Annotated in this window: 50 protein-coding genes, 12 tRNA genes, 1 other RNA gene and 2 riboswitches (1 of these 65 cut by a window edge); of the genes, 24 read left to right on the forward strand and 39 right to left on the reverse strand. The window is 65.8% G+C overall.

Translation table 11 applies throughout. The features are described 5' to 3' along the window. From IOC61_RS00470 to dnaX, 7 genes are all read right to left on the reverse strand, one after another. Positions 1 to 698, reverse strand: a 698-nt coding sequence (locus IOC61_RS00470) for a hypothetical protein (RefSeq protein WP_229332834.1), incomplete at its 3' end; no start/stop codon positions are given. A gap of 238 nt (positions 699 to 936) precedes the next feature. After that, positions 937 to 1386: a YcgN family cysteine cluster protein gene (locus IOC61_RS00475; RefSeq protein WP_195686947.1), complete on the reverse strand. Its 450-nt coding sequence runs from the start codon at positions 1384 to 1386 to the stop codon at positions 937 to 939. A 32-nt stretch (positions 1387 to 1418) separates the two neighbouring features. Next, positions 1419 to 1730 carry a YcgL domain-containing protein gene (locus IOC61_RS00480; RefSeq protein WP_195686948.1) on the reverse strand — a complete coding sequence of 104 codons (312 nt, stop codon included), beginning with the start codon at positions 1728 to 1730 and terminating at the stop codon, positions 1419 to 1421. Beyond that, positions 1727 to 2854 carry a ribonuclease D gene (rnd, locus tag IOC61_RS00485; protein ID WP_195686949.1) on the reverse strand — a complete coding sequence of 376 codons (1128 nt, stop codon included), beginning with the start codon at positions 2852 to 2854 and terminating at the stop codon, positions 1727 to 1729. Before rnd ends, IOC61_RS00480 begins: the two co-directional genes overlap by 4 nt. Before the next feature lie 46 nt (positions 2855 to 2900). Then, the gene (gene recR, locus IOC61_RS00490; protein WP_195686950.1) at positions 2901 to 3506 is read right to left on the reverse strand and encodes a recombination mediator RecR; all 606 of its coding nucleotides are present in this window, start codon (positions 3504 to 3506) and stop codon (positions 2901 to 2903) included. Then, a complete protein-coding gene (locus tag IOC61_RS00495; protein ID WP_132041440.1) occupies positions 3506 to 3835 on the reverse strand; it encodes a YbaB/EbfC family nucleoid-associated protein in 330 nt (109 codons plus the stop codon). The genes recR and IOC61_RS00495 overlap by 1 nt, the downstream gene beginning before the upstream one ends. Positions 3836 to 3875: 40 nt before the next feature. Beyond that, the gene (dnaX, locus tag IOC61_RS00500; RefSeq protein WP_195686951.1) at positions 3876 to 5864 is read right to left on the reverse strand and encodes a DNA polymerase III subunit gamma/tau; all 1989 of its coding nucleotides are present in this window, start codon (positions 5862 to 5864) and stop codon (positions 3876 to 3878) included. A 341-nt stretch (positions 5865 to 6205) separates the two neighbouring features. Here dnaX and IOC61_RS00505 point away from each other — a divergent pair, with 341 nt between their 5' ends. Then, entirely contained in the window at positions 6206 to 7171 is a 966-nt protein-coding gene (locus IOC61_RS00505) for a DNA-binding protein (RefSeq protein WP_195686952.1), read from the forward strand. On the opposite strand, the gene IOC61_RS00510 is transcribed toward IOC61_RS00505, so the two are convergent. The 5 genes from IOC61_RS00510 to ffs all read right to left on the reverse strand — a co-directional run bounded on the left by IOC61_RS00510 (position 7168) and on the right by ffs (position 11292). Then, the gene (locus tag IOC61_RS00510; protein ID WP_195686953.1) at positions 7168 to 8214 is read right to left on the reverse strand and encodes a histone deacetylase family protein; all 1047 of its coding nucleotides are present in this window, start codon (positions 8212 to 8214) and stop codon (positions 7168 to 7170) included. The two genes, IOC61_RS00505 and IOC61_RS00510, sit on opposite strands and share 4 nt — an antisense overlap. A 12-nt stretch (positions 8215 to 8226) precedes the next feature. Next, entirely contained in the window at positions 8227 to 9021 is a 795-nt protein-coding gene (locus tag IOC61_RS00515; RefSeq protein ID WP_195686954.1) for an ABC transporter ATP-binding protein, read from the reverse strand. After that, positions 9018 to 9899, reverse strand: coding sequence for an ABC transporter permease (locus IOC61_RS00520; protein WP_195686955.1), 882 nt, complete (start codon positions 9897 to 9899; stop codon positions 9018 to 9020). The genes IOC61_RS00515 and IOC61_RS00520 overlap by 4 nt, the downstream gene beginning before the upstream one ends. Beyond that, positions 9899 to 10861 carry an ABC transporter substrate-binding protein gene (locus IOC61_RS00525; protein ID WP_229332835.1) on the reverse strand — a complete coding sequence of 321 codons (963 nt, stop codon included), beginning with the start codon at positions 10859 to 10861 and terminating at the stop codon, positions 9899 to 9901. The genes IOC61_RS00520 and IOC61_RS00525 overlap by 1 nt, the downstream gene beginning before the upstream one ends. Positions 10862 to 11195: 334 nt before the next feature. Continuing rightward, positions 11196 to 11292, reverse strand: an RNA gene (gene ffs, locus IOC61_RS00530) — signal recognition particle sRNA small type. Between the two features lie 251 nt (positions 11293 to 11543). Between ffs and IOC61_RS00535 the strand changes: the two genes are divergently transcribed. From IOC61_RS00535 to IOC61_RS00545, 3 genes are all read left to right on the forward strand, one after another. Further along, on the forward strand, positions 11544 to 12767 hold the full coding sequence (locus IOC61_RS00535) for an ATP-grasp domain-containing protein (RefSeq protein WP_195686956.1): 1224 nt from the start codon (positions 11544 to 11546) through the stop codon (positions 12765 to 12767). 90 nt (positions 12768 to 12857) lie between these two features. Further along, complete coding sequence (locus tag IOC61_RS00540; RefSeq protein ID WP_195686957.1) at positions 12858 to 14909, forward strand: hypothetical protein; 2052 nt, start codon at positions 12858 to 12860, stop codon at positions 14907 to 14909. Positions 14910 to 15019: 110 nt separating this feature from the next. Then, complete coding sequence (locus IOC61_RS00545) at positions 15020 to 15784, forward strand: TlyA family RNA methyltransferase (protein ID WP_195686958.1); 765 nt, start codon at positions 15020 to 15022, stop codon at positions 15782 to 15784. 18 nt (positions 15785 to 15802) lie between these two features. Here IOC61_RS00545 and mscK read toward each other — a convergent pair whose 3' ends face one another. Then, positions 15803 to 19282 (reverse strand): mechanosensitive channel MscK, encoded by a 3480-nt coding sequence (gene mscK / locus IOC61_RS00550; RefSeq protein ID WP_195686959.1) that lies wholly within the window; start codon positions 19280 to 19282, stop codon positions 15803 to 15805. Between the two features lie 123 nt (positions 19283 to 19405). Here mscK and IOC61_RS00555 point away from each other — a divergent pair, with 123 nt between their 5' ends. The 4 genes from IOC61_RS00555 (at position 19406) to IOC61_RS00570 (ending at position 21562) form a co-directional block, all read left to right on the forward strand. Then, positions 19406 to 20464 (forward strand): phospholipase A, encoded by a 1059-nt coding sequence (locus tag IOC61_RS00555; RefSeq protein ID WP_195686960.1) that lies wholly within the window; start codon positions 19406 to 19408, stop codon positions 20462 to 20464. Positions 20465 to 20548: 84 nt separating this feature from the next. Next, positions 20549 to 20872 carry a DUF883 family protein gene (locus tag IOC61_RS00560; RefSeq protein ID WP_195686961.1) on the forward strand — a complete coding sequence of 108 codons (324 nt, stop codon included), beginning with the start codon at positions 20549 to 20551 and terminating at the stop codon, positions 20870 to 20872. Beyond that, positions 20872 to 21279: a phage holin family protein gene (locus IOC61_RS00565; protein ID WP_195686962.1), complete on the forward strand. Its 408-nt coding sequence runs from the start codon at positions 20872 to 20874 to the stop codon at positions 21277 to 21279. The genes IOC61_RS00560 and IOC61_RS00565 overlap by 1 nt, the downstream gene beginning before the upstream one ends. Beyond that, a complete protein-coding gene (locus IOC61_RS00570; RefSeq protein ID WP_195686963.1) occupies positions 21269 to 21562 on the forward strand; it encodes a YqjK family protein in 294 nt (97 codons plus the stop codon). The genes IOC61_RS00565 and IOC61_RS00570 overlap by 11 nt, the downstream gene beginning before the upstream one ends. A gap of 27 nt (positions 21563 to 21589) precedes the next feature. Here IOC61_RS00570 and IOC61_RS00575 read toward each other — a convergent pair whose 3' ends face one another. Further along, on the reverse strand, positions 21590 to 22078 hold the full coding sequence (locus tag IOC61_RS00575) for a barstar family protein (protein ID WP_195686964.1): 489 nt from the start codon (positions 22076 to 22078) through the stop codon (positions 21590 to 21592). Beyond that, positions 22075 to 22452 (reverse strand): ribonuclease domain-containing protein, encoded by a 378-nt coding sequence (locus IOC61_RS00580; protein ID WP_195686965.1) that lies wholly within the window; start codon positions 22450 to 22452, stop codon positions 22075 to 22077. Before IOC61_RS00580 ends, IOC61_RS00575 begins: the two co-directional genes overlap by 4 nt. A 164-nt stretch (positions 22453 to 22616) precedes the next feature. Here IOC61_RS00580 and IOC61_RS00585 point away from each other — a divergent pair, with 164 nt between their 5' ends. From IOC61_RS00585 to IOC61_RS00595, 3 genes are read left to right on the forward strand one after another with little or no spacing between them, the layout of a single operon-like run. Further along, positions 22617 to 23027: a DUF883 family protein gene (locus IOC61_RS00585; protein WP_195686966.1), complete on the forward strand. Its 411-nt coding sequence runs from the start codon at positions 22617 to 22619 to the stop codon at positions 23025 to 23027. A 2-nt stretch (positions 23028 to 23029) separates the two neighbouring features. After that, a complete protein-coding gene (locus IOC61_RS00590; protein ID WP_195686967.1) occupies positions 23030 to 24445 on the forward strand; it encodes an amidase in 1416 nt (471 codons plus the stop codon). Positions 24446 to 24498: 53 nt separating this feature from the next. Next, positions 24499 to 24900, forward strand: a complete 402-nt coding sequence (locus IOC61_RS00595; RefSeq protein WP_195686968.1) for an ectoine synthase — start codon at positions 24499 to 24501, stop codon at positions 24898 to 24900. Here IOC61_RS00595 and IOC61_RS00600 read toward each other — a convergent pair. Next, positions 24897 to 26072, reverse strand: a complete 1176-nt coding sequence (locus IOC61_RS00600) for an NAD(P)/FAD-dependent oxidoreductase (RefSeq protein WP_195686969.1) — start codon at positions 26070 to 26072, stop codon at positions 24897 to 24899. The genes IOC61_RS00595 and IOC61_RS00600 overlap by 4 nt on opposite strands. 248 nt (positions 26073 to 26320) lie before the next feature. Here IOC61_RS00600 and IOC61_RS00605 point away from each other — a divergent pair, with 248 nt between their 5' ends. Continuing rightward, the gene (locus IOC61_RS00605) at positions 26321 to 27415 is read left to right on the forward strand and encodes an efflux RND transporter periplasmic adaptor subunit (protein WP_195686970.1); all 1095 of its coding nucleotides are present in this window, start codon (positions 26321 to 26323) and stop codon (positions 27413 to 27415) included. Then, entirely contained in the window at positions 27415 to 30528 is a 3114-nt protein-coding gene (locus tag IOC61_RS00610) for an efflux RND transporter permease subunit (protein WP_195686971.1), read from the forward strand. Before IOC61_RS00605 ends, IOC61_RS00610 begins: the two co-directional genes overlap by 1 nt. A gap of 144 nt (positions 30529 to 30672) precedes the next feature. On the opposite strand, the gene IOC61_RS00615 is transcribed toward IOC61_RS00610, so the two are convergent. Then, positions 30673 to 31116, reverse strand: coding sequence for a DUF3617 domain-containing protein (locus IOC61_RS00615; protein WP_324254663.1), 444 nt, complete (start codon positions 31114 to 31116; stop codon positions 30673 to 30675). 201 nt (positions 31117 to 31317) lie between these two features. Between IOC61_RS00615 and IOC61_RS00620 the strand changes: the two genes are divergently transcribed. Then, a tRNA-Ser gene (locus IOC61_RS00620) sits at positions 31318 to 31405 on the forward strand. Between the two features lie 205 nt (positions 31406 to 31610). On the opposite strand, the gene IOC61_RS00625 is transcribed toward IOC61_RS00620, so the two are convergent. Then, entirely contained in the window at positions 31611 to 32507 is an 897-nt protein-coding gene (locus IOC61_RS00625) for a mechanosensitive ion channel family protein (RefSeq protein WP_195686972.1), read from the reverse strand. A 140-nt stretch (positions 32508 to 32647) separates the two neighbouring features. Beyond that, positions 32648 to 33151 (reverse strand): lactoylglutathione lyase family protein, encoded by a 504-nt coding sequence (locus IOC61_RS00630; protein ID WP_195686973.1) that lies wholly within the window; start codon positions 33149 to 33151, stop codon positions 32648 to 32650. Positions 33152 to 33256: 105 nt separating this feature from the next. Between IOC61_RS00630 and IOC61_RS17855 the strand changes: the two genes are divergently transcribed. Further along, complete coding sequence (locus IOC61_RS17855) at positions 33257 to 33385, forward strand: LysR family transcriptional regulator (protein WP_324254664.1); 129 nt, start codon at positions 33257 to 33259, stop codon at positions 33383 to 33385. 81 nt (positions 33386 to 33466) lie between these two features. After that, complete coding sequence (locus IOC61_RS00635) at positions 33467 to 34123, forward strand: LysR family transcriptional regulator substrate-binding protein (protein WP_324254665.1); 657 nt, start codon at positions 33467 to 33469, stop codon at positions 34121 to 34123. A 29-nt stretch (positions 34124 to 34152) separates the two neighbouring features. Here the strand turns inward: IOC61_RS00635 and IOC61_RS00640 are convergent, their stop codons facing one another. Continuing rightward, a complete protein-coding gene (locus IOC61_RS00640) occupies positions 34153 to 35106 on the reverse strand; it encodes a LysR family transcriptional regulator (RefSeq protein WP_195686974.1) in 954 nt (317 codons plus the stop codon). A gap of 214 nt (positions 35107 to 35320) precedes the next feature. Between IOC61_RS00640 and IOC61_RS00645 the strand changes: the two genes are divergently transcribed. Then, positions 35321 to 36319 (forward strand): NADP-dependent oxidoreductase, encoded by a 999-nt coding sequence (locus tag IOC61_RS00645; protein ID WP_195686975.1) that lies wholly within the window; start codon positions 35321 to 35323, stop codon positions 36317 to 36319. Positions 36320 to 36417: 98 nt separating this feature from the next. Here IOC61_RS00645 and IOC61_RS00650 read toward each other — a convergent pair whose 3' ends face one another. From IOC61_RS00650 to IOC61_RS00670, 5 genes are all read right to left on the reverse strand, one after another. Further along, positions 36418 to 36924, reverse strand: a complete 507-nt coding sequence (locus IOC61_RS00650; protein WP_195686976.1) for a YiiD C-terminal domain-containing protein — start codon at positions 36922 to 36924, stop codon at positions 36418 to 36420. A gap of 1 nt (position 36925) precedes the next feature. Beyond that, entirely contained in the window at positions 36926 to 37486 is a 561-nt protein-coding gene (locus IOC61_RS00655) for a nitroreductase family protein (RefSeq protein WP_195687037.1), read from the reverse strand. Between the two features lie 157 nt (positions 37487 to 37643). After that, positions 37644 to 38480 carry an NADPH-dependent 7-cyano-7-deazaguanine reductase QueF gene (gene queF, locus IOC61_RS00660; RefSeq protein ID WP_195686977.1) on the reverse strand — a complete coding sequence of 279 codons (837 nt, stop codon included), beginning with the start codon at positions 38478 to 38480 and terminating at the stop codon, positions 37644 to 37646. 2 nt (positions 38481 to 38482) lie between these two features. Then, complete coding sequence (locus tag IOC61_RS00665; RefSeq protein ID WP_195686978.1) at positions 38483 to 39256, reverse strand: ABC transporter permease; 774 nt, start codon at positions 39254 to 39256, stop codon at positions 38483 to 38485. After that, positions 39253 to 40194: an ABC transporter ATP-binding protein gene (locus IOC61_RS00670; protein ID WP_195686979.1), complete on the reverse strand. Its 942-nt coding sequence runs from the start codon at positions 40192 to 40194 to the stop codon at positions 39253 to 39255. The genes IOC61_RS00665 and IOC61_RS00670 overlap by 4 nt, the downstream gene beginning before the upstream one ends. 168 nt (positions 40195 to 40362) lie before the next feature. After that, positions 40363 to 40481, forward strand: a riboswitch (TPP riboswitch). A gap of 83 nt (positions 40482 to 40564) precedes the next feature. Between IOC61_RS00670 and IOC61_RS00675 the strand changes: the two genes are divergently transcribed. Beyond that, positions 40565 to 42007 (forward strand): sodium:solute symporter family transporter, encoded by a 1443-nt coding sequence (locus IOC61_RS00675; protein ID WP_195686980.1) that lies wholly within the window; start codon positions 40565 to 40567, stop codon positions 42005 to 42007. A gap of 104 nt (positions 42008 to 42111) precedes the next feature. Here the strand turns inward: IOC61_RS00675 and IOC61_RS00680 are convergent, their stop codons facing one another. The 8 genes from IOC61_RS00680 to IOC61_RS00715 all read right to left on the reverse strand — a co-directional run bounded on the left by IOC61_RS00680 (position 42112) and on the right by IOC61_RS00715 (position 45363). Further along, positions 42112 to 43422, reverse strand: a complete 1311-nt coding sequence (locus tag IOC61_RS00680; protein ID WP_195686981.1) for an LLM class flavin-dependent oxidoreductase — start codon at positions 43420 to 43422, stop codon at positions 42112 to 42114. Beyond that, positions 43422 to 44213: a 3-oxoacyl-ACP reductase gene (locus IOC61_RS00685; RefSeq protein ID WP_195686982.1), complete on the reverse strand. Its 792-nt coding sequence runs from the start codon at positions 44211 to 44213 to the stop codon at positions 43422 to 43424. Before IOC61_RS00685 ends, IOC61_RS00680 begins: the two co-directional genes overlap by 1 nt. Before the next feature lie 33 nt (positions 44214 to 44246). Continuing rightward, positions 44247 to 44340, reverse strand: a riboswitch (TPP riboswitch). Positions 44341 to 44614: 274 nt separating this feature from the next. After that, a tRNA-Gly gene (locus tag IOC61_RS00690) sits at positions 44615 to 44689 on the reverse strand. 38 nt (positions 44690 to 44727) lie between these two features. Beyond that, positions 44728 to 44803: transfer RNA gene (locus IOC61_RS00695), tRNA-Glu, on the reverse strand. Between the two features lie 97 nt (positions 44804 to 44900). Further along, positions 44901 to 44975: transfer RNA gene (locus tag IOC61_RS00700), tRNA-Gly, on the reverse strand. 59 nt (positions 44976 to 45034) lie between these two features. Continuing rightward, positions 45035 to 45110 (reverse strand) — tRNA-Glu (locus tag IOC61_RS00705). A 78-nt stretch (positions 45111 to 45188) separates the two neighbouring features. Next, a tRNA-Gly gene (locus IOC61_RS00710) sits at positions 45189 to 45263 on the reverse strand. 24 nt (positions 45264 to 45287) lie between these two features. Next, positions 45288 to 45363 (reverse strand) — tRNA-Glu (locus IOC61_RS00715). A gap of 126 nt (positions 45364 to 45489) precedes the next feature. Between IOC61_RS00715 and IOC61_RS00720 the strand changes: the two genes are divergently transcribed. Further along, positions 45490 to 45566 (forward strand) — tRNA-Met (locus tag IOC61_RS00720). Positions 45567 to 45611: 45 nt separating this feature from the next. Here IOC61_RS00720 and IOC61_RS00725 read toward each other — a convergent pair. Beyond that, the gene (locus IOC61_RS00725) at positions 45612 to 46913 is read right to left on the reverse strand and encodes a M18 family aminopeptidase (RefSeq protein ID WP_195686983.1); all 1302 of its coding nucleotides are present in this window, start codon (positions 46911 to 46913) and stop codon (positions 45612 to 45614) included. A gap of 141 nt (positions 46914 to 47054) precedes the next feature. On the opposite strand from IOC61_RS00725, the gene IOC61_RS00730 reads away from it, so the two are divergent. Continuing rightward, positions 47055 to 49124 carry a carboxy terminal-processing peptidase gene (locus IOC61_RS00730; protein ID WP_195686984.1) on the forward strand — a complete coding sequence of 690 codons (2070 nt, stop codon included), beginning with the start codon at positions 47055 to 47057 and terminating at the stop codon, positions 49122 to 49124. Positions 49125 to 49451: 327 nt separating this feature from the next. On the opposite strand, the gene IOC61_RS00735 is transcribed toward IOC61_RS00730, so the two are convergent. The 5 genes from IOC61_RS00735 to IOC61_RS00755 form a co-directional block, all read right to left on the reverse strand. Beyond that, a tRNA-Asn gene (locus tag IOC61_RS00735) sits at positions 49452 to 49527 on the reverse strand. A gap of 28 nt (positions 49528 to 49555) precedes the next feature. Next, positions 49556 to 49631, reverse strand: a tRNA-Asn gene (locus IOC61_RS00740). Positions 49632 to 49665: 34 nt separating this feature from the next. Beyond that, positions 49666 to 49741, reverse strand: a tRNA-Asn gene (locus tag IOC61_RS00745). A gap of 133 nt (positions 49742 to 49874) precedes the next feature. After that, positions 49875 to 49951 (reverse strand) — tRNA-Met (locus IOC61_RS00750). 87 nt (positions 49952 to 50038) lie between these two features. Then, positions 50039 to 51016, reverse strand: a complete 978-nt coding sequence (locus tag IOC61_RS00755; RefSeq protein WP_229332837.1) for a choline ABC transporter substrate-binding protein — start codon at positions 51014 to 51016, stop codon at positions 50039 to 50041. A gap of 150 nt (positions 51017 to 51166) precedes the next feature. Between IOC61_RS00755 and betI the strand changes: the two genes are divergently transcribed. From betI to IOC61_RS00775, 4 genes are all read left to right on the forward strand, one after another. Beyond that, complete coding sequence (betI, locus tag IOC61_RS00760; protein ID WP_195686985.1) at positions 51167 to 51817, forward strand: transcriptional regulator BetI; 651 nt, start codon at positions 51167 to 51169, stop codon at positions 51815 to 51817. A gap of 10 nt (positions 51818 to 51827) precedes the next feature. After that, positions 51828 to 53312 (forward strand): betaine-aldehyde dehydrogenase, encoded by a 1485-nt coding sequence (betB, locus tag IOC61_RS00765; RefSeq protein WP_195686986.1) that lies wholly within the window; start codon positions 51828 to 51830, stop codon positions 53310 to 53312. 140 nt (positions 53313 to 53452) lie between these two features. Continuing rightward, entirely contained in the window at positions 53453 to 55144 is a 1692-nt protein-coding gene (betA, locus tag IOC61_RS00770) for a choline dehydrogenase (RefSeq protein ID WP_195686987.1), read from the forward strand. A gap of 240 nt (positions 55145 to 55384) precedes the next feature. Continuing rightward, positions 55385 to 55828: the beginning of an acyl-CoA dehydrogenase gene (locus IOC61_RS00775; protein WP_195686988.1), read on the forward strand. The gene runs 2004 nt beyond the window's last position; 444 of the gene's 2448 nt are visible here — the first part of the coding sequence; its start codon is at positions 55385 to 55387; the stop codon falls past the right edge of the window.

Here is a 55828-nt window from a genome sequence, read left to right on the forward strand (position 1 = left end):
CCCGAGCCACCGCCGGAACCGCCACCCGAGCCGCCGCCGGAACCACCACCCGAGCCGCCACCCGAGCCGCCGCCGGAACCGCCACCCGAGCCACCGCCGGAACCACCACCCGAGCCGCCGCCGGAGCCACCACCCGAGCCGCCGCCACCTGAGCCACCGCCGGGACCACCACCTCCGCCCCCACCATCAGTGCCGCCATCAGTGCCGCCATCGGATCCGTCATCCGATCCATCGTCGGAGCCATCGTCCGTTCCATCGTCGGAGCCGTCGTCCGTTCCATCATCGGAGCCGTCGTCCGTTCCATCATCGGAGCCGTCGTCCGTTCCATCGTCGCTGCCGTCGTCCGCTCCATCATCGGAGCCGTCGTCCGTTCCGTCATCGCTGCCGTCGTTGCTGGCAACCAACACACCCTCACCTCCGTCGCGAGCGCCGGACATATCCGTTTCCTGGTCTCCAGCGCTCGGCGGATAGAGTAGCAACAACTGCTCGGGACTCAGCCGCGTCGGCAGCCACGACTGCAGCTGCGACATCTCCTGGTTGTCGAGCACGCGGCCCTCATTCATGAGGTCATTGAACATCTCCGCCATCTCATCATCACTGAGCGGATCGCCGCTCCATGAAGAGGATTGCGCCGCAACGCCGGACGAGGCCAGGGCACCCACCGCCATGACCAACGCTAGTTTCCTGAAGCCTTTCATGTTCGATCCCCCCGACCCCGCACCTCTCGATAAGCGGCGTCATGCGTTGGGCAAATATGCCCATGCCTAAAACAATCTGTTACACATATCAAGGATAGTTCCCGCCGGTGGTCGGCGCCATATAACGAGGCCATAAAACGAGGGTGCAAGATGAGGGGCCTGAACGCCCATCGGCGAGGCGTCACAGGCATGCAGTGAAGGCGGCATCCCCGCTGAAGGGAGGGGTGGGCTGGCGACGTCAGCCGTCGATGGGCAGGATCGCGATGATATGGTCTTCGTAGTGCTCCTCGGGGACCCCTCTGCTGCTGACCGCAAAGCTGCGTACGCTGACGCCCTTGCGATGAACGCGCTCCGGATCACCGCTGATCAGCGGATGCCAGGCGGCCAGCTTGCGGCCCTCGGCGACCCGCCGATAGGCGCAGGAGCGCGGTAGCCAGCGAAATTCGTCCACTCGCTCCGGCGTCAGCCGGGTGCACTCCGGCACCCGCTCCAGGCGATTGGGATAGTCGCTGCAGCGGCAGCTCTGGATATCCAGCAGCTCGCACGCCAGGTTGAGCACCGCCAGCTCGCCGGACTCGTCATCCTGGAACTTGAGCAGGCAGCACTGACCGCACCCGTCACAGAGCGCCTCCCACTCCTCAGCGGTCAGCTCTTCGAGGGGGTAGTGCTCCCAGAAACGTTCTCGCATGTTGTTTCCTCCGCGGCGACGGTCACATCGGGTCAGTAACGCGCCTGGGTTGGAGTGCGGTAGAGGTCCAGCAGATACTCCTCCTTGGCTGGGGGCATCTGCAGGTAGAAGCCGTTGTCACGGATCGCCTGCATCACCTCCACGGCACTGGCACGCCCCAGCCGTTTCTCGGGACTGAGGATCAGCGTCATGGCCGGTACCGGCTTGCCGAAACGCTCCAGCAGGGGGCCGGGAACGCGCTCCGTGCCCTCGCGCTTGTCGACATAGAGATACATCTCATCCTTGCGCGAACTCTTGAATACCTGGCACAGCAGGCGGTCGCCGGACATCCGGTCATCACTCATCTCGGTAGTTCCTCCAGGGCCTTCATCAACCCCGTGTTCAGGCGTTCACCGCGCCACCCCGTCGGCAACGGCGGGTGACTCCTTTCCAGGTGGGCCACCAGCAGGGCCTCCAGATCGCGACGACGCATCAATACCTCCGGGGCCACACCCAGCGCCTCGGCCTCGGCATTCACCACCTTCTTCAGCGTCTTGATGCCACGCTTGAACTCGGGCTCCATGGGCGATGGCAGCTCGCCGGGGAGCTCGGTCTCATCAAGGTGCTGCGCCTCGGCCACCAGCGCCAGCAGGGTGTCGCCGTCGCGCTTGACCAGACTCGGCTTGACACCTTCGATCCGCGCCAGCTCATGGCGATTCCGGGGCATCGCCTCGGCGATCGCGAACAGTACTCGGTCATGCACCAGCCAACCCCTGGGCAGATTGCGAGCGCGGGCCTCGCCTTCGCGCCAGATGGTCATCCGCCGGTAGGCCTCGATCTGGCGCGGCGCCAGGCGCCACAGCTGACGCTGGCGCAGATACCACTGCCCATCGGCCTCGACGCTGCGCTCGGCCTGGGCCAGCATCGCCTCACCATCGGCCTGAAGCCACTCGCTACGCCCCAATCGTTCGAGCTCGCGGCGCTGCTGCTCCCATACCTGCACCAGATAGACCACATCCAGGGCGGCATATTGCAGCTGGGTCTCCGAGAGCGGGCGTACCAGCCAGTCGGAGCGGGTCTCGTCCTTGGGCAGGGTCTCGCCGACCCAGTGCTCCACCAGCTTCTGATAGCCCATGCCGGGATTGTCGCCCAAAAGGCCCTGGGCGACCTGGGTATCCACCAGCGGGCGCGGCGTCACACCGGCCCAGCGCGTGAAGACCTCCAGGTCCTCGCTGGCGGCGTGCAGCAGCTTGAGCGGCCCTTCGGCCAGCAGACGCCGGAAGGCGGCGGTACATGTCACGGCCTGGGGATCCACCAGCCAGGCCACGCCGCCGGCGGAAAATTGAATCAGCGCCGGCACCGGATAGAAGGTGTTCTCGCGAAAGAACTCGGTATCCAGGGCGATGACATCGTCATTTTTCACCGCCTCACAGGCGGCATCCAGCGCCTCGGGGGTATCGATCCAGTGTATCTCGGGGGTCAGGGGCATCGGGGTTCCGGCAGTGTTGAATGGGGTGGAGCAATCGAGCGCAGGCTCACTCGCTCCGGAACGGCAGGCGACCATTGAAGGCGCGACTCAGGGTGCCACCGTCGACATACTCCAGCTCGCCGCCCATGGGCACGCCGTAGGCGAGGCGCGACAGGCGAACTCCGTGGGCGGTGAGCTGCGCGGCGATATAGTGGGCCGTGGCCTCCCCCTCGACCGTGGGGTTGGTGGCCAGGATGACCTCCTCGACCCCCTCCTCGCCGACTCTGGCCTCGAGCCGGTCGAGCCCCAGATCCTCGGGACCGATACCGTCCAGGGGTGAAAGGTGGCCATGCAGCACGAAGTAGCGGCCGCGATAGCCGCCGGCTTCCTCGATGGCGAGCTGGTCGGCGGGCGACTCCACCACACAGAGCAGGTCGTCGTCACGTCGTGGACTCGCGCACAGCCGGCACACATCGTCCTCGGTGAGCGTTCGACAGCGCCGGCAGTAGCCGACTCGTGCCAGGGCGTCGTCGAGCACCGAGGAGAGCCGCCGACCGCCGTCGCGATCGCGCTCCAGCAGGTGCATGGCCATGCGCTGGGCGGTCTTGGGCCCCACGCCAGGCAGCACCCGCAGCGACTCCATCAGTTGCTCGATGAGGGGGGAGAAGCTCATCAGAACGGCATCTTGAAACCGGCCGGCAGATTCATGCCATCGGTGACTTCGGACATCTTGGCCTTGGAGTTGGCCTCGACCTTGCGAACGGCATCATTCACCGCAGCGGCCAGCAGATCCTCCAGCAGCTCCTTGTCCTCTTCCATGACGCTGGGGTCGATATCCACCTTGCTGACGTCGTGACGGCCGTTCATGGTGACCTTGACCATGCCTGCCCCCGCCTCGCCCAGCACCTCGGCACGAGCGATCTCCTCCTGGACCCGCTGCATCTTCTCCTGCATCTCCTGGGCCTGCTTCATGATGTTGCCCATTCCACCCTTGTTGAACATGGTGTGTCCTCTCTTGTCGTCTAATAGCGTAAGTAGTCGTCTAGTGTAGGTCGCCGGCGGGTTTCACCGTGGACTCGATCAGGCGAGCCCCGAAGGCCCGCTGAAGTTGCTGTACATGGGGGTCACTGCCCAGCGCCTCAACCGCCCTGGCGTGGCGCTGCGCGGCCAGACGCTCGGCCTGCTGACGAGGTGTCTCGACACTCGCCGGGATCTCGCCCTCCTCGACCTCCAGCCGCCGCGTGACGCCGTGCTCGGCCAGGGCCTGCTGCATGCGCTCGATATGGATCTCGGCGCGCATGGCGGAGAGCGTCGGGTCGAGGCGCAGCCGCAGCCGCTCGCCATCATCCTCCTCCACCACACAGCCGGCGGCCAGGTTACGCGTCAGCCCACCCAGACCCAGCGTCTCGAAGCACGCCAGCCAGTCCGAGTGGCTGAAGTGACCATTCGTCTCGTTTGACACCGCTGCCGAGTCGGGTTCCTCGGCAACGGGAACCGAGACCGGCACCGGTTCCGCTTCGCCCGGCGGGGTCGCCTCCTGTTCCATCGAATGAGACTCGACCAGCCGCGAGATCGCAGATGGCCCTTCCGCCCCGGGCGAAGGCGTTGCCGGAGCGGGCTCAGCCGGTGACGGCGCCTCCGATGCCGCAGGGGGGGTCGGTTCAGGCACAGGCTCTGCCTCGACCCATGGCGGCGGTGGCGCCGACGGCTCGGCAGGGGGCTCGCTCGATGGCGAAGGATGGCGAGGCGCCTCGGGTGCCGGGGCTGTGGAGGGCGTGGAGGGCGTGGAGGGCGCGGATGACGGTGTCGCGCCCTCGGCCTTGCCCCCGGTCTCCTGACTACCGGCAGGCGGGGAGTCGCCCCCCTGGGGCGTGCCCCCCTCGGAGTTGCCGCGCAGCGGCAGCGGCGTCGTCGCCGGCCTCGGCACGCCCTGGGGACGGAAGGCCAGCATGCGCAGCAGGGTCATCTCGAGCGCGGTACGTAGATCCGGCGCACTGGCCATGTCGCCACGCCCCTGGATGCCGATCTGGTAATAGAGCTGCACATCCTCGGCGGTAAACCGCGAGGCGAGAACCAGCAGCGCCTCGCGATCGCCCTGGGCGTTGTCCAGGGCCTCGGGCACCATCTGGGCGATGGCCAGCCGATGCAGTACGCCGGTCACCTCGTCGAGCACGCCGGCGAAGTCCGGGGCATGCTCGGCCAGGTTGCCCACTTCGGTGAGCAGCCGAGCGGCATCCACATCGGCCAGCGCCTCGATCAGGGCCAGCACATGGTGCTGATCCAGGGTGCCCAGCATGGCGGCCACGTCGGCATGCTCGACCCGGCCCTGGCCGAAGGCGATGGCCTGGTCGGTCAGGCTCATGGCATCGCGCATGGACCCCTCGGCGGCCCGCCCGAGCAACCACAGGGCGCTCTCCTCGAAGGGCACCGACTCGGCCGTGAGCACCTTGCCGAGGTGGTCGACGATGCGCTCCGGCGGCATATGCTTGAGGGTGAACTGCAGGCAGCGTGACAGCACCGTGGGAGGCAGCTTCTGCGGATCGGTGGTGGCCAGCAGGAACTTCACATGGGGCGGTGGCTCCTCCAGCGTCTTGAGCAGTGCGTTGAAGCTGCTGGTGGAGAGCATGTGCACCTCATCGATCAGGTACACCTTGTAGCGTCCCTGAGTCGGCGCATACTGCACGTTATCGAGCAGCTCGCGGGTGTCCTCCACCTTGGTACGTGAGGCGGCATCCACCTCGATCAGGTCGACGAAGCGCCCCTCGTCGATGGCCAGACAGCTGGCACACTCGCCACAGGGGGTGGAAGTCACCCCTTCGTCACCTCGGCCGCCGGCGGTACAGTTGAGACACTTGGCGAGTATTCGCGCCAGGGTGGTCTTGCCCACACCGCGGGTGCCGGTAAACAGGTAGGCGTGGTGCAGCCGCCCCTGATCCAGCGCATTGACCAGCGCACGCTGGACATGTTCCTGACCGACCAGCTCATGGAAGGTGCGCGGTCGCCACTTGCGGGCCAGAACCTGATAGCTCATGCGGCGCGATATCCTTGCGGGAAAACGGAGGCCGGCAACGCCGGCATGAAGCGCTCATTCTAGCGTCCAGTGGGCGCCGCGGAAAGCGAGCCGCGCTGCCCAGCAGGACTATCGCGGTAACAGACAGGGTGATAGTGAAAGGCGCCGGGGGCAGGTCGAAGAGGGGGTCCGAGGACCAGGGATGGCCGAGGTAGCCTACAAGGAAGTACTTGTAGCGCCCCCTCGACGGCCTGTCGCCGGAACAGCCTTGAGCGGTATTGCTATCTGCGGCCCTTCGCTGCCCGGAGCCGTGGGGCTGTGCTAGTGTGGCCCTCATGGATCATTACAGGGACGACGATGCCATGAACCCATCTCGCGATAGCGTACCCACCACCTCATCGCTTACCTACGAGCAGGTCGTCGCCGCGGCCGAAAACCTCGAGCATCGCGGCGCCGAACCCACCCTGCAGCGGGTGCTGGAGCTGCTCGGCACCGGCTCACCCAATATCGTCCAGCGCCACCTCAGCGCCTGGCGTGATACCCGCAGCGTGCCCGAACCCTCGGCTCCACGTCTTCCCGCGGCATTGATCGACGCCCTGGAGCGCGAGCTGGCGACCCATGCCAACACCGGGCTGACCGAGGGTCGACGCCTGGCCGATGAGACGCGCGCCGACGCCACGACCCTGGCCGAGGCCGGCGAGGCCCTCGAAAGGCGTAACCACGAACTGGCACAACGGCTCGAGGCCACCGAACGCGCCGGGCAGATCGCCGATGAGCGCGCCAGCACCCTGCTGGCCGAGCGTGACAGCCTGCGCGACAAGCTGGAGCGTGAACGGCAACTGGCCCGCCAGGCCCAGCAGACACTCGCCGAGCAGCGCCAGCAGGTGGCCCTGCTGCGCGAACAGCTGGAGGAGGCACAGCAGGCGCGTCTGACCGCCGAACGCGGGACCCGCGCCAGCGAGGAGGAGCGCATCAAGGCCGAGCGCGCCCAGGCGGTGGCCGAGAGCCAGCGCGATGGCGCCCTCGAGCAGGCACGCGAAAAGACCGAACAGATCGCTCAGCTCAAGCAGGAGATGCAGGAGGAGCGTGCCCGCCAGCGCCAGGAGATCACCGAGATGCGCGCCGAGCAGAAGGCGCGCCTGGATGCCGTGGAGCGCTCCAGGCAGGAGGCCCAGAAGCATGCCCAGGAGGCCCTGCAGCGCGCCACCAAGGCGGAAATACGGGTCGAGGCGCTGCAGGCCACCCAGAGCGCCCTCAAGTCACGCATGGACGCCATGCAGGTGCAGCGGCGCCAGCACGGCCGGCAGGCACAGAGCGAGCGGGCCTAACCCCGCTCGACAGCCCCTGACGTCATGCCACTCAGCACATTGGCCACGTTGACACCGATCTCTTCCACCGCATAACCGCCCTCCATCAACAACAGGGTCGGCAGACCCAGGGCCCCCAGGCGGCGTCCCATCTCGCTGAAGTCGTCGCTGCTCAGCTTGAAGGCGCTGATCGGGTCGTCCTCGAAGGTGTCCACCCCGAGCGACACGATCAGCAGCTCACAGCCCGTTTCACGGATGCGCTCCTTGGCGGCCTCGAGCACATGGAACCATACCTCGGCACCCGTGCCCTCCGGCAGAGGATAGTTGACGGTATAGCCCGCCCCCTCACCCTCCCCCACCTCGTCGGCGTGGCCCATGAAATAGGGGAAGCAGGTCATGGGATCGCCGTGGATCGACACGAACAGCACATCGCTGCGCTGCTCGAAGATCTGCTGAGTGCCGTTGCCGTGATGGAAGTCCACGTCGAGAATGGCGACTCGCGACAACCCCGCATCCAGCGCCCGCTGAGCGGCCACCGCGGCATTGTTGAAGAAGCAGTAGCCGCCGAACTGATCGACGGCGGCATGGTGCCCCGGCGGGCGACACAGGCCGAAGGCCGGCTCGCCTGTGGCCAGCACATGATCCAGGGCCGAGAGCGCCACATCCTTGCTGGCCTGTGCCGCCTCGAAGGTACCGCCGCAGATCGAAGTGTCCGCCCCCAGGGCATAGTGGCCCAGGCGCCCGTCGACACAGCTGGGGATTCGCCGCCCCGGCATCGTGCGAGTCGGCCAGATCCAGGCGATCGCCTCCCCTTCGCGCCCCAGCGCCTGCCAGTCGTCCCAGCAGGTCGCCAGAAAGTCGACGTAGTCGGCATCGTGAACCGCCAGCACCGGTGCCAGGCCATGCTCGGCCGGCTCGACTATCTCGGTGAATCCCGCCTTACGCAGGCCCTCAAGGATCATGTCGACCCGCTCCGGGCACTCCCAGGGCGGCACCAGCTGGCCGCCATCGAGCTCGGTCCGGGCGCGACGCGCCTTGCTCATTTCGGAATGATAGATACGCATGACACCTCCCCTTCACCCCAGCAGCAGCGAATCGTCGTCGACCTGCTCACCGCGGGCACGCTCGAATAGTTTGAGCAGGTCGGGCACCTGAAGCCCGGCCCGCTGTTCGCCCTTGACGTCGAATGCCACCTCGCCCTGATCCATCATGATGGTACGGTGCCCCACATCCAGCGCCTGGCGCATGCTGTGAGTGACCATCAGCGCGGTGAGTCGCTGCTCGCGGATGATGTCGGCGGAGAGCTCCAGCACGAAGCTGGCGATTCGCGGGTCCAGGGCCGCGGTATGCTCGTCGAGAAGCAGAATCTCCATGGGCTGCAGTGCCGCCATCAGCAGGCTGACCGCCTGACGCTGCCCGCCGGAGAGCAGGCCGATGCTGTCGTGGAGGCGATCCTCCAGCCCCAGCTCCAGGCGCGCCAGGTTGTCGCGCAGGCGGCTGCGCAGGCCTCCGTCCAGGGCACGCCCCAGTCGCCGGCGCCGCCCACGAGCGAAGGCCAGCGCCATGTTCTCCTCGAGGGTCAGAGTGCCGCAGGTGCCGGCCAGCGGATCCTGGTAGACGCGCGCCACCAGGTCGGCACGCTTGAAGGCCGACAGCCGCGTGACATCGCGCCCGCCGATCAGCACCCGCCCCGGCTGGGCGATCACCTCGCCGGCCAGCACATTGAGCAGCGTCGACTTGCCCGCGCCATTGCCACCGATCACGGTGACGAACTCCCCCTCATCGATGACCAGGTCGACCCCCTTGAGCACGTGGTTCTCGAGCGGCGTGCCGGGATTGAAGGTGACGTGGATATCCTGAAGTTCGATCATGCGACACGCCTCTTGCGTTTGAACCGCGGCAGCACCAGCGCGAAGCCGACCAGCAGCGCCGTCACCAGGTTGAGATCCTGGGCCTTGAGGCCGATGAAGTCGGCATTGAGCGCCACCGCCACCATCAGGCGATAGAGGATGGAGCCGAAGATGCACGCCAGGGTAGCCATCAGGATGGTGCGCCCGGGGATCAACGACTGACCACCGATGACCGCCGCCAGCCCCACCACGATGGTACCCACCCCCATGGTCACGTCGGCGCTGCCCTGGCTCTGGGCGAACAGCGCACCTCCCAGCGCCACCAGGGCGTTGGAGAGCGCCATGCCGGAGAGCACCATCACCGAGGTATTGATGCCGTTGCCAGAGGCCATGCGCGCGTTCTCGCCGGTGGCACGCATGGCGAGCCCCACCTCGCTGTTGAGGAAGCGGTTGAGCAGGAGCGTCACCACCGCCAGGCCGGCGAGGATCGCCAGCGGGAAGACGACATAGCGGCTGAACGGCAGCGACTCCAGCGGCGTGAAGATGGTGTCATCGGTCAGCAGCGCGATATTGGGCCGCCCCATCACCCGCAGGTTGATCGAGTAGAGCGCGATCATCGACAGGATCGAGGCCAGCAGATTGAGGATCTTGAGCTTCACCGCCATCCAGGCGGTCACCGTGCCGGCCATGGCACCGGCGACCACCGCCAGGGCGGTTCCCACCCAGGGGTTGCCGCCGCCCACGATCCATACCGCCGCCACGGCAGCCCCCAGAGGGAAGCTGCCGTCGACGGTCAGGTCGGGAAAGTCGAGAACGCGAAAGGAGAGATAGACACCGAGCGCCACGAAACCGAAGATGAGGCCAAGTTCGATGGCCCCCAGGAAGGCTATAAGACTCATTACTCGAAGATCTCGACCGCCTGTTCCTCGAACTCGGCCGGGATCTCGTAGCCGATCTGCTCGGCGGCATCTCGGTTCAGGATCAGCTCGAGCTTCTCGACGGTGCCCACTGGCAGATCACCGGCCTTCTCGCCACCCAGGATGTCGGCGATCATCGCGCCGGTCTGGCGTCCCATGTCGTAGTAGCTGAAGCCCAGCGAAGCCAGGGCGCCACGCTCGACGGAGGAGTTGTCGCCGGTGAATACCGGAATATCGGCGTCGTAGCCGACCTTGAGCACGCTCTCCAGGGCCGAGACCACGGTGTTGTCCACCGGCACGTAGATGGCATCGGCGCGACCGGCCAGGCTGCGGGCGGCGCCCATCACCTCGGAGGTGCGCGAGGCGGTCACCTCGACCAGCTCGAACCCCAGCTCCGGCGCCATCGTATTGAGCTTCTCGGCCTGGGAGACGGAGTTTGCCTCTCCGGGGTTATAGATCACTCCCAACCGCTTGGCCTCGGGGAACATGTCGCGGATCAGCTGCAGCTGCGCCTGCAGGGGGGGCGCATCCACCACCCCGGTGATATTGGCGCCGGGGGCCTCCATGTCGCTCACCAGCTTGGCGATCAGCGGGTCGGTGACGGCGGTGAAGACGATGGGGGTGTCATCCTGCAATGCCGAGGCCGCGGCCTGGGCCGAAGGCGTACTGATCGCCAGCACCAGGTCCGGGCGATCACCGGCGAACTTGCGCGCGATCTGAGCGGCGATGGAGGTGTCACCCTGGGCATTCTGGAAGTCGACCTCGAGGTTTTCGCCCTCCACATAGCCGCGCTCGGCGAGTTCATCCAGCGCTCCCTGGCGGCTGGCATCCAGGGCCGGGTGCTCGACGATCTGGGTGATGCCCAGGTTGACGGTCTCAGCCTGGGCCACTCCGGCCACCAGCATGGAGCCCAGCACCGCGGAGAGAATTCGACGCCGCATCATGATGTTCCCTCTTCTTCGTATTGATGAGTTATTCGTATTGATGAGTTGTTGCGATCGAGACAGGATCGAACAGCCTTGGAAAGGCCGAGGCTGCACCTTAGCGCGCTTCGCGGCCGCGGCCAATACGACCTTCCAACGAACGACCGTTTATCGGCCACGCAGAGGGTGGCAGCCACACGACAGGCAACGTTGAGGCGACACAAATCGAAGAAAAAGAAGACGAGGAAAGAGGAGGACCCTAAAGAAGAGGAAAACCAGGGGTAGACAACAGGCGAGGCCCAGGGAGGAAGCCAGGAACATGTCGAGGCGATTCGGCCGCCTGAAATGGAGGCGGCCCCGACAGCCACATCCCGGCACACGCGTCCACCACTACCGTTGCTCCCTTCCGGGCCTGGCGGGGTTTGCGGTTTAGCGTTGCGGGAGGACCGACGGGGCCACCACAGCACGACATCATGACGATGCCAACTCGACCTGATTGACGTTATCGATCAACGTCTTGCCGAGTGGATGCGCACTATAACAGCCCCACCGGACGCAGGCAAGGATGCGTGATGATCGCGTTCGGGATGTTGGCCAACGCTGCATGCTGTAGCATGAAGACTACCCTTACCCTACATGCCATAAATACCACTGCACGGCATGACAGGCAGGGGTCACCATCGCGAATAACAGGAGGCGCCACATGAAGAAGGATCCGAACAAGGGGCATATCGCCCTGCTGGGCTGGAGCCTGAACGCTATCGAAGCCGCCGAGAACTTCGACCGACGCTATGTCGTGGTGGCGCCCGACTGGGCAGAGGAGTACTGCCAGAAGCATGATATTCCTTACGTGCCATGGAACTTCGAGCGCCTGAACGACCGCTCCATGGAGATCGCCGAGACGCTCAAGGAGATGGACGTCAACGTGGCCATCCCGCTCTTCGAGGAGACCGTGGAGTGGGCCGGGGCGATCAACTCGGTGCTGCTCGACAGCCCGCGCCTCTACGGGCAGTCGCTGCTGCTGCGCGACAAGGCGTTGATGAAACGTCGCGCCCAGCTCGGCGGCATCCGCGTCGGCATCTTCGAGGAAGCCCACGATAAGGACGACGTCATCCGCTTTTTGAAGCGGGTCAATCAGACCCTGCTCAAGCTCGACGGCGACCCCAATGACCCCATCCACCTCAAGGCCTTTGACAAGGCTGGCTGTCTCGGTCATCGCGTGATCCGCACCCCCGACGAGGTCGATACCATCCCCGAGGAGGAGTTCCCGGTGCTGATGGAATCGCACCTGGACGGCTGGGAGTTCGCCGTGGAGGCGTGGATCCATGACGGCAAGATCGTGTTCCTCAATATCTCCGAGTACGTGACCCTGGGCTATTCGGTGTTTGTGCCGGCCTCGCCGGAGCTGGAGAAGTACCGCCCCCAGATCACCGCCCAGATCGAAAAGCTGATCAAGGCCTTCGATATCGAGTTTGGCCTGATCCACCCCGAGTACTTCGTCACCAACGACGGCGAGATGTACTTCGGCGAGGTCGCCTACCGGCCGCCGGGCTTCAAGGTCTTCGAGCTGCTCGAGCGGGTCTACGGATTCAATGCCTACCAGGCCTCGATGCTGGTGTTCGACCCCAAGAGCACGCCGGAAGAGGTCGCCGAGTTCTTCCCCAGGGAGATCGAGGACGCCGATGGCTACGCCGGCTGTTTCGGGGTATATCCGCGGCTTCGCGTGGTCAGCAAGCTGGAGATTCCCGAAGAGGTCGAGGACGACCCCTACTTCGAATCCCACGAGCTAACGCCGCCGCTGGAGGAAACGGTCACCAAGCGCACCGCCTTCGGCACGCACTGGGGGCTGGTCTACTTCAAGGGCGACGAAGCGGCACGCATGAAGGAGCTGCTCAAGAGCCTGGAAGAGCTCGATTTCTATGTCTGAGCTGAGGTCTCAATCAGGGCGTTAGCTTGATTTCCTCGCACGATCTAGGCGTCATGGGAAGCCATGACGACCTGACGACAAGGAGTCAGCGTGACAACGCATGACGACACTCAAGCGGGTGGCGGTACCACGCCACCCGACGATACCAAGCTTCAGCTTCTGCTGGAGAAGCTCGACGCGGCAACCACCCTGCTGGAAGAGGCGCGCGACTTCGCCAAGCCCGGCAAGCTGCCCCGGGTGCTCGATACCGCACGCCGCGTGCTGCTGCAGGAGGGCGGTGCCGCCGCCATCGAGGCGCGCGCCCAGAGGCTGGAGCAGGCCGGCGTCTTCGACGGCTCCGACTGGGAGACCCCCCAGTATCTGGTTCCCACCCTCACCACCCATGCATTGAAGAGTGCCGACCCCAACATGGTGGTGATCGAGACACTCAGTGAGCTGCGCCTGCTGGCGGTAGCCAAGGGCGAGTACCTTCATCCCGTGGTTTCCGCGGAACAGGCGCACCACTACCTGACCCAGACGATGGCCATCAACCTGTGGCTGCTGTTCGGCGCCCCCAGCGAAGCCGAACGCGAGACCCAGGGCCGACTCGCCCAGGTGCCCCGCCACCTGTTTCACCATCTAGCCGAGCGTATCGGCTATGAGCATATCATCGACCGCCTGATCGACGAGATCTGGCGGATCCTCGAGCAGCGCCCGATCCAGGTCGATCCGGTCAAGCAGATGATCACCCAGATCGCCATCTGCCAGGCCGACCCGGCAATCGACCTGGGCGCCAGCGGCCAGGGAGCCGACCGCCTGGTCAGCTCGCTGTTCGGCCCTACCCGCGCCTGTCGCGAGGACCCCGGCCTGGAGGTCTACCGCGAGCGGCTGTCCAGCATGGATGCGACGGCGCTTCAGGGAGAGGCCACCGGATTCGCCCGGGCCATGCATGACACGGGCCTGGTCTCCGCCTACCATCCCGTGCTGCTACGCCACCTGCTGGACCATAACGATCATCTGCTGGCGGAGGCGCTGGGGCTCTCCGCCACCGGGCGGGACTGCCTGCTCTGCTATCGTGAGCTGGTCACGGCACTGATTCGCGGTGGCGTGCACTCCGCCACCCCCCAGGCCGCCTACGGCCTGGCCTTGATGCTCGAGCGCGGCATTCTCTATCAACCCCCGGTCGCACCGGCCATGTGGCGACAGCTCGGCCTGTCGCTCTCGGAGTGGTCCAAGGCGCGACTCAACCTGGCCTTCGGCGAGGCCGTCTCGCCGCGGGCTCGGCTGCTCGAGGGCGTGCTATGCATGCTCGGCCAGCCGCTGGGCATCGGCCAGGGCAACAACCCGACCTGCCAGTCCGCCCGTGCCCTCTCGATCTGGGCCTACAACGACCCCGACTACCTGCTGCAGATGGTGACCTGGGCGGCCCGGGACGACGAGATCATCATTCACTTCGAGGGCATGCCGCTCTCCTCGATGGCCAGCCTGTCAGGCGTTGCCCAGACGCTCCCTCTGGACCTCGACCCGGTGTCGCTGATCGTGGTGCCGCACCTGGACCGCATCTATGCCGAGATGGGTCGGCGCTGCATCGGCCGCGAGGGCGACCCCCACCGCTGGGTCAACCCGGAGTTCCACGGCTGGTGGTCGGGACGCGGCTTTCGCATCAATGTCGACGTGGCCACCGGCCAGATCCAGGAGCTGGACACCTTCCTGCGCCACTTCTATGCCAGCTATCACCCCTACTACAACGGCAACCAGCCGCTGATTCACCCTCAGCCAGCCGGCATTGCGGTCACCGATAGCGCCGCCCGCTTTATCGGCTGGCATGCCATCACCATATTACGGGTCAACCTCGACCCCTCCGAGGTGATGCGGGTCTACTTCTTCAACCCCAACAATGACAGCGGACAGGACTGGGGTGACGGCATCCAGGTCAGCACCGCCGACCACGGCGAGCGCTTCGGCGAGTCCTCCCTGCCCTTCGATCAGTTCGCCTCGCGGCTCTATATCTTCCATTACGATCCCTTGGAGCGCGGCGAACTGGCCGAGGTCAGCCAGAGCGAACTAGATCGGGTCGCCGACTATCTCTATCGCAGCTGGGGGGCCGACCGCATCCCACCCACCGATCTGCAAGCCGCCGAGGGGCCGGGCAGCTCGCCATGATGCCGGCATGACCGAAGGGGAGTCGCCCGCCAAAATCGGCGGCTCTCCCTTGGCTACAACGGAGACTCTCCGCTGGCTATAATGGCGCCCTTTTTCCGCCCGGAGCCCCCATGCCTCGCCTCGACCTGCTGCTCGTCACCCAGGGCCTGGCCCGTTCACGCACCCGCGCCCAGCGACTGATTCGCCATGGCCGGGTGTGTCTGGCCGACTCCGACCGGGTACTGACCAAGCCGGGGGAGAAGCTGCCGGATGATACTCGGCTGTCGGTGGCGGATGACCCGGAGGAGCGCTACGTGTCCCGGGCGGGGCTCAAGCTGGAAGCGCTCCTCCAGGCGCTGGCGCTCGACCTGGAGGGCCAGCTGGTGCTGGATGTGGGGCAGTCCACCGGCGGGTTCACCGACTGCGCCCTGGCCCATGGCGCGCGACACGTGATCGGGGTCGAGGTGGGGCATGACCAGCTCGACCCCAGCCTGCGCGATGACCCCAGGGTCACCTGCCTGGAAGGGCTGAATGCCCGCGCCATGGCCGAGGATGCGCGGCTGGCGGAGACCCTTGCCGCCCAGGGCGGAGGTGCCCCGGATCTGGCCGTGATGGATGTCTCCTTTATCTCCCAGACGCTGATCCTGACCGAACTCGCCACCCTGCTGGCCACGGGTGGACGCCTGGTCAGTCTGGTCAAGCCCCAGTTCGAGGTAGGTCCCGGCGGAGTCGATTCCCAGGGGCTGGTTCGCGACACCGCACGCTATGCCGAGGTCGAGGCACGCATCCGCCAGTGCTGTCGCGAGGCCAACCTGGTCATCCAGCACTGGCAGGAGAGCCCGATACGGGGCGGTGACGGCAACCGCGAGTTCCTGCTTTACGCCCTGCGCGGCTGAGCGCACCGGCCAGGCGATTCAGCGGCCACCATCCGCCTCCCCATCCAGGCCACCCTCGCCCGCACCATCGGCATCCCCCGTCTCGATGTCTCCCGGATCACCGTAGGCCCCGGGGGCCGGATATTCTTCGACCGGCCCGGCGGCGCCTCGGCGCTCGACCCTGCGCTCCACACCATCGACGGCACGATGCAGTCGAACATCGAGCTGATTGAAGGCGATCTCGATACCGTGTTCGGCAAACAGCTCGCCGACCCGCGAATTGATCTCGTCGGTGGCAAATAACCGATCCCCCAGGGCGTTGACGAAGATACGCAGTTCGAAATCGAGGGTGCTCGCACCATAGGCCATGAAGAAGACCTGGGGCTCCGGGTCGGCCAGCACGCGCTCGCTCTCCTCGGCGGCCTGACGCAGCAGGCGGTGCACCAGGCGAGGTTCGGAGCCATAGGCCACGCCGTAGGTCAGCACCACACGGGTGACGGTATCCGAGAGCGACCAGTTGATCAGCTGGTCGGTGACGAAGGTCTTGTTGGGGATGATGATCTCCTTGTTGTCGAAGTCGGTCACCGTGGTGGCGCGAATGCGGATTCGACTCACCGTGCCGGTGAGGTTGCCCAGGGTCACGGTATCGCCGATGCGCACGGGTCGCTCGAAGAGAATGATCAACCCCGAGACGAAGTTGGCGAAGATCTCCTGCAGCCCGAAACCGAGCCCCACCCCCAGCGCCGCCACCAGCCACTGCAGCTTGTCCCAGGAGACCCCCAGGGTTCCCAGAAACGACACCAGGCCGGTGCCGATGATGGTGTAGGAGAGCAGCGAGGTGATGGCGTAGGCGCTCCCCTGCTTGAGCTCCAGACGCGACAGCACACTGACCTCCAGCAGCCCCGGCAGGTTGCGTGCCAGCATCATGGTCAGCGCCACGATCAGCAGCGCGGTGAAGACGTCCGCCACCGTCAAGGCGTCGGTGACCAGGTCGTCGCCTTCCCCACCCCATATCGCCACCTTCTCCAGATAACCGAGCACGGTCAGCAGGTCGGCCCACACCAGGTAGAACAGCAGCACGAAGCCGATCAGCAGGAGCAACTTGGAGAGCCTCAACGACTGCTGATTGATCTGCTCCATGTCCAGGGGCGGCTCCTCGACGACCTCGGGGCCGCCTTCGGCCCCCTCCTTTCCCTCGGCACGGCGGCGGGCCAAGGCGCGACGAAACGCCAGGCGGCGCGCCGCCACCGCCAGCCCTCGCACCACCGAGGCCTCGACCAGAATCCATAACCCCAGCAGATAGAGCGTGATCACGAAGCGGCCAATCAGGCTTAGCGCGGTATACTCGAACCCGCTCACCACCAGCCCGATCAGGATCAGTGGCACACCCGCCATCGCCAGTCCCAGCACCAGGCGAAACAGCTTGAGCCCGAAGTAGGGCGCATGGGCCATGATCAGCCGAGCTATCTTCACGCTCATGACCATCAGCCCCAGCAACAGCAGGCCCAGCGCCACCGGACGATTGCTCAGGCCAAACTCCGACTCACGGGCCAGGGTGGCGATCCCCAGCACCGGCACCAGGGCAATCCCCAGCCAGCCCATCTGCCGATAAAGGCGCAGGGCGTAGTCCGCCGGCCAGTGGAAGTGGGTCGTGGCCACACCATCAGGGACCAGCAGTCGGCGCGACCAGGCCACCACGCCCCAGGCCAGGGAGAGCTCCAGTCCGGCCTTGCCCAGTGCCTGGGCGGTATCATCCCCACCGAACAGCAGTGCCAGGCTGGCCCCCGCCAGCAACAGCGGCCCCGGTGCGGCCATCAACGCATTGAACACTATCGCCAGCGGCGTATGCAGCTGGGTATCGCTGCGCAGTCGCCCGATCTGCTCATGCAGCTCGGCCAGGCGCGCCTGGATGCGCCGACGCTTCCACAGCAGGACTGCGGCCAGCAGCAGAGGCAGCGATCCCGCCAGGGCGCCCACCGAGGGGAGACTCCAGGTGGTGGGCAACGCCTGTCGCCATTCGCCTTCCCGCCACTCCAGGGCAAGGTTGTTGGGCAGCTGGCGCAGCCAGGCCAGCCCCAGTGGGCGCGTGCTAGCGACCCAGAACAGCTGCTCGTCGATGGTGTCTCGCAGCCCCTGGGTCGTCTCCGTCAGCTGCTGCTGATTCAGCTGCAGCTCGATGGCCGAGCTCAGCAGGCTGCCGTAGGTCTGTTCGAGACGGTCGACCAGCTCCCGACGCGACTGATATAGCCGCTTCAAGGAGTCGACCAGAGCTTCGCTGCTCGCCACCCCGGCCTCCTCCAGGCGCTGCCGGGCCAGGCGCTCCCCCTCGCGCAGCTGATCACGCTGATTCGCCAGATCGAACTGGCGAAGTCGCAGATCGGCGATCTCATCCTGCAGGTCGCGCCGCGTGGTGGCCTGAGGCAGTGCACGCCGCTGTTCACGCAGGATACGCGCCAGCAGGGTCGAGCCACGAATCGCCTCAATCTGCTCGGTGAGGCTGCGCTCTAGCTGACGCACCTGATCAAGCTGACTACGCAGCGTGAGGTTATCGCGCACCAGCACGCTGCTACGATCGTTGGCGCGCAGCAGCTCCTGACTGAGGGCTAGGTTCACCTGCTGGGCACTCACCAGCACCGGATGCCCCTCCTCCAGCAGCGGGTCGTCTCTTACCGCATCGGCGATGGCCTGCTCCGACGCCATCCGCCGCTTGCGCTCGATGACATTCTGCAACAACGCAAGCTTCGCCTCCTGGCGTGACTGCTGGCGCGTCAGGAGCTCCTGGCGCTGCTGGTCCAGGTCGCGCAGGCGGCTGTTGGTAGCCAGCTCGCGCTGGTGATAGAGCAACCGCGCCTCGGCCAGGGCACGAGCCACCTGTCGTCGCCAGCGCCTGGGGTCATCCGCGGGGATATCATTGACATCCAGCTCGTCGAGGTCGCGTCTCGCCTGCTCGACCCGACGCATGGCCTCGGCGATGGCCTGCTGAGCGCGCTCGGGCAGGGTCTGGCCCGTCAACAGCTGCGCGTTGACCTCGGCGAGGCGATCCTGAAGACGCTGCAGCTCCACGACCGCCCGCTGCTGGCGTGCTTCCAGTTCTTCAAGAGAGAGCTCATCCAGCTCGGCGGCGGTGGCTCGACCGCTAGCGGCTTCATCTTCCAGCTCACGCTCCAGACGCAACAGAACCTCGGGCGCCTGATCCACTCGCGCTTCAAGCGCTTCTCGGCGCTTCTCGACCTCGTCCAGGGCATCGAGGTCGGCGAGTGTGGCGTTGAGAAGCTCGATCGTGACCTGTTCCTCACCGGAAGGGCCCGTCTCGCCGGCGCGCTCCTCCAGAGCCGTCAGCTGCTCCTCCACGGCGGCACGCTCGGGCAGTGGCTCCTGCTGGGCCAAGGCCGGCCATGCCATGGCCAGCAGCATCCACCCCAGCAGAATACATCCCAGTAACCTGCAGAGCGCTGGGTGCCCTCTGCCCTGCCTGGCACTTCCCGTTGTTGCCGTCCTCACGCCCCTCTCCCGTTGCATCTTCCTGGCTGTCGATTCTGTGCTCCCTTCCGCGGCAAGGCAATCGTGATTCCCTCAGGCGGTTGACTTGTCTTCCGGGCGTGGTAGAACGATCATCCAGCCCTTTCTACCCTGGAAAACCACATGCGCCCGCCGATTCGCACCGCCGCCCTTGCCTGTCAGGCTCTATTGATCGTCGGCACGGCTCAGGCGGCACCGGACTCGACCAGCCGCGCCGAGCTGGAGGCACGCCTGGCCGAGCTTCACACCGAAGCCGCTGCAGTGCAGGCCAGGCTCGATGCCATGGATGCCCAGCCAGTCGATGACATACCGAACGCCAGGGAGTTCGTCTGGCCCCAGGAGCAGCTAGCCCCGGCCGATGTTGCCGTGGCCGAAGCCGCCGGCCGGCGTCAGCTGGAGCAGGCCTCGAACCGCAACCCCTATGCCATCACCGCCTACCGGCGCAACTACCTGTTTCCGCTCACCTACAATCGAAAGCCGAACCACGCTGCCTATGCCGACCTTACGGGTGAGGGGGGGATGGAGCGCAGCGAGCTGAAGTTTCAGTTCAGCGCCAAGGTCGCGCTTGCCGAGGGTTTGTTCGGCGATACCGGTGATCTCTACTTCGCCTATACCCAGCGCAGCTGGTGGCAGGCCTATAACACCGACGACTCCTCGCCGTTCCGCGAGACCAACTACGAGCCCGAGATTTTTCTCAGCGCCGACAACGACTGGCAGGTGCTTGGCTGGGCCAATATACGCAACCGCGTGGCCATCAATCATCAGTCCAACGGCCGCTCCAACGAGCTGTCGCGCAGCTGGAACCGCCTCTACCTGGAGACGGTCTTCCAGCGTGGCAACTGGGCGGTAAGCCTGGCGCCGCATTATCGCCTGCCCGAAACCACCGGGGATGATGACAACCCCGATATCGAACGCTACATGGGCTATGGCGACGTCACCCTCGCCCGGCGTTTCGGAGAGGACGAGCTCAGCCTGCTGCTGCGCGGCAACCCCGGGGCCGGCCATATGGGGGGGCAGCTCGACTACTCCTGGCCGCTCTTCGACAGCAGAGTCCGTGCCCATGTACAGTACTACCATGGCTACGGCGAGAGCCTGATCGACTACGATCAGGTCACTCAACGCCTCAGCCTGGGCTTCAGCCTCAACCCGCTGTTTGCGCCCAATAGCGGCATGCTGCGCTAGCCCTGACCGGCCTGCCGGCACTCTGCCAAGCCGCATGCCGGCTGCTATGCTGGACCTGTCACCCACCGTCACAGGAAGACCCGAATGGCAAATCGTAATCAGGTAACCAACGCGCAACTCAAGGAAGACCTGCAGCACCTCACCCAGACCATCGAGGAGATGGTCAGTGCCACCGCCGATGATTCGCGCGGCAATATCAAGGAGCTGCGCGAACGTGCCGAGAAGCGGCTCAAGGAGACCCGCGATCGGCTCGAGGCTCGCGGCGAACGCCTCTATGGTGATGCCCGGGAGACCCTCGACCATCAGGTCGATGCCTGTGACCGCTATGTCCGCGACAACCCCTGGACCAGCATCGGCATCGGCGCCGGCGTAGGCATCGTGATCGGCATGCTGATCGGGCGGCGCTGATGGCAGCCAGCCAGGGACCGGCTCAGCGTATCTTTACCGCCGGCAGGCGCCTGCTGGGCAGCCTGCTGGCCAGCGGCGAGACACGCCTGCGTCTCGCCGTGCTGGAGCTGGAAGAGGAGCGCGCCCGCCTGGTCGGCATGCTGCTACTCGCGGGCCTGGCACTGATCCTGTTGCTGCTCGGCATCGCGGTACTCACCACCCTGGTGATCGTGTTCTTCTGGGACAGCTACCGCCTGACCGCCATCGCCGTCAGCGCGGGGGTCTTGCTGTCCAGCGGCCTGCTGCTATGCCTGCGAGTCATGCAGCTGGCGCGCAGGCGTACCCTGCTGGCCAGTACCCTCAAGCACCTCGCCACCGACCGTGAGCTGCTGGAGCAGGAGCGCAAGGAGGGTCGACATGACAGCTGACAACGAAGCGCCACTCAGCCGAGCGCAACGCAAGGCCGAGCTGGAGGCACGCATCGAACAGCAGCGGGTGGACATTCTGGTCGCGGCCAACCGCTGGCACTCCGCCTCCGAGTCGATCGACAGCGGCTGGCATGCACTGATGCGCTTCAAGGTTCCCCTCTATGCCTTGGGGGGAGTGCTGATGCTGGGGATCGGCAAGAATCATAGTCGGCTAATACGCTATGGTCGCCGCGCGACCGCCAGCGCCCTGATGTTCAACCGCCTGCGTCGACTGCTGAGCTAGCGCGTCGCAGGCATTATCCTCGGCGACTCACCTCGCGCCTGGTCCCAGTGGCCATTCCGGCGCCGTCCGTAGCCCGACTGTGACCGGCGTCTCGCTGACAATCAACGTAACCAGCGCATGACCGCGGGCCGCCCAGTGCTCGGCGGCATCCCGCATCAACTCGACGAAGACCGCCATGGCGGCCTCATCGGCGGGTGCCGCGGGCACCAACACCACCAGGGCCCGCTCCTCGCCCCAGTCAAGCTCCGTCAGGCAGTCCCAGGCGGCATCCCAGTTACGCCCGAAGTGGTCGGGAAAGGCCAGGCTCGCCGCCAGGCCATCGAGCAGCGCCTCGCGACTCCAGTATTGCGCCGCCGGCAGCCTGCGCCAGTCGCCCCCTGCAACGGCAGCCCCCCTCTTCTCGCTCACCGACACGACAGGCGTCTCGATCCGCGCCGCATCCAGACGGTACACCCCGGCGTGGGCCGGATCGCTCAGATAGCGTGCCAGAACCTCACTCTCACTCGTTGTGCTCAACGTCGACCCTCCAGTACCCGAAACGAGTCGTAGTGGTCATCGGTGTAGTAGAAGACCTCGGGAGGCTTGCCGCCGGTCACGATACGACGAGCACCGCGATGGTCCAGGCCCGGCGTCTCCACGGTGTATTCGCGATAGTAGCCCCGCGGCTCCTTCGGCAGCCTGCCCTCGCGGTTGAAGAAGGTCGTGCCATCCTGGGAGTGGGGAAAGGGACCGCCACGCTCGATCAACCGCAGGGTCGCCTCGATCTGCGTCTGCCCCGGCAGGCGCTGCTCCACGACAGGGAGCTCCGCACTGCCGCGCCCCTCCCACTGCCCCTCGAGCCAGGTGAGCCCCGCCAGGGCCAGCAGCGCGATCAATAGCACTTTCTTCATCGTCCGGGTCTCCGATCGGCCTAACGGCTCCATGATGCCGCGGGATGCCGAAGGCAGCCAGCGGCTAGGGTGATCCCGGGGGTGATCGCTTCCACCAACCCCCTTTTAAGCTGCTCAACGCCTGCTATGCTGGATCTGAACTCACCGTCACAGGGAAGAGCTCGATGGCACAGCAACGCAACACTCGATCCCGGGGCACCCGCGAACAGGGAAAGCAGAACACGCGCTCCCGCAGCACAGCCAAGTCGACCGGCCAGTCGCGCACCCAAGAGTCCACCGCCCAGCTCAAGGAGGACCTGCATCAGCTGACACAGACCATCGAGGAGCTGATCGGCGCCACCGCCGACGACTCCCGCAGCAATATCAAGGCGCTTCGCGATCGCGCCGAGAAGCGTCTCAAGGAGACCCGCGAGCGGCTGGAGTCCCGCGGCGAGCGCCTCTACGGGGAGGCCCGCGACACCGTGGACCACCGCCTCGATGTCAGCGACCGCTACGTTCACGACAACCCCTGGACCAGCCTCGGCATAGGTACCGTTTTCGGGGTCATCATTGGAATGCTGCTAGGAAGGCGCTAACCATGAACGATACCGACCTCGGCCAGATGACGGCCGACCAGCTGATCGAACTCTACCGCACCGGCAAGACCTCCCCGCTGGAGGCCACACGTGCCGCCCTGGAGCGCATCCAGCGCTTCGATGGTCAGGTCAACGCCTTCACCCATGTCGATAGCGAGGGCGCCGAGCGCGCCGCCAAGGCCTCGGCACGCCGCTGGGGCCAGGGTCGGCCTCTGGGCAAGCTGGATGGCATTCCGGTCACGCTGAAGGATCTCACCGACGTGGCCGGCATGCCGTCGCGCGAAGGCTCGCTCACCACCTCCGACGCCCCCTGTGAGCACGACGCACCGCCGTCAGCGCGACTGCGCGAAGCCGGGGCGGTGCTGCTGGGCAAGACCAACACTCCCGAGTTCGGCTGGAAGGGGGTGACCGACAATCGCGTCTTCGGCGCCACCTGTAATCCCTGGGATACTCGACTCACCCCCGGGGGCTCCTCGGGCGGTGCGGCGGTCGCCGCCGCTCTCAACATGGGAGTGCTGCACCAGGGGGGCGACTCCGGGGGCTCCATCCGCATCCCGGCGGCCTTCACCGGGGTCTTCGGCTTCAAGCCTACCTTCGGCTGGACGCCTCAGTGGCCACCCGCCAAGGAGCCGACCCTGTCGCATATCGGGCCACTCACCCGCACCGTGCGGGATGCCGTGCATATGCTCAACGCGATTGGTCGCTACGACTACCGCGACCCCTACGCCACGCGCGGTCAGCCCGAGGACTGGGGGGTGGACCTCGACAAGAGCCTCAAGGGGTTGCGAATCGCCTACTCGCCCGATCTCGGCTATGCCAAGGTCGATCCGCAGATCGCTCAGCGAGTGCGCGAGGCCGCCGAGAAGCTCGAGGCGCTGGGGGCCGAGGTCACCGAAATCCACCCCGGTTTCGAGTCGCCGATCGATATCTTTCGCCGCCTGTGGTTCACGGCATCGCTGGAGCTGTGGTCTCAGTGCGACGAAACACAGCGTCAGCAGCTCGACCCGGGATTGGTCGACAACGCGCGTCGTGCCGAGGAGTGGTCGGCGGTGGACCTGTTCCGCGCCCTGGCCGACCGTGCGCGTCTCACCGAGCAGCTGGAGCACTTCAATCAGCGCTACCACCTGCTGATGACGCCCTCGGTGGCCATACCGCCCTTCGAGGTAAACCATCAGGTCCCTCCCGGGAGCGACATGCGCGACTGGGAGGAGTGGGCCCCCTTCTCCTACCCCTTCAACCTCAGCCAGCAGCCGGCGGCGTCGATCCCCTGTGGCTTCACCGACGCCGGACTGCCGGTAGGCTTCCAGCTGGCCGGCGGCAAGTTCGACGATATCCGTGTGCTGCGCGCCAGCCACGCCTTCATGGAAACCCATCCGCCACGCTTCCCCTCGATTCCCGACCCCTCCCAGGAGGTCTGAATCGCTCGCAGGAGGTCCCGGCCACCACCCAGCATCGTCACAGGAGGCGCACCATGATCGTTCGTACCCACAAGGATGCCGAAGACAACGCCATCGACGAGGAGAAGTTCATCAGCCGACGCTACACCCTGCGCAAGGATGGCATGGGGCACTCGCTCCACGAGACCACCATCAAGCCCGGCCAGGCTCTTCACATGTGGTATCGCAACCACAAGGAGAGCGTGATCTGCATCGAGGGTCGTGGTCAGATAGAGGATCTGACCGAGGGCGGAAAATGGGACCTGGAGCCCGGCGTGATGTATGCCCTGGACAAGAATCAGCAGCATATTCTCAGCAGCGAGAAGGGCATGACCGTGCTGTGCGTGTTCACGCCGGCGCTGGTTGGCCCCGAGGACCACGACGAGCAGGGCAGCTACCCCCTGCTGGATGACGACGGCAGCGTTCTGCAGCGCTAGAGGCTTGATCCGCAGGCCACACCGCTGGCCCAGGCCCACTGGAAGTTGTGGCCCCCCAGCTCGCCGGTCACATCCAGCACTTCCCCGATGAAGCGCAGCTGAGGCAACCCCGCCACCGCAAAGTCCCGTGAGGATACCGCACTGGTATCCACCCCACCCAGGGTCACCTCGGCGGTGCGCCACCCTTCGGTGCCGGCGGGCTTGAGGCGCCAGCGATTAAGCGCCTCGGCCCACCCCTGCAGACGCGCATTGCCACACTCGGCCAGCACGCCGTCATCGTTCTGCCACTCCACCAGCGCCTGGGCGAGACGCCTGGGCAGGCGCTCGCCCAGCCAGGTAGAGAGGCGCCGCTTCGGTGTCTCCTGGCGCGCCGCACACAGCGCGGCGAAGGCGTCCTCGCCGGGCAGCAGATCGATCACGATCTCGTCACCGGGCTGCCAGTGACTGGAGACCTGCAGCATGGCCGGGCCCGACAGGCCGCGGTGGGTAAACAGCATGGGCTCGCGATAGCGTCCTTCGCGGCAGCTGGCCTCCACCTCGCAGCTCACCCCCGCCAGCGCCTCCGCTCGCGCCTTCCACTGTGATGTCAGGGTGAAGGGCACCAGCGCGGGGCGCGTATCGGTCACCTCCAGCCCGAACTGGCGGGCGATCTCGTAGCCGAAGCCGCTGGCCCCCATGGTGGGGATCGAGAGGCCACCGCTGGCCACCACCAGCGCCCCGGCATCGAACGTGCCGGCGGAGGTCGCCAGGCGAACGCCCTCCCCCAGGCGCTCCACCGAGTCGATACGCGTCTTCAGGCGGATCTCCACTCCCGCCCAGTCACACTCGGTCAGCAGCACACGCAGGATCTCCTTGGCGGAATCGGCGCAGAACAGCTGCCCCGGGGCCTTCTCGACATACTCGACCCCATGGCGCTCGACCAGCTCCAGGAAGTGCTCGGGCCGATAACGCTTGAGCGCCGAGATGCAGAAGTGGGGATTGCCCGAAAAGAAGTTGGCCGGCGTGGAGTTGAGGTTGGTGAAGTTGCAACGCCCGCCACCGGACATCAGGATCTTCTTGCCGGCCTTGTTGGCATGGTCCACCACCAGCACCCGCCGCCCCGCATAGCCGGCATTCAGGGCACACATCAGCCCAGCGGCGCCGGCGCCGATCACCACTACATCGTATGTCACCCTGCTCTCCTCTCGGCCATTGCCCGTACCGCCTGCGGCGAGGCGCGCATTCTAGCAGCCCCATCGCCGGGCGCCGAGAGTGGCCAGTGGTGTACAAGCCTTGTACATTTGAATCCCTTGGGCGACACACCGGCTTGTGAAAAGCGGGTTGTGAAAAGTTGCCACACTCTCATGGCCACGCCCGAGTAAGCTATTCGATAACGCCGTTGATCGTTGCCCGACCACCGCCTACCGACAAGATTGCCCACATGCCGCTACGCTTCCTCCTTCGTTTACTGCCCCTGTTGCCGGGTCTGCTGCTGATGGTTGCCTCACCGCTACAGGCGCAGCAGCCCACGGCGGTGATCGCCGCCGAAGCGCACCTGGACGCCTGGTCCGACCCACTGGCGTCGCTGGGAACCCTGCGCGCCGATGAGAGCGTCACGCTCTCCGCCACGGTGACCGATGTCGTGGCACAGCTCAACTTCCGCGATGGCGAGGAGGTCGAGGCGGGTCAGCTGCTGGTTCGCCTGGCCGATGACGAGGCCCAGGCCGACCTGCGTGCCGCCCAGGCGTTGCGTGAGGAGCGCCGCAATGCCGTCAATCGCCTGACCCAGCTGCAGCAGCGCAACCTGGCCCCCCGGGGTGACCTGGAGGATGCCCGTTCACGGCTGCGTCAGGTCGAGGCCGAGATCCAGGCCCTGGAGGCACGGCTCAACGACTACCGTCTGCGGGCCCCCTTCGGCGGTCGCGTGGGCTTTCGCAACGTCAGCGTGGGGACCCTGGTCACCCCGGGCACCGAACTTGTGACCCTGGACAAGCTCGACGTGATGAAGCTCGACTTCACCCTGCCGGAGCTGACGCTGGGCGAGATCTCCCCGGGGCTGGCCCTGAGTGCCACCAGCGCCGCCTATCCGGACACCCTCTTCGGCGCCGAGATCGCCAGCATCGGTACCCGGGTCGATCCGGTGAGCCGCAGCGTGAGCGTGCGGGCATTGATCGACAACCCCGAGGGCAAGCTGCGCCCCGGGATGTTGATGAACGTGGTGGTACAGCGTGAGGCTCGCCAGGCCCTGGTGATCCCCGAGTCGGCGCTGATCCCCGAGGGGCGCCGTCAGTACGTGCTGACCCTGACCCAGGATGACGAGCATCGCGTGACGCGTCGCGAGGTCACCATCGGCGCCCGCCGCAAGGGGGAGGTCGAAATTCTCGCCGGCCTGAAGGCGGGACAGCTGGTGGTGGCCCACGGGACCGAGCGGGTACGCGACGGCCAGCCGACCCGCCTGCTGGGCATTCTCGACGACACCACCAGCGTATCCGAGCTGCTGCGTCGGGACCGTGATGCCAAGGAGGCCAGCGGCTGATGCGCCTCTCCGATCTCTCCGTTCAGCGGCCGGTACTGGCCACGGTGCTGGCCGCCCTAATCGTGGCCTTTGGCCTGCTCGCCCTTCAGCGTCTGCCGCTGCAGGAGTACCCCACCATCGACCCGCCCATCGTCAGCGTCAACACCGGCTACCCCGGCGCCTCGGCCAGCGTGGTGGAGGCGCGTATCACTCAGGTGCTGGAGGATCGTATCGCCGGAGTCTCCGGTATCGAGGTGATCTCCTCCTCGAGCCGGGACGGGCGCTCCAGCATCAACATCGAATTCGGCCTCGACCGGGACATCGATTCGGCCGCCAACGATATCCGCGACCGCATCTCCGATGCCGCCGGCAACCTGCCCGACGAGGCCGACCCTCCCGAGGTGGAGAAGGCCGACTCCAGCTCCCAGGTCGTGATCTGGCTATCGCTCTCCGGTGAGGGCTACACCATGGCCGAGCTCACCGATTACGCCAACCGCTACCTGGTGGACCGTTTCTCCATCCAGCCGGGGGTCTCGCGCGTCATCATCGGCGGCGGGCGCGAGTACGCCATGCGCGTGTGGCTCGATGCGGATGCCATGGCCGCCCGTGGCCTCACCGCCGGTGACATCGAGGATGCGCTGCGGGCCGATAACGCCGAACTCCCCGGAGGCTCCCTCGAGTCCAGCGAGCGACAGTTCATCGTACGCCTGCCACGCGGCTTCGCGACGCCCGAGGATTTCCGCCACCTGGTGCTGGACAAGGCCGACAACGGCTATCTGGTGCGCCTGGGTGACGTGGCCCGGGTGGAGATCGGCGCCGTGGAGGAGCGCACCATCTTCCGCGGCAATGGCACGCCACTGGTGGGCCTGGGCATGGTCAAGCAGTCCACCGCCAATGTGCTGGAGATCTCCCGCGAGGTGCAGGCCGAGATGGCGCGCCAGCAGCCGAAGCTGCCCGAGGGCATGACCCTGGCGCTCAACTTCGACGCCTCGATGTTCGTCGAGGGAGCCATCTCCCAGGTGGTGGAGACCCTGTTTATCGCCATGGGCCTGGTGGTGGTGGCGATCTTCCTGTTTCTGGGCAATCTGCGCACCACCCTGATCCCCGCGGTGACCGTGCCCATCGCCCTGATCGGCACCTTCGGTGCCCTGGCCATGATGGGCTTCACCATCAACCTGCTCACCCTGCTGGCCCTGGTGCTGGCCATCGGCCTGATCGTCGATGACGCCATCGTGGTGCTGGAGAACATCCATCGGCGCATGCACGACCATGGCGAGACCCCGCTGGTGGCGGCGTTTCGCGGTACCCGCCAGATCGCCTTCGCCGTGATCGCCACCACCCTGGTACTGATCGCGGTCTTCGTGCCGCTGAGCTTTCTGCAGGGCGATATCGGCCGACTCTTCTCGGAGTTTGCCCTGACACTGGCCGCCGCCGTGGCCATCTCCAGCCTGCTGGCGCTGACCCTGACGCCGATGATGGCATCCAAGCTCCTCAAGACGAATATGCACGAGGGCCGCCTCGCCCGTGGCGTGCAGTGGGCACTGGAGCACTCTCGCTGCATCTACCGTCGCCTGCTCGAGCGCGCCCTCAAGCTGCGCCTGCTGGTGATGGCACTGCTCGTCGCGGTGATCGGCGGCATGCTCTGGCTCAACGCCGAGCTACCCAACGAGTACACCCCCAAGGAGGACCGCGGCAACTTCTGGGTGCTGGTCAACGGCCCCCCCGGTGCCACCTACGACTACATGCTCGACTATATGGACGAGATCGAGGCACGACTGCTGCCGATGGTCGAGGGCGGCGAGGTCGATCGCGTGCTGGTGCGCGCGCCACTCGGCTGGGGCAATATCGAGAACTTCAACAGCGGCTTCGTCATCATCAACCTGGCCGACTGGGGCAGCCGCCGTTCCGCCTGGGCGATCATGGCCGAGATTCGAGGCAAGCTCGCCGACCTGCCCGGCGTGCGCGCCTTCCCGGTGATGCGTCAGGGCTTCGGCGTCAGTGTCGAGAAGCCCGTGCAGTTCGTGCTCGGTGGCGGCAGCTACGAGGAGCTCGAGGCCTGGCGCGACACCCTCTTCGCCCATATCCGCGAGGACAACCCCCGCCTCACCGGGCTGGACAGCGACTATGAAGAGACCCAGCCCCAGCTCCAGGTCGATATCGACTACCAGCGGGCCGCCGAGCTCGGGGTCACCGTCACCGAGATCGGGCGCACCCTGGAGACCCTGCTCGGGGGGCGTACCGCCACTCGCTATATCGATGACGGCGAGGAGTACGACGTCATTCTCGAGGGTGAGCCCGGCGCGCGCCCCAGTCCGCAAAGCCTGGAGAGCCTGCGGGTACGCTCACAGCGCAGCGGCGAGCTGATCCCCCTGGCCAGCCTGGTGAGCCTGACCGACTTCGCCGGTCCCAGCACCCTGAATCGCTTCAACCGGCTGCGTGCCATCACCCTCGAGGCGGACCTCGCCGACGGCTATCCGCTGGGCGAGGCGCTGAGCTATCTGGAGGAGACGGCTCGTGAGCTGCTGCCCCCCGAGGCCCAGACCGACGTCAAGGGGGCTTCTCGCGACTTTCAGGAAGCGAGCAGTGCCACCGGCTTCCTGCTGGGCCTGGGCCTGGTGGTGGTCTTCCTGGTCCTGGCCGGCCAGTTCGAGAGCTTCGTGCACCCCTTCGTGATCATGCTCAGCGTGCCCCTGGCGATCTGCGGTGCCCTGCTGGGGCTCTACGTCACCGGCCAGTCACTGAACATCTACAGCCAGGTGGGACTGGTGATGCTGGTGGGTCTCGCCGCCAAGAACGGGATCCTGATCGTGGAGTTCGCCAACCAGCTGCGCGACCAGGGCTGGGCCTTCCACGAGGCGCTGGTGGAGGCCTCGGTGACCCGCCTGCGCCCCATCGTGATGACCGCCGTTACCACCATGGCAGGAGCGGTACCGCTGATCATCTCCAGCGGTGCCGGTGCCGAGACACGCCTGGTGATCGGCATCGTCATCCTCTGTGGCCTGGCCGCCGCCACCCTGTTCACCCTGTTCGTGGTACCGGTGGCCTACGACCTGCTGGCGCGGCGCACCGGTTCGCCCGGCGACGTTACCAAACGCCTGGAGCGAGAAATGGAGGCCGCCCCGGAAGGACCGTGAACCCACCGCACATCACAAGACGACATTAAAACGACAAAAGAGAAAGCAGAACGGCCACCCGCGGGTGGCCATTCTGGGTTCAAACGTGCCTCGCTCAACCGTTCTGCGCTAGACCGTTCTACACGCAGCTCCGCGACGAGAGAGTCAGCATTCGCCGATACGCTGCCCCTCGACCTCGGTGACCATCTCCATCTCGCCCATCTGCGGCGACTGAATGGTCACTTCGACGCGGCCCTCGGTGGTCTCACCCAGGAAATCCATATGGCCGACGATATCCGCCTGGCCACCCTCGGCCTGGCAGGCCATGCGGTAGTCCATGCCATCGACGCCCACATTATGTTCGATCAGCTCGCAGTTCTCCTCCTCCTCGATCATCTGGAAGTCGGGATCATTGAGATCGCCCTGGGCGATGCACTCGCGGGACGTCTCGGTCTGGTCGGGGAACGGCAGATCACCCGAGACCGAGGTGGTACTGGTGAACTCCCACTCCCCCGGCACGATGTTGGGGGTCTCGGCCAGAGCTGACAAAGGCAGTGCCAGCAGCAGGCCGGCGAGCATGGAGGGTAATGACATCGTACGTAAGGACACGGGACTCTCCCTGTCATGGATTCGCCCCCAGCATAGCGAACCAACGTCCCCAGGCGTACCCCAAGGCAGCACACGGGCCCATCACCGGAGGCGGTTCAGGCAAAACACCGGAAACCGCTTGCATTCGCGCACTTAGGTCGATACTATATGCGCCGTTCTGACGCGAAAGGGCCAACCGCCCCGGCGTGAGAACCACAATACGGAGGGGTGTCCGAGTGGTCGAAGGAGCACGCCTGGAAAGTGTGTAAGTCGAAAGGCTTCGAGGGTTCGAATCCCTCCCCCTCCGCCAAGATTTTTGATCAAGCCGCTGAGAAATCAGCGGCTTTTTCTTTGTCTGTGCCAGCCTCATCGACGCCTGGCTCCATGTTTCCATAGCCCCTTCCCATGGACACTGGGACCTTCCGAGTTGCCTTGGTTTCCAGCCGACCATCAGGCTGTCTCAGATATCAGTGTCATCAAGCAAGAAAGCTGCACAGGACGCCGGACAGGCACCCTCACTCCCCCTCCTCGGGCTGGGCGGAGGCGAGTGGCAGCGGTGAGCCTGACTTGAACACCAACGTACGGTAGGGAAAGGGTATCTCGATGCCGTGCTCGTCGAGAGCACGCTTGATCGCGGCGACCACCTGGTCTCGCGAGGAGCGAATATCCACCGGCTTGGAGCCGGTCCACCAGGTCACCTCGAAGTCGATCGAGCTTTCACCGAAGGCCTTGGCGAAGACCTGGATATCGCGCACATCATCACGCACCGAGTCGACATGTCGCACCGCGTCCCCGATCACCTCCCGGGCGGCATCGACGTCCTCATCGTAGGCGATGCCGACGATGATCGAGGTGCGCCTCACATCGCGGTCGGTGCGCACGATGACCGGGTTCTCGAACAGCAGGGCATTGGGCACCACGATGCGCTGGCCGTCGGTACGCCGAATATGGCTGTCGCGCACGGTGATCAGCTCGACCAGCCCCTCGACCTCATGCTCCTCCACAGCGATGTGATCGCCGATCTTGAACGGTTCGCGCCACAGGATCAGCAGCCCCGCCAGGAAGTTCTCGAAGATATCCTTGAAGGCGAAGCCCACGGCCAGGGAACCCAGCCCCAGCGTGGTTAACGCCTTGGCCGGGGTGACCGTGGGAAAGACCAGGGTGATCGCGACCAGCAGACCGATCAGCCAGACCGTTAGGTGGGTCAGCATGGCCAGAACATCGATCAGGTTGCGTCGCAGGCGCGCCCTTCGCGCCAGTCGGCTCACGAGGGCGCCAAGCAGCCGCGCCATCCCCCAGGTCACCAGGATCAGCGCCACGGCGGCCAGCAGGCGCGGACTAGCCTCGACCAGCCCGCGAAGGTACTGTTCGACCTCCCCCATCAACAGTGGCACGAACTGGATCTGCTCCATGGCCCCGACACCCTCTTATGGCTTGGCGACTCGCCGCGGGGACGATGCCGTACCTCCAGAGTAGCCGGGAATTGGTCGTGCGGGGGTCTCGCCGGCGGCCACGGGACTGGGCGATAGCCCCGTTGCCGTTTCGGCCGGTGTCAGGAGGCGTAGGCCCCGGCGGAGTAGGTCAGCTCATAGCTGTGGCTATAGATCTCGAGAATATTGCCGAAGGGGTCTTCCATATAGACCATGCGGAACGGCTTCTCGCCGGGGAAGTACTCCCTGACCGGCATGCGCTGCTTGCCACCGGCAGCGACGATGCGTTCGGCGAGTCCTTCCACGTCGGGGTCCTGGATACAGAAGTGGAAGATGCCGGTCTTCCAGTACTCGAAGTTGTTCTCGGGAGCCTGCTGCTCCTTGAACTCGAACAGCTCGACGCCGACCCGGTCCCCGGTCGACAGGTGAGCGATACGGAACGACTCCCAGCCCGGCCCGAAGACATCACTGCACATCGTGCCGATGGCGGAGTCGTCCTCGACGATGGTGGTGGGCTCCATGATCACGTACCAGCCGAGAACCTCGGTGTAGAACGCGACGGCCGCCTCGACATCGGGTACCGAAATGCCGATATGCGAGAAGGTGCGGGGATAGGGCTGACTCATGACGAAGACTCCTGTTGGTCGTCCGGGATATGACGTTGGCCATGCTAGGCGGCGCAGGCCATAATCAAAACCACCACCCTCTTATCCCCGTAATAAAAGATACTTATGCTTCAACCTCAGTGGCTGCGCACTTTCGAGGCCGTGGTCGAGCTTGGCAACTTCACTCGTGCGGCCGAGCGACTGGACCTGACCCAGGCCGCGGTCAGCCAACATATCAAGCACCTGGAAACGTGACTCGGGCCACTACTGCTGCGCCAGCCGAGGCAGCTTGAGCTGACTCCCGCGGGTCATGCCCTGCTCGACTATCAGCGAGAGATGCACGCCGCCGACCAGCGCCTGCAACAGCGCCTGGCCGGTGATGACGCCACGCGGGGCGATCTCAGCCTTATCACACCCGGCAGCATCGGCCTGGCGATCTATCCCCATCTGCTGGCCCTGCAGGGCGAAGCGCCCGGCCTCACCATTCGCCATCGCTTCGGCCCGACCGGCGAGGTCATCGCAAGCGTGCTCGACAAGCGTGCCGAGTTCGGGCTCGCCACCCAGCAGCCCGAGGACTCTCGCCTGTCGGTGTCGCTCTTCGCGCGGGAAGCCCTCGAGCTGGTGGTCCCGGCCGGGGAGCGAGTCGAGGGCTGGGCGGACCTGATGCGGCTTGGCTTCATCGATCACCCCGACGGACACGACATGGCCACTCGGCTCTTGAGTCGCTGCTTCCCGGGTAACCCGGGGATAGGCCAACTGCCCTGCCGGGGGTTTACCAATCAGATCGGACTGATTCTCGACCCGGTCGCCGCAGGGCTGGGATTCAGCGTCCTGCCTCGCTTCGCGCGTCAGGCATTCGCACGCCCCGAGGCGATCCGGGTCGTCGAGGACCTGCCCAGGGTGGTGGATTCGCTGTGGCTTCTGCATCGCGCCGAATGGCCGCTCACGGCTCGCGCCACTCACGCCATCGAGTGGCTCAAGGCGCGTCTATAGGTCCTCTTTCCTACATGGTCGGCGCCGACTCACACCGCGGGCAGCCGGCGACGAAGCGCGTGGTAGCGGGTCTCGAGACCCTCGAACAGGGTTTGTCGCAGCCAGGCGTGGCCGGCATCCCCATGGTGGCGCTCATGCCACACCAGCCAGTAGGAGAAGGAAGCCACCTCGAGGGGCAGCCGCCGCAGCGCCAGCGGCCAGTGCTCGAGCACGCTGGCGGCGAGGCAGCCCGGCACACACAGCAGCAGGTCACTGTGCTGGGTGGCCGAGAAGCTCGCCAGGAAGTGCGGCTGACGCAGGCTCACGCGCCGGCTCAGGCCTTGCCGGGCCAGCGCCAGGTCCACCGCCCCACGATCATCACCGCCCATGGTGATCAGCTGGTGATCCGCTTCCAGAAACGCCTCCAGCGTAAAGGCTGCCTCCGGCTCCCGGGCCAGCGGATGCGCCTCGCGCATCACGCAGACGAAATGGTCGCGACCGAGCTCGCGGCCATGCACATTGGCCGGCACCTGGTCACCGAGCACGCAGAGCGCAAGCTCGGGGCCGCCCTCGTCGAGCCGCTGCTCGATGCTGCCGCTATAGGCCTGGATATCCAGCCGCAGATGGGGCGCTTGCCGCTTCAGGGCCTGCCACTGAGGCGCCAGGAAGGCGTGCATGCCATAGTCGGTGGTCGCCAGCTGAAAGCGTCGAGTGGTACTGGCCGGATCGAACTCCGGTGGCGCCAGCAGGGCCCCCAGCTCTTCCAGCAAACGCGCCAGGGGCGGCCCCAGCGCCTCGGCCCTCGCCGTGGGGCGCAGCCCGCGGTGAGTGCGCACGAACAGTGGGTCATCGAAGGCCAGGCGCAGCCGCGACAGGGTCCGCGAGACCGCAGGCTGGCTGAGGTTGAGGCGCTGGGCGGCCCGGGTGACACTGCGGGAGTCCAGCAGCGCGTGCAGGGTCACCAGGGCATTCAGGTCGTGACGAGCGAGATCGGCGAGGTGCATGGGCGTGCATGCCTTGGTGGTGGAGGCTAGGATTTCAATGGCAATGATATCAGCTTGGCGCATATTGCATTTAAGCAACTTGCATTGGCGTGATATCACTCGGGTGGCGTAGCCTAGGGCCACCGCTGACAGCCAGACGCATCGCTGTCAGGCGTCGGGCGTCGAACCGAACGCCCCGATGCCTGCAGAGACCACTGAACTCGAAGGAGGCTCCATGCACAGCCGCTATTTCACCATTCACGAACACCCCCAGGGCATGCCCGACCGCGAGCTGTTCCAGCTCGAGGCGGCGGAGCTACCCGCCCTGCAGGAGGGTGAGGTGCGCATTCGCAACACCTGGCTCTCCGTCGATCCCTACATGCGTGGCCGCATGGATGGTGTCACCACCTATATCGAGCCCTTCACGCTCGGCAAGCCTCTGGAAGGCGCCGCCGTGGGCGAGGTCATCGAGTCCCGGGATTCGCGCTTCAAGGAGGGCGACAGGGTTCGCCATATGGGCGGCTGGCGCGATATCGCCCAGCTACCCGGTGACCAGGTCGAGCCGCTGCCCACCTTCGATGTGCCCCCCCAGGCCTACCTGGGTGTGCTGGGCATGCCGGGCACTACCGCCTGGGTCGGGCTCAACGTGATAGCCGACATGCAGGAGGGAGACAACGTGCTGGTCAGCGCTGCCGGCGGCGCGGTGGGCTCCCTCGCGGTGCAGCTGGCCAAGGCCAAGGGCGGCACCGTGGTCGGCATCGCCGGGGATCCCAAGAAGCTGGAGTGGCTCGAATCCCACGGTATCAAGGCGATCAGCTACCGCGGCAAGGATGCCCGCCAACTGAGCGAGGCGCTCAAGGACGCCTGCCCGGAGGGCTTCGACGTCTATTACGAGAACGTCGGTGGCGACTGCCTGGAAGCGGCGCTGGATAACCTCAGGGTGGGCGCCCGCATCGCCATCTGCGGCATGATCTCACGCTACAACGCCGAAGGTCCCGCCGCCGGACCGGCCAACCTGGCGATGCTGCTGATTCGCCGCGCGCGCATGCAGGGCTTTATCGTCTTCGACCACTGGGAGCATCACAGCGATTTCCTGAACGAATTCGCCCCCCGGGTCGCCAGCGGCGAGATCGACTACCAGGAAACCGTCATGGAAGGCCTGGAGAGCACCCCGGATGCCTTCCTGGCCCTGTTCACCGGGCGCAACCAAGGCAAGATGCTGGTCAAGCTCTAGGTCTTCGGCTTCCTGGCAGGTGGAGTAACCATCGCCAGGGGCAAAAAGATCGGCCTTCGTTACGAAGGCCGATCATGTCGTTCGCGCCGAGCGCTGTCTCAAGCGCGTTCGGCCAGCACCGCGTAGTCGCCGCGTGCCTCCAGGCACAGGGTCTCACCGCACCAGAGTCGCTGCACCAGGGCGATACGCCCGCGCCCCTTCTCATCGAGCCTTGCGGCGAGGCGCTCGGGCCCCTCCTCAGCTTCTGGCAGACACTCCAGACGATAATCGCCGGTCACCGGTGCCAGGAAACGCTGGGTGGCCTCGGCCACCACCACATCCCGGGCGAGGCCGCGACGCCGCAGCCAGAGGGTGGTCCAGCACCAGCCCAGCAGGGTGGTCTGGGCGGCGAGGGAGCCACCGAAGCCGGTGCCCTTGTCATTGAGATTGGGGGTGAGCGCCAGCTCCCAGCCGAGCCGGTCGCCCTCACGGCGCATCTCGCGGATGCCCAGCTGCCGAACCAGCGGAATCGCCTCGCCTAACCAGGCGAGGAATTCGCCGAGGTCATCCTCACCGTCCTGGGGCGGCAGAGGAAGTCGCGGGTGGGGAACGCCGATGTCACGCATCTCAGCGCCAGTGCTCGACGAAGTCGTCGATATCATGCTGGGCGATGGGCTTGTGGCGGCCACCCAGGGTGCCGAGATAGATGAAGGCCACCACCTCGTCATCCTCGTTCAGCCCCAGCCCCTTCCGTACCACGGGGTCGAAGGCGTACTTGCCGCTGCGCCACATGGCGCCAAGGCCCTGGGCATGGGCGGCAAGCAGGATGGCGTGGGCGGCACAGCCGGCCGAGATCACCTGCTCCACCTTGGGTACCTTGGGCACCTCCGGGGTGACCCTGGCGATCACCGCAATCACCATGGGAGCACGCAGCGGCTTCTTGCGGGCAGCGTTCAGGGCGGTATCTCCGACATGAGGGTCCTCACGATACTCCGCCTCGGCGAACAGCTCGCCCAGCCGCTCCAGGCCCTCGCCGGAGAACTCGATAAAGCGCCAGGGGCGCAGTTCCTTGTGGTCCGGTGCCCGCAGGGCCGCCCGATAGATGACCTCGAGCTGTTCGGCGTTGGGCGGTGGCCCCATCAGCTTGCCCATGGAGCTGCGTTCATGCAGCAGCGATATCGCGTCCATCATTAACTCTCCCTTGGCAATCTTGATACGAGAACAGTTCTCGTCACTCTAAATGGTTCTCGCCACTCTAGCAGCGCCCCGCTCGCCTGTCGTGCGAGTGGGGTGCTGTCCTCAACGCCCATTGGTTTCGGTAACTGCGATAGCCCGAGTGGCTGTCCTATTGACGCGCGAGCCGCAGCGGCTCCGGGGGGCGCTCCCCCGGTGTCGCCCGCCAGGGGCTGATATCGAGCCCGCCTCGGCGTACATAGCGCGCCAGCACCAGCAGCCGTTCCGGCCGGGCGCGGGCCATCAGGTCGGTGAAGATGTGCTCCACGCAATGCTCGTGGAAGTCCTGGTGCTGGCGATAGCCGATCAGGTAGCGCAGCAGCCCCTCGCGGTCGAGCCTGGGGCCGCGGTAGCGGATCAGCACGCTGCCCCAGTCGGGCTGGCCGGTGACCGGGCAGTTGGACTTGAGCAGGTGGGAGTGGAGCGTCTCCTCGACGATCTCCTCCCCCGCCGTCAGGTGCTCGGCGCTCGGGGTGTAGTCGGTCACCTCGATGTCCAGGTCGTCCAGGCACTCGCCGGGCAGGCGCTTCACCGCCAGCGCCGCATCGTCCAGGCCGAGCAGCTCGACCGCCACCGGCGCACCGGCCGCCTGGGCCAGGTCGCGCAGCAGGGTGTCGATCACCGCCTGGCGGCTCTCGAAGCGGGTCTGGTTGAAGCCGTTGAGGTAGAGCTTCCAGGACTTGGACTCGATCAGGTAGGGCGATTCGGCCGGCAGCCGGAAGCGCGCCACGGCGACCAGCGGCTTGCCCCGGGCGTTCAACCACGAGAGCTCGAAGGCGTGCCACTCGTCCTCGCCGACGAAGGGCAAGGCGCCCTCCTCGATCCCCAGCGGCGCGCGGTTGGCGGCCCGGGGAATGGGATAGAGCAGCCCGGCATCGTAGTGCTCGGGATAGGCGGACTCGCGCCCCAGCGGGGCGTGGGTGAGGGTGTCGGGTCGATGTTGGGTCATGCTCAGCTCCTGATGCCCTTGCCATTGTTCAGCATCCACAGCGCCACGCCGTAGAGCACGCTGATGAAGGCCAGCACGGCGGCCAGCGCCCAGCCCACCGGGATGTCGGAGACCCCGAGGAAACCGTAGCGGAAGACGTTGACCATGTAGAGGATGGGATTGAGCATCGAGACGCCCTGCCAGAAGTCCGGCAGCAGCGAGATCGAGTAGAAGACGCCGCCCAGGTAGGTCAGCGGGGTCAGCACGAAGGTCGGCACGATGGAGATATCGTCGAACTTCTTGCCCAGCAGGGCGTTGATGAAGCCGCCGATGGCGAACAGCGCCGAGGTCAGCACCACCACGAAGAGCGTCAGCAGCGGATGGGCCACCTCGATGCGGGTGAAGAACAGCGACACCCCGGTAACGATCAGCCCCACGCCGAGCCCGCGGGCCATGCCGCCGAGCACGAAGCCGGAGAGGATCACCCAGTTGGGCATCGGCGAGACCATCATCTCCTCGATGGAGCGCTGGAACTTGTTGGAGAAGAAGGATGATGCGACGTTGGAGTAGCTGTTGGTGATCACGGCCATCATGATCAGCCCGGGGACGATGAAGTCCATGTAGCTGTAGCCGTCCATCTCGCCGATCCGCGAGCCGATCAGGTTGCCGAAGATGATGAAGTACATCGTCATGGTGATCGACGGCGGCAGCAGGGTCTGGGGCCAGATCCGCGTGAAGCGCTTGATCTCCTTGTGGACCAGGGTCCAGAGGGCGATGGCGATCTGCTGGGGGTTCATGAACGCGCCTCCTTCTGCTGGCCGTCTTCCACCATGGAGACGAACATCTCCTCCAGGCGATTGGCGCGGTTGCGCATCGACATCACCTGCATGCCCTGCTCGCTGAGCGCCGCGAAGACGTCGTTGAGGCGCTGGCCGCGGTGCACCACCACGGCGAGCTGGGCGTCGTCCACCCGATGGATCTCGAAGCCCTCGACCTCGGGGGCCGCCTCGATCGGATGGGCGAGGTCGAGCAGGAAGGTCTCGGTGTCGAGCTCGGCAAGCAGCTCACGTACGCTGGTGTCGCGGATGATCTGGCCGTGGTTGATGATGCCCACGCGACGGCAGAGGCTCTCGGCCTCCTCGAGGTAGTGGGTGGTGAGGATGATGGTGGTGCCCTCCTCCCGGTTGATGCGGCGCATGTAGTCCCACATGCTGCGGCGCAGCTCGATGTCGACGCCGGCGGTGGGCTCGTCGAGGATCAACAGCTTCGGGCGATGCATCAGGGCGCGGGCGATCATCAGCCGGCGCTTCATGCCGCCGGAGAGCATCCGCGCGCTGCCGTTGCGCTTGTCCCAGAGGGCGAGATCGCGCAGCAGCTCCTCGGCGCGGGGCAGGGCCTCGCGCCGCGACATGCCGTAGTAGCCCGCCTGGGCCAGCACGATGTCGATGACCTTCTCGAACTGGCTGAAGTTGAACTCCTGGGGCACCACGCCGAGGTGGTACTTGGCCCGGGCGAAGTCGGTGTCGATGTCGATCCCGAAGATCGAGACCTTCCCCGCGGTCTTCTGCACCAGCGAGCAGACCACGCCCAGGGTGGTCGACTTGCCGGCGCCGTTGGGCCCCAGCAGGGCGTAGAAGTCGCCCTGGGCGACGTCGAGGTCGATGCCCTTGAGGGCCTGGAAGCCATTGCCGTAAACCTTGGTCAGGCCACGGATGGACAGAGCCGGTTCGGCCATGTGCAATCCTTGAAACGATTCGGTGTTCGATAGCGGGAGTCCGCAACGACTAGCGCAACGACGGATTCCGTAAAAACTATGCTGCTAACGATATGAGGGCGATACCTTACCGATTCAAGCGGGTATTCGCGCCATGTTGACCCCGTGACACCGGCCCCCTAAGCTGGGTCGTATTCCTGGGGGAGTCCTGGTGGACTGAGATTCCGGCAGCGTGCACACGACACGACCGGTAACCCTTCGAACCTGATCCGGATCATGCCGGCGAAGGGAAGGAAGTGCCGTTCGGCCACGCTTCTCACCCAACGCAATTGCGTCCTCCCGTAGCGACGCTCGGCATCGTGCCGGGCCCATCGATGCTAGGGAGAACGTCATGCTGCCGACCACACACGCCTTCTGGTGGCTCGTCGCCTTCGCGGCGCTGTTTGCCGTGCCGGGGATGCTCTACGCCCGCCGCCACCGGGAGAGCCTCGAGGATTTCATCATCGCCCGCAACAGCCAGGGGGCCACCGCCACGGTGCTGACCCTGATGGCCTCGACCCTGGGCACCTGGATCCTGTTCGGCCCCGCCCAGGCGGCCACCTGGGGTGGCCTTGGCGCCATCGCCGGCTATGCGCTGGGGTCGCTCGCCCCGCGGCTGGTGATGATTCCGCTGGGGCGGCGCCTGCGCGAGCTCTCGCCGGGCGGTCACTCGCTCACCGAGTTCGTGATGAGCCGCTACGGGCGCCCCATGTACGCCTTCACCCTGGTGATCATGCTGTTCTATCTCTTCATCTCGCTGGCCGCGGGGATCACCGCCATCGCCAAGATGGTCGCGCTGCTGGCGCCGGTGCCGCTCTGGGCGACCAGCTCGGTGGTGATGGCGGCCACCCTGCTCTACACCCTCTACGGCGGCCTGCGCGCCTCGATCTTTACCGACAAGGTGCAGATGATCGTGATCCTGCCGCTGCTCGCCGTATTGCTGGTCGTCGGCTGGCAGGCCGCGGGGGGCCTCGCCCCCACCCTCGCCGGCCTCGAGGCGACGGCACCGCAGCTGCTGGACCTCACCGATCCCGGCGGCCTCAAGGCCGGCCTCACCTTCTTCCTGGCCGTGATGCTGACCGGGCTCTTCTACCAGGGCAACTGGCAGCGGGTCTACGCCGCGCGCAACAATCGCGCCGTGAGCCTGGGCTTCCTGCTGGGGGGCCTTTTGAGCGCGCCGATGATCTTCGTGATGGGCCTGTTCGGCCTGGCGTTCGTGGGGCTGGGGCTCGCCGGCGACGGCTCGGTGGCGCTGTTCAGCGTGCTGCTCGCCGACATTCCCGCCTGGTTCGCCGTGGGCCTGATCTTCCTCGGCCTGGCGCTGGTGATGAGCAGCGCCGACACCACCATCAGCGCCGCCTCGAGCATGATCGCCGTGGACGGCGGGCGCCTGCTGCCGGGCGCCAGCGGACCGCGACTGATGCGCCTGTCGCGCTGGCTGATCCTGCTGCTGGCGCTGCCGGTCACCTTCGTCGCCGCCCAGGGCTACAGCGTGCTGTATCTGTTCCTGCTGGCCGACCTGCTGTGCTGCGCGGCGGCCTTCCCGGTGTTCTTCGGGCTCTTCAATCGCCGCTTCGACGGCCGCGCCGCGGTGCTCGCCACCGTCAGCGGCCTGGTCGCCGGCCTGACCCTCTTCCCGGCCCCGGGCGACGCCCTGACCACCCTGATGGAGTCCTTCCTGCTCGCCACCTTCATGCCGGTGGTGACGGGCCTGGCGCTGCTGGCGCTGCTGCCGGCGAAGCAGGGCTTCGACTTCGCCGCGCTGGGCGCCGGCACGCGACGCTTCGAGGGCTGAACGCCAGCCGGCCGATACGTCACTGCCCCGTACGAAAACGCCCCTCGAGAGGGGCGTTTTTTATTTGGAGGAGTCGCTACCGTGGGGGCGGATCGCCAGGAGGTTCAGCCGGCCGGGCGCTCGAGGCCGAGGTGGCCGCGCAGCGTGGTCGCCGTGTACTCCTCGCGGAAGAGCCCGCGGCGCTGCAGCTCCGGCACCACCTGGTCGACGAAGTCCTCGATGCCGCCGGGCAGCGACGGCGGCATCAGGTTGAAGCCGTCCGCGCCGCGGCCGCGGAACCAGCGCTCCATCTCGTCGGCGATGCTCTCCGGGGTGCCGATCATGGTGCAGTGGCCGCCGCCGGCGGCGAGGCGCCCGAGCAGCTGGCGCAGGGTCGGCCGCTCGGTCTCGATGATGCGCAGGATGGTGGCGTAGCGCCCCTGGGGGCCGCGGAACTCGGCGAGCGGCGGTAGCGGCGGCACCGGGGCGTCCAGCTCCCAGTCGCTGCAGTCCTGCTCGATGAAGAGCCCGAGCTGGCGCAGCGAGGCCGCCACCGGCAGGCACTCGTCCAGCTCGCGCTGCTTGGCCCGGGCCTCCGCCATGGTGGAGCCGACGTAGGTGACGAGCCCGGGCAGGATCGGCACCGGCGCGCTGCGCCCGGCCGCCGTCACCCGCGTCTTGATGTCCCGGTAGTAGCCCTGGGCGGTTTCCAGGTCGTAGGCGACCGCGTAGATCGCCTCGGCGTAGCGCGCCGCCAGGTCGCGCCCCTGGGAGGAGGCGCCCGCCTGCACCAGCACCGGATGGCCCTGGGGCGGGCGCGGCAGGTTGAGGGGCCCGTCCACCAGGAAGTGCTCGCCGTGATGGTGGATCGCCTGCACCTTGTCCGGGTCGGCGTAGCGGCCCCGGCGGTCGCGCTCGATGGCATCGTCGGCCCAGCTGTCCCACAGCGCCAGCACCGTCTGCACGAACTCCTCGGCCCGGGCGTAGCGCTCGGCATGGGCCGGCATGGCCGGGTAGCCGTGGTTGCGCGCCTCGCTGTCGAACATCGAGGTCACCACGTTCCAACCCACGCGCCCGCCGGAAATGTGATCCAGCGAGCCCACCAGCCGGGCCGCGTGAAAAGGCGTGTAGAAGGTGCTGGAGAGCGTGCTGATCAGGCCGATGTGTCGGGTGGCCCGGCTCATGGCGGAGAGCGCGGTCAGCGGCTCGAGGTGCCAGTGGAAGCCGTCCTCCACGCTGCCGGCGCTCATGCCGTCGGCGAAGAACACCGCGTCGAGCTTGCCGCGCTCGGCGGTGCGGGCCAGGGACTCATAGTAGGCGATGTCGCCAAGCCGCTCGGCGCAGGAGTCGGGATGGCGCCATGCCGCGCGATGGTGGCCGCACCCCATCACGAACAAGTTGAGGTGCAGCTTCTCGTCGGGATTGCGTGCCTTCATCACCCTTTCACCAGTCCGCCGTCGACGATCAGGTTCTGCCCGGTGACCGCCCGCGCCCAGGGCGAGGCGAAAAAGAGCGCCGCATCGGCGAACTCCTCCGGCGTAGTCACCCGGCGCAGCGGGGTGTTCTGGGCGATCAGGTCGAAGACCGCCTCCGGGGTCGCGCTGGACGCATCGGTGGTGCGCAGCAGGCCGCCGGAGATCATGTTCACGGTGATGTTGTCGGGCCCCAGGTCGTTGGCGAGCGTGCGGGTCAGCGAGAGCAGCGCGGCCTTGCCCGCGGTGTAGTCGTGGTACGGCACGACGGGATTCTGGAACAGATTGGTGCCGATATTGACGATGCGTCCACCTCCCTGCTCGCGCATGCCGGCCAGCGCCGCCTGGATGGTGTTCAGCGCTCCCCGGTTGACACCCTCAAGCTGTTGCTGGAGATGCGACCAGTCCAGAGCATCGGCGTCGGGACGCGCGTCGCCGTTGAAGGTGAACGCGGGCAGGGCGTTGTTGACCACGGTGGTGATCGGCGTGCCGAAGTGCTCACGAGCCTGCTCGAACAGCGACTCGATCGCCTCGGCGTCACACACGTCGGCCTGGACGGCCAGTACCCGCTGCGGCGCCTCCTTCACCAGTGCCTCGGCGGCATCGCGACTCTGGAAATAGTTCACCACCACCCGGGCGCCCTGCCCGAGAAAGGCTCGGGTCAGATGAGCGCCGAGCCCACGAGCACCGCCGGTAACAAGCACGACCTGCTGATCGATGGCCTGCTGGTCGATGGAGAGAGAGGAAACGGCCATGAAGACTCCTTGGTACGCGGCAAAGGGCGCCGCGCTGGAGCCGGCCGACATCCCTTCGCCAGTGTGAACTGGATCAGGTTCGACGGGTATTTTCTCAGCGGCCATGGCCGCACCCCGTGTCTAGTGGGGCACCATAGCGCATTCGAACGAGCAGCAACAGCCGGGCCGGCATTCCGGCTCAAGCAGTGAGCCCTGGCCTGACCGGGGAAACAGGGGAGTCTTCTGGAGTGAAATACGAAAAACGACAAGACATCATCAGCCAGGCTGGCGCCTTAGCTTATGATCAGAATTCAGAGAGGGAGAACCGATTGGAGCGGGAAAGGAGATTTGACGGGGCTGCCTTCAGCCGGGCTGGCGCTCCAGCTCCTGACGCGAGCCTTGGCCAGTAGCGTGAAACCGATTGGAGCGGGAAAGGAGATTCGAACTCCCGACCCTCGCCTTGGCAAGGCGATGCTCTACCACTGAGCTATTCCCGCTTGATATCGGTACTACTGTCGGTGCAACGAGAGCGAGTTGGCGTCCCATAGGGGGTTCGAACCCCTGTTCCCGCCGTGAAAGGGCGGTGTCCTGGACCACTAGACGAATGGGACGCTGTATCTTCCTTTCAGAAGATGGAGCGGGAAAGGAGATTCGACCGGGCTGGCGTACCAGATCCTGACCCGAGCCTTGGCTCTCTTACCGCAACATTGGAGCGGGAAAGGAGATTCGAACTCCCGACCCTCGCCTTGGCAAGGCGATGCTCTACCACTGAGCTATTCCCGCCTGTCTCGCACTTCTCGTTCTACTTCTACCTCGACGACTCACTGTTGCAGTCGAAGAAGTGGCGTCCCATAGGGGGTTCGAACCCCTGTTCCCGCCGTGAAAGGGCGGTGTCCTGGACCACTAGACGAATGGGACGCATGGAGCGGGAAAGGAGATTCGACCGGGCTGGCGTACCAGATCCTGACCCAAGCTTTGGCTCACTTACCGCAACATTGGAGCGGGAAAGGAGATTCGAACTCCCGACCCTCGCCTTGGCAAGGCGATGCTCTACCACTGAGCTATTCCCGCATTCCAGTTATCTGATGAGTCGAGTGGCGTCCCATAGGGGGTTCGAACCCCTGTTCCCGCCGTGAAAGGGCGGTGTCCTAGACCACTAGACGAATGGGACGCAATGTCTCGTCTCGTCGAGATGGCGCGCATATTATCGACCACACGGCCAAGTGTCAAGCCTTGGCATGCCTTCCATATCAGGCAGTTGACAGAGGGGCCAACGCTGGATAGAGTACGCGCCGCTGGCTACGTAGCTCAGTTGGTTAGAGCACATCACTCATAATGATGGGGTCCCCTGTTCGAGTCAGGGCGTAGCCACCAGAATCACGCAACCCGGCGCCATCGGCGCCGGGTTTTTTTGTGTGCTCAAGCCAGCTCGGGACGGTTGCAGAAGGCAGCCAGCACCCGCGTCAGATAGGCCACATCCTCACTTCCCGCGGTCTCACGGATCGAGTGCATGGCCCACTGCGGCACCCCCACATCGAGGGTAGGCACACCGAGTTCGGTGGCGGTGATCGGCCCGATGGTGCTGCCACACCCCATGTCGGCACGCGTCACGAAGCTCTGCACGGGCACCTCGGCCTCGCGACAGAGGTCGCGAAACAGCGCCGCCGTCGCACTGTTGGTGGCGTAGCGCTGACTGGCATTGACCTTGATCACCGGCCCGCCGTTGAGTGCGGGACCATGGGCCGCATCGTGCTTGTCCTGGAAATTGGGATGCAGAGCATGCGCGTTGTCGCAGGAGATCATCCGCGAGGCCTGGATCAGTCGAATAAAGCCCTCCTCGCTGCCGTCGCCGAGCCGCTCGTGAACCCGGCGCAGCACATCTCCCAGAAAAGGCCCCTGGGCGCCGCAGGCACTGGCGCTGCCGACCTCCTCATGGTCGTTGGCCACCAGCACGACACCCTGCTTGCCATCACTGGCCAGCAACGCCTCCAGGCCGATAAAGCAGGAGAGCAGGTTGTCGAGCCGGGCGCTGGCAATCAGCTCCCCCTTGATCCCCACCCGCGCAGGCGGCTGCATATCATGAAAGCCCAGCTCGAAGTCGAGCAGCTCGAACGCCTCGATGGCGTGCTGCTCCGAGACCCACTCCTTGAGCAGCCTCGGCAGGTCGCCCTCCTCACCACCCTGCAGCAGCACCGGCGCCATCTGGGTCTGAGCGTTCAGCGCACGACCGCTGTTGGCCTCGCGATCGAGATGGATGGCCAGACTGGGAATGATCGCCACTGGGCGGTCGACATGCAGCAGGCGCCCCTCGAGACGGCCATCGGGATAGCGGACATGCACCCGGCCGGCGAGCCCCAGCTCGCGGTCGAACCAGGGCGCCAACAGGGCTCCCCCATAGACCTCGACGCCAAGCTGCAGCCAGCCGGCTGCGGTCTGGGCGGCATTGGGCTTGAGTCGCAACCCGGGGCTATCGGTATGGGCACCGATCATGCGCAGCGCCTCGAGCCGCGTCTCGGGCAACTGCAGGGCGATGATGGAGGAGTCGTTGCGCGTTACATAGACCCGCTCGCCCGGCGTCAACGACCAGGCCTCGCGCTCGTCCAGGCGGCGGAAACCGGCGGATTCGAGACGGGCCGCCATATTGGCGGTGGCATGCCAGGGAGTAGGCGAGCGGTGCAGGAAGTCGAGAAGCCGCGTAAGCAGATCATCCTGGGAGAGCATGGGTTCCTCTAGGGTTGGGCAAAAGTGTAGATGATGGGCACAGCGGGTAAGCTGCTACAATGGACTGCCGTTCCGCGCAACTCGCGAGCCGGATAACGGTCAAGGGAATTGAGTGTACATCAAACCGGGAGTGCTTCATCGATGAGCCCGCTTGCCCATATGGGACGATCCATGGCCTTGTTGGCAGCCCTGCTGCTGGCCACCGGCGTCGCCCTGGCACAGCCAGAACCCACCGACGCCCAGCGCCGGGCCGCCACCGAGCTGGCCGAAGCGCTACGTTATGGTCACTACGCCGACGTCAGCCTGGACGATAGCTGGTCACGCCGGGCCTTCGAACGCTATCTCGATGTGCTCGACAGTCAGCGCGCCTTCCTGACCGAACAGGATGTGGCGGAATTCCATCCGCTGGAAGAGCAGCTCGATGATGCCCTGCTCGATGGCGAGCTGGCCCCCTTCTTCTCACTCTATCAGCGCTACCATGAGCGCGCCGAGGCTCGCTTCGAGTGGCTTCTCGAGCGCCTCGACCAGGGCCTCGACTTTACCTATGAGGGAGAGCAGCGCCTGGAGGTGGACCGCGAGGATGCCCCATGGGCGGAGAGCACCCAGATTCTGGATGAGCTCTGGGAGCGCCGGCTCAAGAACGCCGCCCTGACCCTGGTGATCAGTGACCAGGACGAGGAGCAGGTCGAGACCAATCTCCGCCAGCGCTACGAGGGCCAGCTCAACCGCCTGCAGCAGACCAACGAGGAGGATATCTTCGGCCTGCTGATGGCAGCGGTCACCGGTAGCATCGACCCTCACACCGGCTACCTCTCTCCCCGCCAGGGCGAATCCTTCGACATCCAGATGCGCCTCTCGCTTGAAGGCATCGGCGCCCTGCTCCAGGCCGACGGCGAATACGTCAAGGTCGCAAGCCTGGTGCCCGGCGGCCCGGCGGAGCGCGCCGGTGTGCTTGAGCCCGCCGATCGCATCGTGGGAGTCGGCCAGGAAGATGGCGACATGGTCAACGTGGTGGGCATGCGCCTCGACTCGGTGGTGGAGCTGATCCGCGGCCCCAAGGGCTCGGTGGTACGCCTCGACGTGGTTCCCGCCCAGGCGGTGGACATGACGCGTTCCAAGGAGGTCCAGATCACTCGAGACACCGTGAAGCTCGAGGACCAGGCGGCCCAGAGCGAGGTGCTCGAACTCGAACATGATGATGGCGTGCACCGCGTCGGCGTGATCACCGTGCCCACCTTCTATGTCGACTTCGACGCCTGGCAGGCCGGCGATGAAGAGTATCGCAGCACCACTCGCGATGTGGCCAAGGAGATCGAGGCACTGCAGAACCAGGGCATCGAAGGCATCGTCCTCGACCTGCGCAACAATGGCGGCGGCGCCCTGCAGGAGGCCAACTCCCTGATCGGACTATTTATCGATCGCGGCCCCACCGTCCAGGTGCGAGATGCGCGCGGGCGCATCAGCCTCTACGGCGATACCGACACCGGCGCCATCTACGATGGCCCCCTGACGGTGCTGGTCAATCGCCTGTCGGCCTCCGCCTCGGAGATCTTCGCCGGCGCCATCCAGGATTACGGGCGAGGCCTGGTCGTCGGCACCCCCACCTTCGGCAAGGGCACGGTGCAGACCCTCAATGAGCTCAGTCATGGCGAGATCAAGCTGACCCGCGCCAAGTTCTATCGCATCTCCGGCGAGAGCACCCAGCACCGTGGCGTGGAGCCGGATATCATCTTCCCGAGCCTGATCGACCCCGAGCTGATCGGCGAGAGCAGCCTCGACAACGCCCTGGACTGGGACACCGTCCGCTCGGTGCAGTACCGGGAGTACGGCGAGCCATGGCGCTTCCTGGAGACGCTGCGAGCCCGTCACCGCGAGCGTGCCGACACCCATCCCAACTTCGTCTACCTCGAACAGCAGGCCGAGCTTAACCGCCGGATGCGCAAGGAGACGACCAGCGTCAGCCTCAACCGCGAACTCCGCCAGGCGGAGACCGAGGCACTCGAGGCCGAACAGCTCGCCCTGGAGAATCAGCGTCGCGAGGCACTCGGCCTGGAGCCCCTGGAAGAGTGGACCGACGCCCGCGACGAAGAGGACGACGGCGACCAGGAAGAGGAGGAGCCGGTGGAGCAGGTCCAGGTGCTGGAAGCCGCGCATATCCTGCTCGACTACTCCCAGCTCGAGAACAACTACCGCTTCGCCCACCGGGAGTGAGCCCCTCCCCACCATGAAAGAGGCCGTCGCCCCGGGGCGACGGCCTCTTTCATTGCATGCGACCCACCGTGACAGCCCAAGCGATGGCCGTCGGACAGACGCACGTAAAACCCACTCAGTAACTCACACAGACATTCGCACAGAAATTCGCACAGAAATTCGCACAGAAACTGACAGGCACACGGAAGGACCGGTACAAGACCCGGTGATCATTATCGTGCGCAGAAATGGGGTGAAACCAGAGAAGATGAAGCTAGGAAGGGTGAAGCTAGAGTGGGCGAAACTGGCAAGGGTGAAGCTGGCGAGGGTTAAGCTGGAAAGACGAGATGGCTCCCGGAGCAGGACTCGAACCTGCGACCCAGTGATTAACAGTCACTTGCTCTACCAACTGAGCTATCCGGGAATAACCTGAGGTGACGATGCCGAGCGATTGGCTCCTCGAGCAGGACTCGAACCTGCGACCCAGTGATTAACAGTCACTTGCTCTACCAACTGAGCTATCGAGGAATCGTGTCGCATCGCTGTGTTGCCGTCGCCGTGTTGGCTCCCCGAGCAGGACTCGAACCTGCGACCCAATGATTAACAGTCATTTGCTCTACCAACTGAGCTATCGGGGAACGGCGTCGAACACGGTGCGTAGTATACGGATTCCCCCAGCAAGGTCAAGGACCTCCGCAAGGATTCGTACGATGATCCGCTCTAACGCACAGCGCCCGCACGACGAGTGTCGGGCGGGCGCTGAAATAATCCTGGTGGCTACGCCCTGATTCGAACAGGGGACCCCATCATTATGAGTGATGTGCTCTAACCAGCTGAGCTACGTAGCCTTTCCACTAGATTGCGCGACCTCGGCCGCGCAATGGAGACGCATTATGCACATGGACTCGCCGCTTGGCAAGTCCAGCGGCGACATTTCAGGACTCGATCTCGAGTGCCTCGCGCACGGCGGCCAGGCCGTCCTCACCGTCGCGGGTCTCGACACCCTCGAGCCAGGCGTCGAGCACTTCCGGATTGGCCTGCAGATAGTCACGGGCGGCGTCACGGGGGTCCTCGCCCTCCTCCATGATCTCCCCCATCAGCTGGCTCTCCATCTCGAGGGTGAACACGAGGTTGTCCAGCAGGGTCGCCACATTGCCACACTCCTCGACGAGGCCATCACGAGTGTTGGTATAGATCGTGGCGCCCCCCAGGTCGGGACCGAAGTAATCGTCGGCTCCCTCCAGGTAGGCCATGTCGAAGTTGGTGTTCATCGGGTGCGGTTCCCAGCCCAGGAACACCATCCAGTTCTCGTCCGGCACCCGGGCGCCCAGTTCGGAGAGCATGCCCGCCTCGCTGGAATCGACAAGCCGCCAGTCACCCAGGCCGAAGGCGTCGTCATCGATCATCTGCTGGATCATCTGATTGCCGTCGTTGCCGGCCTCGATGCCATGGATGCTGCTGTCGAACTTGTCGGCATGCTGGTCCAGATCGGCCAGCGAGGTGACGCTGGCATCGTACACATACTGCGGCACCGCCAGGGTGTACTTGGCTCCCTCGAGGTTGGCACGCAGACGGTCGACGCTCCCCTCTTCGACATAGGGATTGCTGATCGATGCCATGGAGGGCATCCAGTTGCCCAGGAAGATATCGAAGTCACCATTCTTCATGCCCTGATAGGCGATGGGCACGGAAACGGTGTCGATACGGGTCTCATAGCCCAGCGCCTCGAATACCTCGGTGGCCAGAGCGGTGGTCGCGGTGATGTCGGTCCAGCCCACCTCGGCGAAGCGCAGCGTCTCGCAGCTTTCGGACTCCTGGGCAAGCACCGGGGCAGCCCCCAGCACCAGCGCGGCGGCACCCAGGCCAAGACTCATATGGCGACTGGTACGGCGGGAAATGCGAGTTGCGTTCATGAAATTACCTCCGTGAAGGGACTTGAGTATAGTCGGCGTCTGCCAACTTTTTATTGATTGAACGTTCAATAAAAAACTGGCAAGCTGGCACTATCCTAACCGCACATACCGGTGTGGTGGCAAGTCATCAGGACAAGAGAGGGCTCGACAATGCCCAAGGTCGGAATGGAACCCATCCGCCGCCAGCAGCTGATCAAGGCGACCATGGCGGCCATCGATGAAGTCGGCCTTGCCGACGCCACCGTGGCGCGCATTGCGCGACACGCGGGGGTATCGGCCGGCATCATCAGCCATTACTTCGGCGGCAAGGATGGCCTGCTCGAGGCCACCATGCGCCAGATCCTCAGCGACCTGGGCGAGGCCGTGGCCGCCTGCCGGCGCGAGCTGCGTCACGACACCCCCCGAGCCCGACTGGAAGCCATCATCGAGGGAAATTTCGACCGCAGCCAGGTGACCGACCCGGTGGCCAAGACCTGGCTGGCCTTCTGGGCCAGCAGCATGCACAAGCCGCGCCTTGCGCGCCTGCAGCAGGTCAACGACCGGCGCCTATACTCGAACCTGTGCGCCCAGTTCCGCCGCCTGATGCCGCTCGACGAGGCGCGACTGGCATCGCGCACCCTGGCGGCGGTGATCGACGGCCTCTGGCTGCGCGGGGCACTCACGCCGGAGGGTCTGGATGCCGAAGGCGCCCGCCAGGCGGCACTCGCCACCCTCGACAGGCTACTTGCCACTTCCGACTCTGCTGCCGCTTCTAACTCTGTTGCCGCTTCCGACTCTGCCACCGCCATCGACGCTCGCTGAGGAGAGACCCATGACCGATTCAACTGCCCTGCCCCTCTATATCGACGGGCATACCGCCGATGCCACCTCAGGCGCCAGCTTCGAGGTACACAACCCCTTCGATGGCAGCCTGCTGGCCCGGGTGCAGCAGGCCGCCAGCGCCGATGTGGATGCCGCCGTGGCCGCCGCCAAACGCGGTCAGCGCGAGTGGGCGGCGATGAGCGGCATGCAGCGCGGACGCATCCTGCAGCGCGCCGTGGCGCTGTTAAGAGAGCGGAATGATGAGCTCGCCGAGCTCGAGACCCGCAATACCGGCAAGCCGATCAGCGAAACCGCGGCGGTGGACATCGTCACCGGTGCCGACGCCCTGGAGTACTACGCCGGCCTGGCCGCCGCCATCGAGGGCACCCAGATCCCGCTGCGCGAGGACTCCTTCGTCTATACCCGCCGCGAGCCGCTGGGGGTGATCGGCGCCATCGGCGCCTGGAACTACCCCATCCAGATCGCCTGCTGGAAGGCGGCACCGGCCCTGGCCGCCGGCAACGCCGTGGTCTTCAAGCCCAGCGAGGTGACCCCGCTCACCGCCATGAAACTGGCCGAGATCCTGACCGAGGCCGGGCTGCCCGACGGTGTCTTCAATGTGGTGCACGGCGACGGCCAGGTGGGCGCCATGCTCACCGAGCACCCGGAGATCGCCAAGGTCTCCTTTACCGGCGAGGTGGGTACCGGCAAGAAGGTGATGGCGGCCGCCGGTGGCTCGACCCTCAAGGAGGTGACCATGGAGCTGGGCGGCAAGTCGCCGCTGATCGTGTTCGCCGACGCCGACCTCGACCGCGCCGCCGATGCCGCCATGATGGCCAACTTCTACTCCAGCGGTCAGGTCTGTACCAACGGCACCCGGGTCTTCGTCGAGCGCTCGGTGAAGGCCGACTTCGAGGCGAGGCTCAAGGCACGGGTGGCACGCATCAAGGCCGGCGACCCACTGGACCCGAGCATCAACTTCGGCCCGCTGGTGAGCTTCGAGCACCAGGCCAAGGTACTCTCCTATATCGAGCTGGGTCAGCAGGAGGGTGCCACCCTGCTGGCCGGCGGGGAGCGCTGGGACAAGGACGAGCAGGCCGGTGTCGCGTGGTCCAGGGGCGCCTGGGCGGCTCCCACGGTATTCAGCGACTGCACCGACGAGATGCGCCTCGTGCGCGAGGAGATCTTCGGCCCGGTGATGGCACTCCTCACCTTCGATGACGAGGAGGAGGTCATTCGCCGCGCCAATGATACCCATTACGGGCTGGCAGCCGGCCTCTTCACCGAGAGCCTCAACCGTGCCCACCGGGTGATCCATCGCCTGGAGGCGGGTATCTGCTGGATCAACACCTGGGGCGACTCCCCCGCCGAGATGCCGGTGGGCGGCTACAAGCAGTCCGGTGTGGGCCGCGAGAACGGCCTCGAGACCCTGGCCCACTACACCCAGACCAAGTCGGTACAGGTGGAGATGGGCCCCTTCGAATCGGTGTTCTAAGCGCTACTCCTCACCTGCCAGGGGCGCCGGGGACAGCTCGTCGCGAGGGGGGGATTTCACCGCGCCCTCGCGATGGTCCGGCACAGCAATGCCTGCCATCGGAACAGCCCCGTACTGATGTTGCCTTGAGAGACCCTCCCATGACCCAGATCCGCGAATTCGACTACGTCATTGTCGGCGCCGGCTCCGCCGGCAATGTGCTGGCCACCCGCCTGACCGAGGACGCCGACGTCTCGGTGCTGCTGCTCGAGGCCGGCGGCCCCGACTATCGCCTCGACTTCCGCACCCAGATGCCGGCGGCACTGGCCTATCCACTCCAGGGCACGCTCAACAACTGGGCCTTCGAGACCGATCCCGAGCCCCATATGGACGGCCGGCGCATGGAGTGTGGCCGTGGCAAGGGGCTGGGGGGCTCCTCGCTGATCAACGGCATGTGCTATATCCGTGGCAACGCCCTGGACTACGACCACTGGGCCAAGGCGCCGGGACTCGAGGACTGGGCCTATGCGGACTGCCTGCCCTATTTCCGCAAGTCCGAGAGCCGCGATATCGGCCCCAACGACTACCATGGCGGCGACGGGCCGGTGAGTGTCACGACCCCGAAAGCGGACCACAACCCGCTCTATCGCACCTTTATCGAGGCGGGCAAGCAGGCCGGCTACCCGGAGACCGACGACGTCAACGGCTACCAGCAGGAGGGCTTCGGCCCCATGGACCGCTTCGTCACGCCCAGGGGGCGACGTGCGTCTACCGCCCGGGGCTATCTTGACCAGGCCAAGGGGCGCTCGAACCTGACCATCGAGACCCGCGCCATGACCGACATCATCGAATTCGAGGGCAAGCGTGCGGTCGGCGTGCGCTACCGCAGGCGTGGCCAGGAGCAGCGGGTACGCGCCCGCCGAGAGGTGCTGCTGTGCGGCGGCGCCATCGCCTCGCCACAGATCCTGCAGCGCTCGGGCGTCGGCCCCGCCGATGTTCTGGAGGAGTTCGGCATTGCCCCGGTGCAGATCAACGCCAATGTCGGCGCCCATCTCCAGGATCATCTGGAGATGTATATCCAGTACGAGTGCTCTCAGCCGATCTCTCTCTACCCGGCCCTGAAATGGTGGAACCAGCCGAAGATCGGCGCCGAATGGCTGTTCTTCGGCCGCGGGGTCGGCGCCAGCAACCAGTTCGAGGCCTCCGGCTTCATCCGCAGCAATGACCAGGAGGCATGGCCCAACCTGCAGTACCACTTCCTGCCGATTGCCATCAGCTACAACGGCAAGAGCGCGGTACAGGCCCACGGTTTCCAGGCCCATGTGGGCTCCATGCGCTCCAAGAGCCGTGGCCGCATCCGCCTGACCTCCCGTGACCCCGAGGCCGCGCCCAGCATCCTGTTCAACTACATGTCGAAGGAGGAGGACTGGCAGGAGTTTCGCGACGCCATTCGCCTGACCCGCGAGATCATCGCTCAGCCCGCCTTCGACGCCTATCGTGGCCGCGAGATCTCACCCGGCCCCGAGGTGCAGAGCGATGCCGAGCTGGATGCCTTCGTGCGCGCCAATGCCGAGACCGCCTACCACCCCTGCGGCAGCTGCCGCATGGGCGATGGCGACGACGCCGTGGTGGACGGCCAGGGCCGGGTGCATGGGGTCGAGGGCCTGCGCGTCGTGGATGCCTCGCTCTTCCCGCAGATCCCGACCGGCAACCTCAATGCGCCGACCATCATGCTCGCCGAGAAGATTGCCGATCGCATCCGCGGCCGCGAGCCGTTGCCGCGCAGCGATGCCCCCTACTACGTGGCGGGCGACACCCCCGCCCGCGGCGAGCCCCAGCGCCGGCTCGACTGAGGACGTCCCCGCCGCACCACTGCGCCCCGCCCTGCAACTGCAGCGCGGGGCGTTTTTTTGGATGCACACAGTCCCGGATGACTACCACGCTCGAGGCTATTACGGCGACAGGGCCTCTCGCACTCTTCAAAGCCTTGGCCAAGAGTCGTGCCCCTGGCCGGTTGCACTAATCTAAGCTAGTCTGAAAGAATTCAAACGTCTGTTCGATCTTTCATCGCCCACCCTCATCGGAGTCACTCTATGCTCACCCTGATCCTGCTGATCGTGGCCATCGTCGGCCTGTTGGTGGTGATGCGCCGCGAGGCGGGAGCCCTGCCCGCCCTGGCGGTACTCGCCACCACCGGGCTGGTCAGCCTGCTCGTCGCCTCCCCCGTGCTGGGCATCCTGCTGCTGCTTGGCGCCGCAGGCGTGGCCGCCGCCGGGCTGCCGGCCCTGCGCGGCAAGTGGCTGACCCCTCGCCTGTTCACGCTGTTCAAGAAGGTCTCGCCCAAGGTCTCCGAGACCGAGCGCGTGGCGCTGGAGGCCGGCAGCGTCGCCTGGGACGGCGAGCTCTTCACCGGCAAGCCGAACTGGCAGGCCCTGCTCGACTACACCGACGATGGGTTGAGCGAGGAGGAACAGGCCTTCCTCGACAACCAGTGCTCGGTGGCCGCCGGCATGTGCAATGCCTGGGATATCGCCAAG

It is taken from the genome of Halomonas sp. KAO (assembly GCF_015595025.1).
In the GTDB taxonomy this organism is placed as follows: domain Bacteria; phylum Pseudomonadota; class Gammaproteobacteria; order Pseudomonadales; family Halomonadaceae; genus Halomonas.

Coding starts and splice junctions, on each gene's coding strand:
- IOC61_RS00475 (WP_195686947.1), bottom strand. CDS start 1,386: ATGCGAGAACGTTTCTGGGAGCACTACCCCCTCGAAGAGCTGACCGCT.
- IOC61_RS00480 (WP_195686948.1), bottom strand. CDS start 1,730: ATGAGTGATGACCGGATGTCCGGCGACCGCCTGCTGTGCCAGGTATTC.
- rnd (WP_195686949.1), bottom strand. CDS start 2,854: ATGCCCCTGACCCCCGAGATACACTGGATCGATACCCCCGAGGCGCTG.
- recR (WP_195686950.1), bottom strand. CDS start 3,506: ATGAGCTTCTCCCCCCTCATCGAGCAACTGATGGAGTCGCTGCGGGTG.
- IOC61_RS00495 (WP_132041440.1), bottom strand. CDS start 3,835: ATGTTCAACAAGGGTGGAATGGGCAACATCATGAAGCAGGCCCAGGAG.
- dnaX (WP_195686951.1), bottom strand. CDS start 5,864: ATGAGCTATCAGGTTCTGGCCCGCAAGTGGCGACCGCGCACCTTCCAT.
- IOC61_RS00505 (WP_195686952.1), top strand. CDS start 6,206: ATGAACCCATCTCGCGATAGCGTACCCACCACCTCATCGCTTACCTAC.
- IOC61_RS00510 (WP_195686953.1), bottom strand. CDS start 8,214: ATGCGTATCTATCATTCCGAAATGAGCAAGGCGCGTCGCGCCCGGACC.
- IOC61_RS00515 (WP_195686954.1), bottom strand. CDS start 9,021: ATGATCGAACTTCAGGATATCCACGTCACCTTCAATCCCGGCACGCCG.
- IOC61_RS00520 (WP_195686955.1), bottom strand. CDS start 9,899: ATGAGTCTTATAGCCTTCCTGGGGGCCATCGAACTTGGCCTCATCTTC.
- IOC61_RS00525 (WP_229332835.1), bottom strand. CDS start 10,861: ATGATGCGGCGTCGAATTCTCTCCGCGGTGCTGGGCTCCATGCTGGTG.
- IOC61_RS00535 (WP_195686956.1), top strand. CDS start 11,544: ATGAAGAAGGATCCGAACAAGGGGCATATCGCCCTGCTGGGCTGGAGC.
- IOC61_RS00545 (WP_195686958.1), top strand. CDS start 15,020: ATGCCTCGCCTCGACCTGCTGCTCGTCACCCAGGGCCTGGCCCGTTCA.
- mscK (WP_195686959.1), bottom strand. CDS start 19,282: ATGCAACGGGAGAGGGGCGTGAGGACGGCAACAACGGGAAGTGCCAGG.
- IOC61_RS00555 (WP_195686960.1), top strand. CDS start 19,406: ATGCGCCCGCCGATTCGCACCGCCGCCCTTGCCTGTCAGGCTCTATTG.
- IOC61_RS00560 (WP_195686961.1), top strand. CDS start 20,549: ATGGCAAATCGTAATCAGGTAACCAACGCGCAACTCAAGGAAGACCTG.
- IOC61_RS00565 (WP_195686962.1), top strand. CDS start 20,872: ATGGCAGCCAGCCAGGGACCGGCTCAGCGTATCTTTACCGCCGGCAGG.
- IOC61_RS00570 (WP_195686963.1), top strand. CDS start 21,269: ATGACAGCTGACAACGAAGCGCCACTCAGCCGAGCGCAACGCAAGGCC.
- IOC61_RS00580 (WP_195686965.1), bottom strand. CDS start 22,452: ATGAAGAAAGTGCTATTGATCGCGCTGCTGGCCCTGGCGGGGCTCACC.
- IOC61_RS00585 (WP_195686966.1), top strand. CDS start 22,617: ATGGCACAGCAACGCAACACTCGATCCCGGGGCACCCGCGAACAGGGA.
- IOC61_RS00590 (WP_195686967.1), top strand. CDS start 23,030: ATGAACGATACCGACCTCGGCCAGATGACGGCCGACCAGCTGATCGAA.
- IOC61_RS00595 (WP_195686968.1), top strand. CDS start 24,499: ATGATCGTTCGTACCCACAAGGATGCCGAAGACAACGCCATCGACGAG.
- IOC61_RS00605 (WP_195686970.1), top strand. CDS start 26,321: ATGCCGCTACGCTTCCTCCTTCGTTTACTGCCCCTGTTGCCGGGTCTG.
- IOC61_RS00610 (WP_195686971.1), top strand. CDS start 27,415: ATGCGCCTCTCCGATCTCTCCGTTCAGCGGCCGGTACTGGCCACGGTG.
- IOC61_RS00625 (WP_195686972.1), bottom strand. CDS start 32,507: ATGGAGCAGATCCAGTTCGTGCCACTGTTGATGGGGGAGGTCGAACAG.
- IOC61_RS00630 (WP_195686973.1), bottom strand. CDS start 33,151: ATGAGTCAGCCCTATCCCCGCACCTTCTCGCATATCGGCATTTCGGTA.
- IOC61_RS17855 (WP_324254664.1), top strand. CDS start 33,257: ATGCTTCAACCTCAGTGGCTGCGCACTTTCGAGGCCGTGGTCGAGCTT.
- IOC61_RS00635 (WP_324254665.1), top strand. CDS start 33,467: ATGCACGCCGCCGACCAGCGCCTGCAACAGCGCCTGGCCGGTGATGAC.
- IOC61_RS00640 (WP_195686974.1), bottom strand. CDS start 35,106: ATGCACCTCGCCGATCTCGCTCGTCACGACCTGAATGCCCTGGTGACC.
- IOC61_RS00645 (WP_195686975.1), top strand. CDS start 35,321: ATGCACAGCCGCTATTTCACCATTCACGAACACCCCCAGGGCATGCCC.
- IOC61_RS00650 (WP_195686976.1), bottom strand. CDS start 36,924: ATGCGTGACATCGGCGTTCCCCACCCGCGACTTCCTCTGCCGCCCCAG.
- IOC61_RS00655 (WP_195687037.1), bottom strand. CDS start 37,486: ATGGACGCGATATCGCTGCTGCATGAACGCAGCTCCATGGGCAAGCTG.
- queF (WP_195686977.1), bottom strand. CDS start 38,480: ATGACCCAACATCGACCCGACACCCTCACCCACGCCCCGCTGGGGCGC.
- IOC61_RS00665 (WP_195686978.1), bottom strand. CDS start 39,256: ATGAACCCCCAGCAGATCGCCATCGCCCTCTGGACCCTGGTCCACAAG.
- IOC61_RS00670 (WP_195686979.1), bottom strand. CDS start 40,194: ATGGCCGAACCGGCTCTGTCCATCCGTGGCCTGACCAAGGTTTACGGC.
- IOC61_RS00675 (WP_195686980.1), top strand. CDS start 40,565: ATGCTGCCGACCACACACGCCTTCTGGTGGCTCGTCGCCTTCGCGGCG.
- IOC61_RS00680 (WP_195686981.1), bottom strand. CDS start 43,422: ATGAAGGCACGCAATCCCGACGAGAAGCTGCACCTCAACTTGTTCGTG.
- IOC61_RS00685 (WP_195686982.1), bottom strand. CDS start 44,213: ATGGCCGTTTCCTCTCTCTCCATCGACCAGCAGGCCATCGATCAGCAG.
- IOC61_RS00725 (WP_195686983.1), bottom strand. CDS start 46,913: ATGCTCTCCCAGGATGATCTGCTTACGCGGCTTCTCGACTTCCTGCAC.
- IOC61_RS00730 (WP_195686984.1), top strand. CDS start 47,055: ATGAGCCCGCTTGCCCATATGGGACGATCCATGGCCTTGTTGGCAGCC.
- IOC61_RS00755 (WP_229332837.1), bottom strand. CDS start 51,016: ATGAACGCAACTCGCATTTCCCGCCGTACCAGTCGCCATATGAGTCTT.
- betI (WP_195686985.1), top strand. CDS start 51,167: ATGCCCAAGGTCGGAATGGAACCCATCCGCCGCCAGCAGCTGATCAAG.
- betB (WP_195686986.1), top strand. CDS start 51,828: ATGACCGATTCAACTGCCCTGCCCCTCTATATCGACGGGCATACCGCC.
- betA (WP_195686987.1), top strand. CDS start 53,453: ATGACCCAGATCCGCGAATTCGACTACGTCATTGTCGGCGCCGGCTCC.